Origin of the sequence: Saccharopolyspora dendranthemae, from assembly GCF_007829955.1 — a bacterium.
Classification (GTDB): Bacteria; Actinomycetota; Actinomycetes; order Mycobacteriales; family Pseudonocardiaceae; genus Saccharopolyspora; species Saccharopolyspora dendranthemae.
On record NZ_VIWX01000002.1, the window covers coordinates 344,902 to 402,058 of the forward strand.

At 70.7% G+C, this 57,157-nt stretch carries 48 protein-coding genes (2 of these 48 running past the window's edge); 30 read left to right on the forward strand and 18 right to left on the reverse strand.

Going from position 1 to position 57,157, the window contains the following annotated elements; genetic code table 11:
• The 3 genes in view from FHU35_RS10530 to FHU35_RS10540 are tightly spaced (at most 15 nt apart) and all read right to left on the reverse strand, a layout consistent with a single transcriptional unit that may run on beyond the window.
• Nucleotides 1-2,309: the 5' portion of a 2Fe-2S iron-sulfur cluster-binding protein gene (locus FHU35_RS10530; protein ID WP_145738321.1), read on the reverse strand. It extends 508 nt beyond the left edge of the window; the window shows 2,309 of its 2,817 coding nt (coding positions 1-2,309); its start codon is at nt 2,307-2,309; its stop codon lies beyond the left edge, outside the window.
• A complete protein-coding gene (locus tag FHU35_RS10535; RefSeq protein ID WP_145738322.1) occupies nt 2,306-2,569 on the reverse strand; it encodes a sarcosine oxidase subunit delta in 264 nt (87 codons plus the stop codon). Before FHU35_RS10535 ends, FHU35_RS10530 begins: the two co-directional genes overlap by 4 nt.
• 15 nt (nt 2,570-2,584) lie before the next feature.
• Complete coding sequence (locus FHU35_RS10540) at nt 2,585-3,814, reverse strand: sarcosine oxidase subunit beta family protein (RefSeq protein WP_145738323.1); 1,230 nt, start codon at nt 3,812-3,814, stop codon at nt 2,585-2,587.
• A gap of 394 nt (nt 3,815-4,208) precedes the next feature.
• Here FHU35_RS10540 and FHU35_RS10545 point away from each other — a divergent pair, with 394 nt between their 5' ends.
• The 4 genes from FHU35_RS10545 to FHU35_RS10560 are packed head-to-tail and all read left to right on the forward strand — an operon-like array spanning nt 4,209 to nt 10,118.
• Nucleotides 4,209-6,674, forward strand: a complete 2,466-nt coding sequence (locus FHU35_RS10545; protein WP_145738324.1) for a GcvT family protein — start codon at nt 4,209-4,211, stop codon at nt 6,672-6,674.
• Nucleotides 6,675-6,727: 53 nt separating this feature from the next.
• Nucleotides 6,728-8,083, forward strand: coding sequence for an L-serine ammonia-lyase (locus tag FHU35_RS10550; protein ID WP_145738325.1), 1,356 nt, complete (start codon nt 6,728-6,730; stop codon nt 8,081-8,083).
• A 10-nt stretch (nt 8,084-8,093) separates the two neighbouring features.
• Nucleotides 8,094-8,942, forward strand: a complete 849-nt coding sequence (purU, locus tag FHU35_RS10555) for a formyltetrahydrofolate deformylase (protein WP_145738326.1) — start codon at nt 8,094-8,096, stop codon at nt 8,940-8,942.
• Nucleotides 8,943-8,972: 30 nt separating this feature from the next.
• Nucleotides 8,973-10,118 (forward strand): aromatic ring-hydroxylating oxygenase subunit alpha, encoded by a 1,146-nt coding sequence (locus FHU35_RS10560; protein WP_145738327.1) that lies wholly within the window; start codon nt 8,973-8,975, stop codon nt 10,116-10,118.
• A 54-nt stretch (nt 10,119-10,172) separates the two neighbouring features.
• Here the strand turns inward: FHU35_RS10560 and FHU35_RS10565 are convergent, their stop codons facing one another.
• Nucleotides 10,173-11,555: an MFS transporter gene (locus FHU35_RS10565; RefSeq protein WP_425474123.1), complete on the reverse strand. Its 1,383-nt coding sequence runs from the start codon at nt 11,553-11,555 to the stop codon at nt 10,173-10,175.
• A gap of 376 nt (nt 11,556-11,931) precedes the next feature.
• On the opposite strand from FHU35_RS10565, the gene FHU35_RS10570 reads away from it, so the two are divergent.
• Both FHU35_RS10570 and FHU35_RS10575 read left to right on the forward strand, forming a co-directional pair.
• On the forward strand, nt 11,932-12,267 hold the full coding sequence (locus FHU35_RS10570; RefSeq protein ID WP_145738329.1) for a bifunctional 3-phenylpropionate/cinnamic acid dioxygenase ferredoxin subunit: 336 nt from the start codon (nt 11,932-11,934) through the stop codon (nt 12,265-12,267).
• Nucleotides 12,267-13,430, forward strand: coding sequence for an NAD(P)/FAD-dependent oxidoreductase (locus tag FHU35_RS10575; RefSeq protein WP_145738330.1), 1,164 nt, complete (start codon nt 12,267-12,269; stop codon nt 13,428-13,430). The genes FHU35_RS10570 and FHU35_RS10575 overlap by 1 nt, the downstream gene beginning before the upstream one ends.
• 52 nt (nt 13,431-13,482) lie before the next feature.
• On the opposite strand, the gene FHU35_RS10580 is transcribed toward FHU35_RS10575, so the two are convergent.
• Entirely contained in the window at nt 13,483-14,148 is a 666-nt protein-coding gene (locus FHU35_RS10580; RefSeq protein WP_425474124.1) for a GntR family transcriptional regulator, read from the reverse strand.
• Between the two features lie 153 nt (nt 14,149-14,301).
• Nucleotides 14,302-14,922 (reverse strand): TetR/AcrR family transcriptional regulator, encoded by a 621-nt coding sequence (locus tag FHU35_RS10585; protein WP_145738331.1) that lies wholly within the window; start codon nt 14,920-14,922, stop codon nt 14,302-14,304.
• Nucleotides 14,923-15,064: 142 nt separating this feature from the next.
• On the opposite strand from FHU35_RS10585, the gene FHU35_RS10590 reads away from it, so the two are divergent.
• On the forward strand, nt 15,065-16,267 hold the full coding sequence (locus FHU35_RS10590) for an NADH:flavin oxidoreductase (protein ID WP_145738332.1): 1,203 nt from the start codon (nt 15,065-15,067) through the stop codon (nt 16,265-16,267).
• A gap of 52 nt (nt 16,268-16,319) precedes the next feature.
• Here FHU35_RS10590 and FHU35_RS10595 read toward each other — a convergent pair whose 3' ends face one another.
• Nucleotides 16,320-17,120: a crotonase/enoyl-CoA hydratase family protein gene (locus FHU35_RS10595; protein WP_145738333.1), complete on the reverse strand. Its 801-nt coding sequence runs from the start codon at nt 17,118-17,120 to the stop codon at nt 16,320-16,322.
• Between the two features lie 80 nt (nt 17,121-17,200).
• A complete protein-coding gene (locus FHU35_RS10600; RefSeq protein ID WP_246110224.1) occupies nt 17,201-17,950 on the reverse strand; it encodes an IclR family transcriptional regulator in 750 nt (249 codons plus the stop codon).
• A 133-nt stretch (nt 17,951-18,083) separates the two neighbouring features.
• On the opposite strand from FHU35_RS10600, the gene FHU35_RS10605 reads away from it, so the two are divergent.
• Genes FHU35_RS10605 through FHU35_RS10615 form a run of 3 tightly spaced genes read left to right on the forward strand, consistent with a single transcriptional unit; the run spans nt 18,084 to nt 21,447 of the window.
• Nucleotides 18,084-19,202, forward strand: coding sequence for an acyl-CoA dehydrogenase family protein (locus FHU35_RS10605; RefSeq protein WP_222429339.1), 1,119 nt, complete (start codon nt 18,084-18,086; stop codon nt 19,200-19,202).
• Nucleotides 19,202-20,254 (forward strand): acyl-CoA dehydrogenase family protein, encoded by a 1,053-nt coding sequence (locus FHU35_RS10610; protein ID WP_145738334.1) that lies wholly within the window; start codon nt 19,202-19,204, stop codon nt 20,252-20,254. The genes FHU35_RS10605 and FHU35_RS10610 overlap by 1 nt, the downstream gene beginning before the upstream one ends.
• Nucleotides 20,251-21,447: a CaiB/BaiF CoA transferase family protein gene (locus FHU35_RS10615; protein WP_145738335.1), complete on the forward strand. Its 1,197-nt coding sequence runs from the start codon at nt 20,251-20,253 to the stop codon at nt 21,445-21,447. Before FHU35_RS10610 ends, FHU35_RS10615 begins: the two co-directional genes overlap by 4 nt.
• 9 nt (nt 21,448-21,456) lie before the next feature.
• Here FHU35_RS10615 and FHU35_RS10620 read toward each other — a convergent pair whose 3' ends face one another.
• Nucleotides 21,457-22,074, reverse strand: a complete 618-nt coding sequence (locus FHU35_RS10620) for a class I SAM-dependent methyltransferase (RefSeq protein ID WP_145738336.1) — start codon at nt 22,072-22,074, stop codon at nt 21,457-21,459.
• A gap of 228 nt (nt 22,075-22,302) precedes the next feature.
• Here FHU35_RS10620 and FHU35_RS10625 point away from each other — a divergent pair, with 228 nt between their 5' ends.
• Nucleotides 22,303-23,775 (forward strand): APC family permease, encoded by a 1,473-nt coding sequence (locus tag FHU35_RS10625; protein WP_145738337.1) that lies wholly within the window; start codon nt 22,303-22,305, stop codon nt 23,773-23,775.
• Here FHU35_RS10625 and FHU35_RS30160 read toward each other — a convergent pair.
• Nucleotides 23,772-24,137, reverse strand: a complete 366-nt coding sequence (locus FHU35_RS30160; protein WP_145738338.1) for a response regulator transcription factor — start codon at nt 24,135-24,137, stop codon at nt 23,772-23,774. The two genes, FHU35_RS10625 and FHU35_RS30160, sit on opposite strands and share 4 nt — an antisense overlap.
• Before the next feature lie 341 nt (nt 24,138-24,478).
• Here FHU35_RS30160 and gad point away from each other — a divergent pair, with 341 nt between their 5' ends.
• The gene (gene gad, locus FHU35_RS10635) at nt 24,479-25,684 is read left to right on the forward strand and encodes a glutamate decarboxylase (RefSeq protein ID WP_145738339.1); all 1,206 of its coding nucleotides are present in this window, start codon (nt 24,479-24,481) and stop codon (nt 25,682-25,684) included.
• A gap of 19 nt (nt 25,685-25,703) precedes the next feature.
• Nucleotides 25,704-26,636, forward strand: a complete 933-nt coding sequence (locus tag FHU35_RS10640; protein ID WP_145738340.1) for a nitrilase-related carbon-nitrogen hydrolase — start codon at nt 25,704-25,706, stop codon at nt 26,634-26,636.
• A 1-nt stretch (nt 26,637) separates the two neighbouring features.
• Here FHU35_RS10640 and FHU35_RS10645 read toward each other — a convergent pair whose 3' ends face one another.
• Nucleotides 26,638-27,408: a LamB/YcsF family protein gene (locus tag FHU35_RS10645; protein ID WP_145738341.1), complete on the reverse strand. Its 771-nt coding sequence runs from the start codon at nt 27,406-27,408 to the stop codon at nt 26,638-26,640.
• A gap of 178 nt (nt 27,409-27,586) precedes the next feature.
• Between FHU35_RS10645 and FHU35_RS10650 the strand changes: the two genes are divergently transcribed.
• From FHU35_RS10650 to FHU35_RS10665, 4 genes are read left to right on the forward strand one after another with little or no spacing between them, the layout of a single operon-like run.
• Nucleotides 27,587-28,480, forward strand: coding sequence for a 5-oxoprolinase subunit B family protein (locus tag FHU35_RS10650; protein ID WP_186459430.1), 894 nt, complete (start codon nt 27,587-27,589; stop codon nt 28,478-28,480).
• Complete coding sequence (locus tag FHU35_RS10655) at nt 28,477-29,457, forward strand: 5-oxoprolinase subunit C family protein (protein ID WP_145738343.1); 981 nt, start codon at nt 28,477-28,479, stop codon at nt 29,455-29,457. Before FHU35_RS10650 ends, FHU35_RS10655 begins: the two co-directional genes overlap by 4 nt.
• A gap of 21 nt (nt 29,458-29,478) precedes the next feature.
• A complete protein-coding gene (locus tag FHU35_RS10660) occupies nt 29,479-29,718 on the forward strand; it encodes an acetyl-CoA carboxylase (RefSeq protein WP_186459367.1) in 240 nt (79 codons plus the stop codon).
• Nucleotides 29,715-31,064, forward strand: a complete 1,350-nt coding sequence (locus FHU35_RS10665) for an acetyl-CoA carboxylase biotin carboxylase subunit (protein WP_145738344.1) — start codon at nt 29,715-29,717, stop codon at nt 31,062-31,064. Before FHU35_RS10660 ends, FHU35_RS10665 begins: the two co-directional genes overlap by 4 nt.
• A gap of 77 nt (nt 31,065-31,141) precedes the next feature.
• Here FHU35_RS10665 and FHU35_RS10670 read toward each other — a convergent pair whose 3' ends face one another.
• From FHU35_RS10670 to FHU35_RS10690, 5 genes are all read right to left on the reverse strand, one after another.
• Complete coding sequence (locus tag FHU35_RS10670; protein ID WP_145738345.1) at nt 31,142-31,786, reverse strand: alpha/beta fold hydrolase; 645 nt, start codon at nt 31,784-31,786, stop codon at nt 31,142-31,144.
• Between the two features lie 4 nt (nt 31,787-31,790).
• On the reverse strand, nt 31,791-32,111 hold the full coding sequence (locus tag FHU35_RS10675) for a biotin/lipoyl-containing protein (protein WP_145738346.1): 321 nt from the start codon (nt 32,109-32,111) through the stop codon (nt 31,791-31,793).
• Nucleotides 32,104-33,093 carry an alpha-ketoacid dehydrogenase subunit beta gene (locus FHU35_RS10680; protein ID WP_145738347.1) on the reverse strand — a complete coding sequence of 330 codons (990 nt, stop codon included), beginning with the start codon at nt 33,091-33,093 and terminating at the stop codon, nt 32,104-32,106. Before FHU35_RS10680 ends, FHU35_RS10675 begins: the two co-directional genes overlap by 8 nt.
• A complete protein-coding gene (locus FHU35_RS10685) occupies nt 33,086-34,057 on the reverse strand; it encodes a thiamine pyrophosphate-dependent dehydrogenase E1 component subunit alpha (RefSeq protein ID WP_246110225.1) in 972 nt (323 codons plus the stop codon). The genes FHU35_RS10680 and FHU35_RS10685 overlap by 8 nt, the downstream gene beginning before the upstream one ends.
• A gap of 177 nt (nt 34,058-34,234) precedes the next feature.
• Nucleotides 34,235-34,690 carry an Lrp/AsnC family transcriptional regulator gene (locus FHU35_RS10690; protein ID WP_145738348.1) on the reverse strand — a complete coding sequence of 152 codons (456 nt, stop codon included), beginning with the start codon at nt 34,688-34,690 and terminating at the stop codon, nt 34,235-34,237.
• Nucleotides 34,691-34,822: 132 nt separating this feature from the next.
• Between FHU35_RS10690 and pdhA the strand changes: the two genes are divergently transcribed.
• The 6 genes from pdhA (at nt 34,823) to FHU35_RS29220 (ending at nt 41,211) form a co-directional block, all read left to right on the forward strand.
• Entirely contained in the window at nt 34,823-35,911 is a 1,089-nt protein-coding gene (gene pdhA / locus FHU35_RS10695; RefSeq protein WP_145738349.1) for a pyruvate dehydrogenase (acetyl-transferring) E1 component subunit alpha, read from the forward strand.
• Complete coding sequence (locus FHU35_RS10700; protein WP_145738350.1) at nt 35,911-36,897, forward strand: alpha-ketoacid dehydrogenase subunit beta; 987 nt, start codon at nt 35,911-35,913, stop codon at nt 36,895-36,897. Before pdhA ends, FHU35_RS10700 begins: the two co-directional genes overlap by 1 nt.
• Nucleotides 36,894-38,132 carry a dihydrolipoamide acetyltransferase family protein gene (locus tag FHU35_RS10705; protein WP_145738351.1) on the forward strand — a complete coding sequence of 413 codons (1,239 nt, stop codon included), beginning with the start codon at nt 36,894-36,896 and terminating at the stop codon, nt 38,130-38,132. Before FHU35_RS10700 ends, FHU35_RS10705 begins: the two co-directional genes overlap by 4 nt.
• Nucleotides 38,133-38,191: 59 nt before the next feature.
• Nucleotides 38,192-39,712, forward strand: coding sequence for a PucR family transcriptional regulator (locus FHU35_RS10710; protein ID WP_145738352.1), 1,521 nt, complete (start codon nt 38,192-38,194; stop codon nt 39,710-39,712).
• 96 nt (nt 39,713-39,808) lie between these two features.
• Nucleotides 39,809-41,053 (forward strand): NAD(P)/FAD-dependent oxidoreductase, encoded by a 1,245-nt coding sequence (locus FHU35_RS10715; protein WP_145738353.1) that lies wholly within the window; start codon nt 39,809-39,811, stop codon nt 41,051-41,053.
• Nucleotides 41,050-41,211 (forward strand): hypothetical protein, encoded by a 162-nt coding sequence (locus tag FHU35_RS29220; RefSeq protein ID WP_186459368.1) that lies wholly within the window; start codon nt 41,050-41,052, stop codon nt 41,209-41,211. Before FHU35_RS10715 ends, FHU35_RS29220 begins: the two co-directional genes overlap by 4 nt.
• Before the next feature lie 256 nt (nt 41,212-41,467).
• Here the strand turns inward: FHU35_RS29220 and FHU35_RS10720 are convergent, their stop codons facing one another.
• Complete coding sequence (locus FHU35_RS10720; RefSeq protein ID WP_145738354.1) at nt 41,468-42,136, reverse strand: winged helix-turn-helix transcriptional regulator; 669 nt, start codon at nt 42,134-42,136, stop codon at nt 41,468-41,470.
• A 25-nt stretch (nt 42,137-42,161) separates the two neighbouring features.
• On the opposite strand from FHU35_RS10720, the gene FHU35_RS10725 reads away from it, so the two are divergent.
• The gene (locus FHU35_RS10725; RefSeq protein WP_222429340.1) at nt 42,162-42,608 is read left to right on the forward strand and encodes a DUF1761 domain-containing protein; all 447 of its coding nucleotides are present in this window, start codon (nt 42,162-42,164) and stop codon (nt 42,606-42,608) included.
• A gap of 183 nt (nt 42,609-42,791) precedes the next feature.
• Nucleotides 42,792-44,594, forward strand: a complete 1,803-nt coding sequence (locus FHU35_RS10730; protein WP_145738355.1) for a flavin-containing monooxygenase — start codon at nt 42,792-42,794, stop codon at nt 44,592-44,594.
• A gap of 55 nt (nt 44,595-44,649) precedes the next feature.
• Here FHU35_RS10730 and FHU35_RS10735 read toward each other — a convergent pair whose 3' ends face one another.
• Nucleotides 44,650-45,885 (reverse strand): lipase family protein, encoded by a 1,236-nt coding sequence (locus FHU35_RS10735; protein ID WP_145738356.1) that lies wholly within the window; start codon nt 45,883-45,885, stop codon nt 44,650-44,652.
• 229 nt (nt 45,886-46,114) lie between these two features.
• On the opposite strand from FHU35_RS10735, the gene FHU35_RS10740 reads away from it, so the two are divergent.
• From FHU35_RS10740 to FHU35_RS10760, 5 genes are all read left to right on the forward strand, one after another.
• Nucleotides 46,115-47,725 carry an alpha/beta fold hydrolase gene (locus FHU35_RS10740; RefSeq protein ID WP_145738357.1) on the forward strand — a complete coding sequence of 537 codons (1,611 nt, stop codon included), beginning with the start codon at nt 46,115-46,117 and terminating at the stop codon, nt 47,723-47,725.
• Nucleotides 47,722-48,696, forward strand: coding sequence for a R2-like ligand-binding oxidase (locus FHU35_RS10745; RefSeq protein WP_145738358.1), 975 nt, complete (start codon nt 47,722-47,724; stop codon nt 48,694-48,696). The genes FHU35_RS10740 and FHU35_RS10745 overlap by 4 nt, the downstream gene beginning before the upstream one ends.
• Nucleotides 48,697-48,698: 2 nt before the next feature.
• Nucleotides 48,699-50,156: an MFS transporter gene (locus FHU35_RS10750; protein ID WP_145739885.1), complete on the forward strand. Its 1,458-nt coding sequence runs from the start codon at nt 48,699-48,701 to the stop codon at nt 50,154-50,156.
• A gap of 111 nt (nt 50,157-50,267) precedes the next feature.
• Complete coding sequence (locus FHU35_RS10755) at nt 50,268-52,025, forward strand: fatty acyl-AMP ligase (RefSeq protein ID WP_145738359.1); 1,758 nt, start codon at nt 50,268-50,270, stop codon at nt 52,023-52,025.
• Nucleotides 52,025-57,157, forward strand: the 5' portion of a protein-coding gene (locus tag FHU35_RS10760; protein WP_145738360.1) for a type I polyketide synthase. Its footprint extends 1,443 nt past the window's final position; 5,133 of the gene's 6,576 nt are visible here — the first part of the coding sequence; its start codon is at nt 52,025-52,027; its stop codon lies beyond the right edge, outside the window. The genes FHU35_RS10755 and FHU35_RS10760 overlap by 1 nt, the downstream gene beginning before the upstream one ends.

Sequence of the window (57,157 nt, forward strand, 5' to 3'; positions counted from 1 at the left end):
TCCCAGACCTCGCGGCCGTACCAGCGGGGCACGTTGATCTCGAACGCCAGCTCACCCGAGAAGCTGATCCGGCACACCCTGGCCTGCCGGCCCGCCACGATCCCGTCGTGGAAGGCCATGAACGGGAACGACTCGGTGTCCAGCGCGATGCCGGAGCTCGCCCGCTCGAGCACCTCTCGCGAACGCGGACCGGCGAGCGCGATGGTGGCCCACTGCTCGGTCACCGAGGTCAGGTGCACGCGCAGGTGCGGCCACTCGGTCTGCAGCCAGTCCTCCAGCCATTCCAGCACTCCGGCGGCACCGCCGGAGGTGGTGGACAGCAGGTACTGGTTCTCGCCGGTGCGCATCACCGTGCCGTCGTCGAAGACCATGCCGTCGGCGGTGCACATCAGCCCGTACCGGATGCGGCCGACCTTGAGGGTGCTCATCTTGTTGGTGTAGACGAGGTCGAGGAACTCCGCGGAGTCCGGTCCCTGCACGTCGATCTTGCCGAGCGTCGAGACGTCCTGCATGCCGACTCCGGTGCGCACCGCCTCGCACTCGCGCAGCACCGCCGCGTGCATGTCCTCGCCGGGCTGCGGGTAGTACCAGGGCCGCTTCCACTGGCCGACGTCCTCGAACGGCGTACCCTGCTCGACGTGCCAGTCGTGCATCGCGGTGACCCGGATCGGGTCGTAGAGGTCGCCGCGATCCCGACCGGCCAGCGCGGCGAAGGCCACCGGCGTGTAGGGCGGGCGGAAGGTGGTGGCGCCGACCTCGGCGAGCTCGACGCCGAGCAGCCGGGCGATCACGCCCGAGGACAGGATCCCGGAGGTCTTGCCCTGATCGTGCGCGGTGCCGATGGTGGTGAACCGCTTGATGTGCTCCACGGAATCCATGCCGGCCCCGACGGCCTTGCGGACGTCGGCCACCGTCGAATCCCGCGCCAGGTCCACGAACTGCTCGTCCTCGCACGCGCCGGTCAGCAGCCACGTGGGCTCCGGCGCCAGGACCGGCGGTGCCGCTGCGGAGGGCACCTCGGCGAAGTCCGCGACGAACCCGGCGTCGCGCGCTGCGTCGCTGCCCGCCTCGGAACCGGTGCGCAGGCAGTCGACCGTCGCGAATACCCCTGCGGCGGAACCGATCGAACGCACGCCGTGCCCGCTGCGATCCGGGACGAACGCGCCGATCTCGGTCGAGTACCGCAGCGTTCCCCGCGACTGGCTGTGCAGGTGCACCGCCGGGTTCCAGCCACCCGAGACCAGCAGCAGGTCGCAGTCGAGCTCCGCGGTCGAGTCCTCGCCCCGCTGCTGCACCGTCGCACCGGTCACGCGATCGGTGCCGGACGTGCCGATCACCGCGCTGCCGCTGCGGATGGTGATGCCGCGCTCGACGCAGCGCGAGGCCCACACGGTGGAGACGACCGGCCGGACGTCGACGACGGCGGCGATCTCGACCCCGGCGTCGTGCAGATCGATCGCCGCGGCGTAGGCGCTGTCGTTGGTGGTGAGCACGACCGCGCGCTTGCCGGGCAGGACGCCGTAGCGGTGCAGGTAGGTGCGAGCGGAACCGGCGAGCATCGTGCCCGGCCGGTCGTTGCCGGGGAAGACCAGCGGGCGTTCGTGCGCACCGGTGGCCAGCACGACCTCGCGGGCACGGATGTGCCAGGTCCGCTGCCGCACGTAGGAGTCCTCGCCCTTGTGCTCGAGCGCGAGTAGGTAGTTGTGGTCGTAGTGGCCGAACACCGTGGTGCGCGGCAGCACGGTCACCTCGGGGGTGGCGGCGAGTTCGTCCACGACGCGCTGGATCCAGCTCGCGGCCGGTTTCCCGGCGAGCTCGTCGTCGTTGCCCAGCAGCTGGCCGCCGAACTCGGTCCCGGAATCGGCGATGATCACCCGCGCTCCGCTGCGCGCCGCGCTGAGCGCCGCGGCGAGGCCGGCCGGTCCGGCGCCGACCACGAGCACGTCGCAGTGCGCGTGCGTCGCGTCGTAGCGGGCCGGGTCCGGTTCGCTCGCCAGCCGACCTTGCCCTGGCAGGCCGCTGGCCACCAGACCGTCGCGCAGCTCGACCGTGGTCGCGGTGAGCATCGGCTCCGGGAACGGCTCGTCGATCTGCACCAGCGCGTTGGGTTCCTCGGCGCCCGCGGCCACGATTCCGCGCGGACGTCCGTGCTTGATGCTGGTGGTGACCTGGTGGACGCCGTTGGCCAGCAGCGCGGAGGCGAGCGTGTCGCCCTCGAAGCCCTCGTACTCCTGCCCGTCGAAGTGGAAGCGCAGTGCGCGGTCCCGGTCGATCCGGCCGCCTGCGGCGAGCCTGAACTCGTTGCTCACCTCGTCACCGCCCTGTCGTCGTGGAGGATCTCGTTGGTCCTGGTGTCGCGGGTGATGGTGAACCATCGTCGGCAGCCCGCCTGGTGGTTCCACCGCTCGGTGAACGCGCCACGGGGATTGGCGCGGTAGAAGAGGAATCGAGCCCAGTCCACATCGGACTCGGCGCTCGGCTCGGCGGGGTAGGCGACGTCCGCCTGTCCGCCGTAGTGGAACTCCGTCTCGTTGCGCGGCCCGCACCACGGGCAGGGGATCAACATCATGGGGGAGACCTCCTCTCAGTGCGCCACGCCGGCGGCGCCGTGCTCGTCGACCAGGGCGCCGGTGGTGAAGCGATCGAGGCTGAACGGTGCGTTGAGCGGATGCGGTTCGTCGTGGGCGATGGTGTGGGCGTAGCACCAGCCGACACCCGGAGTGGCCTTGAAACCGCCTGTGCCCCAACCGCAGTTGATGTACAGGCCCTCGAACGGGGTGAGCCCCATGATGGCCGAGGCGTCCGGGGTCACGTCCACCACGCCGGCCCAGGTGCGCAGCACGTGCGCGCGGGCGAACATCGGGAACAGCTCCACCGCCGCGGTCAGCTCGCGCTCGATGGTGTGGAACGACCCGCGCTGGCCGTAGGAGTTGTAGGCGTCGATGCCCGCGCCCAGGACGAGTTCTCCCTTGTGCGCCTGGCTGACGTAGACGTGCACCGCGTTGGACATGACCACCGTCGGGTGCACCGGCTCCAGCAGCTCGGAGACCAGCGCTTGCAACGGGTGGCTCTGGATCGGCAGCTGCAGCCCGAGCTCGTCGGCGAGCACCGAGGTGTGCCCGGCGGCGGCGAGCGCGACCTTGCCCGCGGCGATGTCACCGCGCGTGGTCTTCACCCCCACGACCCGGTCGCCGACCCGCTCGAAACCGGTGACCTGGCAGTTCTGCACGAGGTCCACGCCCATCCGGTCCAGCGCGCGGGCGAAGCCCCAGGCGACGTGGTCGTGCTTGGCGATGCCGGCCCGGGGCTGCCAGGTGGCGCCCATGACCGGGTAGCGCAGGTCCGGCGAGGTGTTGAGGATCGGGCAGATCTCCGCCACCTGCTGGGGATCGAGCCATTCGGCGTCGATGCCGTTGAGCCGGTTCGCCCCGACCCGGCGGACGCCGTCGCGGACTTCCTGCAGCGAGTGGGCGAGGTTGAGCACGCCGCGCTGCGAGAACAGCAGCGGGTAGTCGAGTTCGTCCTCCAGGCCCTCCCAGAGCCCCAGCGAGTGCTCGTAGAGGCCGGCGCTCTCGTCCCAGAGGTAGTTGGATCGGATGATCGTGGTGTTGCGGGCCATGTTCCCGCCTGCGAGCCAGCCGCTCTCGAGCACCGCCATGTTGGTGATGCCGTGGTTGACCGCGAGGTAGTACGCGGTGGCCAGGCCGTGACCGCCACCGCCCACGATCACCACGTCGTAGGACGGTTTCGGATCAGCGGCACCCCAGAGCCAGTCGGGGTGCTCCGGCAGGTCGGCGCCGGGAGTGCGCGGCATCTTCAGCCCTCCGTTCGATCTGCCGCAGAGCTGGTGCTCGACGGGGGAGACGCGCTGAAACGTAACTGACATATCAGTTGGACACCAAGGTAGGCAGCGCTTCTCGCGGGGTCAAGGGTGAGTCCGGAGAAGGCGTGAAGACGCTGGTGGCAGGCCGCGAGGGCGGCGCCGCTTCCGGCTTCGGGATGAATTTCCGAAGCACGTGTTGACCGCGAATCCGCGCCGACCTACCTTGATGTCCCATTGATATATCAGCCGTTCGGCAGGGATCGTTCAGCACCTCCGGGCAGCCGCACCGATCGGCTGCCGGGCCCTTCTCCCCGCAACGCTCATCCGCTTGCTCGCAGGCGGAGTCTCCCCAGCTCCACACCAGCCACCCCGTAAGGAGACCAGCATGAGCACGACTCCGCGCGTCGTCATCATCGGAGCCGGGATCGTCGGCGCGAACCTCGCCGACGAGCTCACCAGCCGAGGGTGGAACCAGGTCACCGTCGTCGACCAGGGGCCGCTCCCGCTCACCGGCGGATCGACCTCCCACGCTCCCGGGCTCGTGTACCAAACGGGCCCGTCCAAGACGATGACCGAGTTCGCCACCTACACGGTCGAGAAGCTGCGCGGCCTCGACGACGACGGCGACGGCTGCTTTAACCAGGTCGGCGGGCTCGAGATCGCCACGACCCCGGAAAGGCTCGCCGACCTGCACCGCAAGCAGGGCTGGGCGACGTCGTGGGGAGTCGCGGGCGAGGTCATCGGCCCGGAGGAGTGCGGGAAGCTGCACCCGCTGCTGGACGTCGAGAAGGTGCTCGGCGGGTTCCACACGCCCGCCGACGGCCTGGCCAAGGCCGCCCGCGCGGTCGTCGCGCTCGCCCGGCGCTCGGTGGCTCGGGGCGCGCGGTTCCGGGGCGCGGTGAAGGTCACCGGGATCAACCACAGCAACGGGCGCGTGACCGGGGTGGAGACCGACCACGGCGACATCCCCGCCGACATCGTGGTGTCCTGCGCCGGGTTCTGGGGCCAGGCCATCGGCGAGATGGTCGGCATGGCCGTGCCGCTGCTGCCCATGGCGCACCAGTACGTCACGACCGAGCCGCTGCCCGAACTCGCCGGGCGCAACGACGAGCGGACCGAGGCGAACCTGCCGATCCTGCGCCACCAGGACTGCGACCTGTACTACCGCGAGCACGTGGACCGGCTCGGCATCGGCACCTACGCGCACCGCCCGATCCCGGTGCGGCTGAGCGAACTCCCGCAGGACGAGGAGACCTCGGAGCGGGCCATGCCGTCGATGCTGCCGTTCACCGAGGAGGACTTCGCCCCGTCCTGGGAGCACAGCAAGCGGCTGCTGCCCGCGCTGCGGACCGCGACGGTCGGGGCCGGGTTCAACGGCGTCTTCTCCTTCACCCCCGACGGCGGTCCGCTGGTCGGGGAATCGCCTGACGTGGAGGGGTTCTGGATCGCCGAGGCCGTCTGGGTCACCCACTCGGCAGGCGTCGCGCGGTCGGTGGCGCAGCTGCTGGTCGACGGGCGCAGCGAGGTCGAGCTGCACGGCTGCGACGTGCACCGCTTCGACGAGCTCGAAACCGCGCCCGACTACGTCGAGGAGACCTCCACCCGCAACTTCGTGGAGGTCTACGACGTCAAACACCCGCTGCAGCCGCGCCTCTCGCCGCGCGAGCTGCGGGTGAGCCCCTTCCACGTGCGTCAGAAGGAGCTCGGCGCGGTGTTCCTGGAAGCGCACGGCTGGGAGCGCCCGCACTGGTTCGAGGCCAACGCGCCGCTGGTCAAGGACCTGCCGATGGAGTGGCAGCCGCCCGCGCGCGACGCCTGGTCGGGCATGCACCACAGCCCGATCGCCGCGGTGGAGGCGTGGAAGACCCGCACCGCCGTGGCTCTCTACGACATGACCTCGCTGAAGCGGCTGGAGGTCAGCGGTCCCGGCGCGCTGGCCTTCCTGGACCGGCTCACCACCAACAAGGTGGACAAGTCGGTGGGATCGGTGACCTACACGCTGATGCTCGACCGGGCCGGCGGGGTGCGCAGCGACCTCACCGTCGCGCGACTGGGCGAGCAGTTGTTCCAGGTGGGGGCCAACGGGAACCTCGACCACGAGTACCTGCGGCGCAACCTCCCCGCTGACGGCAGCGTCGCGCTGCGCGACATCACCGGCGGGACCTGCTGCATCGGAGCGTGGGGTCCGCTGGCGCGCGAGCTGGTGCAACCGCTGAGCCGGGACGACCTGTCGCACGAGGGGCTGAAGTTCTTCCGCTGCAAGAAGATCCGGATCAGCGGCATTCCGGTTACCGCGATGCGGGTGTCCTACGTGGGGGAGCTGGGCTGGGAGCTCTACACCAGCGCCGAGCACGGGCAGCGGTTGTGGGACGTGCTCTTCGAGGCCGGTCGCGATCTCGGGGTGGTGGCCGCAGGCCGCGCGGCGTTCAACAGCCTCCGGCTGGAGAAGGGCTACCGCGCCTGGGGGTCGGACATGACCACCGAGCACAACCCCCACGAGGCCGGTGTCGGGTTCGCCGTGCGGATGGGCAAGGGCGAGTTCGTCGGCCGAGACGCTCTCGCGCGGATCGAGCCCGACGCCGTCGAACGGCGTCTCACGTGCCTGATCGTCGATGACGGGCGCAGCGTCGTGCTGGGCTCCGAGCCGGTCTTCGTCGACGGCGAGGCCGCGGGCTACGTCACCTCGGCGGCCTTCGCACACACGCTGGGGACGCCGATCGCCTACGCCTGGCTCCCGGCCGCGGCCGAGATCGGGACCCGAGTCCAGATCCAGTACTTCGACCGCATGATCTCGGCGACGGTGGCGGCGGAGCCCCTGGTGGACCCCGAGATGCACCGCATCCGCCGTTGACCCCTTGCCGACTGCGTTCCGAGCTCCACCCACGACTCGATCGGGAGCAACCCATGAGCCTGTCCGTCTTCGACTTGTTCAAGGTCGGCATCGGACCGTCCAGCTCGCACACGGTCGGGCCGATGCGGGCGGCCTTCCTCTTCGTCGGCCACCTCCGGGAGTCCGGAGCGCTCCCGCGCGTCGCCCGCGTGCGCTGCGAGCTGTTCGGCTCGCTGGGAGCCACCGGGCGCGGGCACGGCAGCGTGAAGGCCGTGGTCCTCGGGTTGACCGGGGAACAACCGCACCTGGTCGATCCGGCGGCCGTCGAACCTCAGGTGCGTTCGGTGCGGACGGACCACCGGATCAGCCTCGGCGGCGAGCACAAGATCGACTTCGAGGTGGACGCCGACATCGTGCTGCACCGCCGCAAACGGCTCGAATTCCACAGCAACGGCATGGTCTTCGAAGCCTTCGACGACGACGGCGACCGGCTCGTGCGCCGCGAGTACTACTCGGTCGGCGGCGGTTTCGTCCTGGACGAGGACGAGGCGGGCCGCCCGGCGCTGGTGGAGGACGGCACCCGCGTCGCCTTCCCGTTCCGGACCGGTTCCGAACTCCTCGCCCACACCGCGGGCACCGGAACGCGCATCAGCGATGTGGTCTTGGCCAACGAGGCCGCGTGGCGTCCCGAAGCCGAGACCCGGGCGCAGCTGCTGCACATCTGGGAGGTGATGCGGGAGTGCGTCGACCGGGGATCGCGCACCGGCGGCGTGCTGCCCGGCGGGCTCCAGGTGCGCAGGCGCGCCCAGGACCTGCGGGCCAGCCTGGAACCCGGAGCCGACCCCATGGAGTGGGTGACGCTGCACGCGCTGGCCGTCAACGAGGAGAACGCGGCCGGCGGCCGTGTGGTGACCGCCCCGACCAACGGCGCCGCCGGCATCGTCCCGGCGGTGCTGCACCACGCCCACCGCGTCCTGCCGTCCTTCGACGACGACGCGGCCGTCCGCTTCCTGCTCACCGCGGGGGCGGTTGGCGTGCTGTTCAAGGAGAACGCCTCCATCTCCGGCGCCGAGGTCGGGTGCCAGGGAGAGGTGGGCTCGGCCTGCTCCATGGCCGCCGCCGGACTGGCCGAACTGCTGGGCGGCACTCCCGAGCAGGTGGAGAACGCGGCCGAGATCGGCATCGAGCACAACCTCGGCCTGACCTGCGACCCCATCGGGGGGCTGGTGCAGATCCCGTGCATCGAGCGCAACGCGATCGCCGCGATCAAGGCGATCACCGCTGCCCGGATGGCGCTGCGCGGCGACGGCGAGCACCACGTCTCGCTGGACAAGGCCATCAAGACGATGCGCGAGACCGGAGCGGACATGAAGGACAAGTACAAGGAGACCGCTCGTGGCGGCCTCGCGCTCAACATCGTGGAATGCTGAGGAGAATCCCGTGGCACCCTCCTTCACCCTCACCCTGAGCTGCCCGAACCGCAGCGGCATCGTCCAGGCAGTCAGCTCCTTCCTGTTCGAGCGAGGATGCGACATCGGCGAGTACCGGCAGTTCGACGACGCGGTGCGCGGTTGCCTGTTCCTGCGCGTGCGGGGGAGTGCGAGCACGGCCGTCGACCCGGAGGAACTGGCGCGCGACTTCGAGCCGGTGGCAACGGGTTTCGGCATGGACTTCGCCTTCCACCCGGAGCGCCGCGAGCGCGTCCTGGTGATGGTCTCGAAGCTCGGTCACTGCCTCAACGACCTGATCTACCGGTGGCGCGCGGGTGCGCTGGGTGCCGAGATCGTCGGCGTGGTGTCCAACCACGAGGACCTGCGCCCGATGGCCGACGCCGCCGGCCTCCCGTTCCACCACGTCCCGGTCACCGCCGAGACCAAACCCGAAGCCGAGGCGGAGCTGCTGCGGCTGGTCGACGACACCTCCGCGGACCTGGTCGTGCTCGCCCGCTACATGCAGGTGCTCTCCGACCAGACCTGCAAGGCGCTGCACGGCAAGGCGATCAACATCCACCACTCCTTCCTGCCCGGGTTCAAGGGCGCCAAGCCCTACCACCAGGCCTACGACCGGGGCGTGAAGCTCGTCGGCGCCACCGCCCACTACGTGACCCCGGACCTGGACGAGGGGCCGATCATCGAGCAGGAGGTCATCCGCATCGACCACACCCACGACCCGAAGGCCCTGCAGACCGTGGGACGTGACGCCGAAGCGCTCGCGCTGTCCCGCGCGGTCCGCTGGTGCTGCGAGCACCGCGTCCTGCTCAACGGCACCAGCACCGTCGTGTTCCCGTGAACTCCACTCCAGCGATGAGGAGCCTTGCCCATGACCACCGGTGAGCTGCACACCACCGAGGACGATTCCGCCCTGCCGGAGAGCCTGCGCGCGACGCTGCCGGGCCACTACTACACCGATCCCGGCATCTTCCGGGTGGAACAGGCGACGATCTTCGAGTCCAGCTGGTTCTGCGCCGTCCTCAGCGCGGACGTGGCGGAACCGGGCCGGTTCGAGACCGTCCAGATAGGACGCGAGAGCGTGCTGGTCACCCGCTCGCGCCGGGGCGAGGTGAAGGCCTACCTCAACGTGTGCCGGCATCGCGGCGCGCGGTTGTGCACCGAGGAGAAGGGTCAGGTGCGCCGCTCCTTCCAATGCCCCTACCACGCCTGGACCTACTCCTTCGACGGCGATCTGGTCGCGGCTCCGAACCTCAACACCATGGACGACGTGGACCGCACCGAGTACGGCCTGCACCGGGTGCACGTGCGCGAATGGCTCGGCTACGTCTGGCTGTGCCTGGCCGAGGAACCACCGTCGTTCGACGAGACCGTCATCGGAGACGTCACCGATCGGTTGGGCACACCGGACGCGATCGTGGGCTACCAGGTCGAGAACCTCAAGCTGGGCAGGCGGATCTCCTACGACGTCAAGGCGAACTGGAAGCAGATCGTCGAGAACTTCATGGAGTGCTACCACTGCGCCACGATTCACCCCGAGCTCACCGAGGTGCTGCCCGAATTCGCGGACGGCCTCGCCGCGCAGTACTTCGTGGGCCACGGAGCGGAATTCGGCGATGACGTCGAGGGCTTCACGGTCGACGGTTCGGCCGGACTGGCGAAACTGCCCGGCGTCCACGAGGAGCAGGACCGCCGCTACTACGCCATCACCGTGCGACCGCAGGTGTTCATCAACCTCGTGCCCGACCACGTGGTCTTCCACCGGATGTTCCCGCTGGCCCCGGACCGGACCCTGGTGCGCTGCGACTGGCTGTACCTGCCGGAGGTGGTCGACTCGGGCGCCGACATCGACCGCTCGGTGGAGCTCTTCCACAGGGTCAACCAGCAGGACTTCGAGGCATGCGAGCGCTGCCAGCTGGCGATGGACTCGCGCTCCTACGCCTCCGGTGGCGTGCTGGTCCCTAGCGAGCACCACATCGCCGAGTTCCACGACTGGGTGCGCGAGCGCACCGGCTGACGGCATCGCGGCAGCGGCCTCGCACCGAACCGGTGCGAGGCCGCTGCCACGCGCCTAGCGCGGAAGTTCCAGTGGGACGCCGTCTGCCGACAGCGGAGGCGGGGGCAGTTCGGCGCTCGAGGTCAGCGGCGCGGCTCCGTCCAGGGGCTTGCCCGCGTGCTCGCGCAGGAAGTGCGTGGCGACGATCCCGACGACGCCCGCGCCGACGAGGTAGTATCCCGGCCAGTCCAGGTCGCCGGTGGCGGTCACCGCCGCCTCGATGATCGTCGGCGCCGTGCCGGCGAACAACGACACCGACAGGTTGAAGATGACCGCGAGGCTCGAGTAGCGGATCATCGTGGGGAACAGGGCGGGCAGTGTCGACGGGGCGACCGCCGCGAAGCACAGCAGGCATCCTCCGATGAGCAGCAACCCGAGCACCTGACCGGGAATCCCGGTGCGCAGCAACCACACCGCGGGCAGCCCGAGCAGCACCAGGGCGACGCTGCCGGTCATCAGCACGGGCTTGCGCCCGATCCGGTCGCTGAGCCTGCCCACGCCGACCACGGCGCACAGCAGCACCACCATGACCGCGACCTGGGCTCCGGTGGCCACCGCGCCGCTGGCGCCACCCTCGCCGTAGCGGGGGAGCGTGCCGGTCAAGTAGGTCGGAACGTAGTTGGTGAGCACGTAGTTGGTCACGTTCCACGCCACGACGATTCCGGCGGCCACCAGCGCGGGAGTCCTGTAGTGGCGCCGCACGATCTGCAGGGCGCGTCGCGAGGTCATCGTGGCCAGCACCGGTGAGCGCTCCATGAGCTGCCGGAACGCCGGGGTGTCCTCCAGGCGCACGCGCAGGTAGAGGCCGACGATCCCCAGCGGCAGCGCGAGCAGGAACGGCACCCGCCACCCCCACGCGAGCAGGGCGTCTGGCGGAAGCAGGGCGATCACCGCACCGCAGGTGCCCGCGCCGAGGGCGTACCCGGTGAGCGTGCTGAACTCCAGCCAGCTGCCGAAGAAGCCGCGCCTGCGATCGGGGGCGTACTCGGCGATCAGGGTGAGCGCCCCGGTGTACTCGCCGCCCGCGGAGAACCCCTGCAGCATCCGCACGAGGAGCACCAGGACGGGTGCCAGCAGGCCTGCGGCACCTTGGCCGGGGAGAAGTCCGAGCAGCACCGTCGCGGCGGCCATCAGCAGCACGGTCGCCGAGAGGACCTTGGTGCGCCCGACGCGGTCGCCGAGGCGCCCGAAGACGAAACCGCCCAGCGGGCGCATCGCGAACGCCGCCGCGAAGGCCCCGAGCGTGCACACCGCGGTCCACGGGCCGAAGCCGGCGAAGAAGACCTGATCGAGCACTCCGGCGGCCAGGTAGGAGTAGATCCCGAAGTCGTACCACTCGGCGACGTTGCCCACCGAGGCTGCCGCGACCGCACGCCGGACCGTGCGTTCCTCTTGCACGACAGGCTGTCTCAAGCCTCGCCGAGTCCGTCGCGGACGGTCCGTCATGGGGCTCCCCCGGGTGCGGTGCAGCGGGCGGGGTGGCGTTCCTCCTGGTGGCGTCGCGGTTGTGACCACGCCCGAGTGCTGATATATCTGTTGCCGAGAAGGTATCCCGACGGCGTTCGCCGAAGCAAGACCTCAACCCCCTCATCCACCCGTTCACGGGGTCGCGCAGTGCCATGCCGCGGCCCCGCGGTGACGCGCGCCCGGGTGTCGGAGCAGCTGAAAAGCCGTTGCTCCGAACGGGATTTCCCCATTGACGAGGCGGTCGAGGACCCCCATCCTGTTGTTGCGCATAGCACGCGGTGTTCCGCTATAAGCAACAGGAGGCGCAATGATCTTGGTTGGTGAGCTGCTCGACCTGCCGCCGGGAGAGTCGGTCCGCGTGCACGGCGACGTGGCGATCGCGGTGTTCAACGTCGACGGCGAGCTCTACGCGATCGACGACACCTGCTCGCACCAGGACGCGTCGCTGTCCGACGGGTGGCTCGAGGGATGCGCGGTCGAATGCCCGCTGCACGCGGCATGTTTCGATCTCCGCACCGGCATTCCCAGCGGTCCTCCGGCGAAGCGGCCGGTCCGTACCCACGCCGTCACCGTCGAGGACGGGATGATCTACGTCCACGAGACGACGCGGGTCGGCAGTGCCGTCGCGGAGGAGGTCGGTTGATGCGGCACGTCACCGTCGTAGGAGCGTCGCTCGCCGGTCTCTCGGCGGCCCGCGCGCTGCGCGAGCAGGGGTTCGACGGCGAGATCGCCGTGGTCGGGGACGAGCAGCACCGCCCTTACGACCGGCCGCCGCTGTCGAAGGAATTCCTCGCCGGGACGGTGAGCGAGTCCGACATCGAGCTCACCGACTCCGATGATGACGCGCTCGACCTGGACTGGCGGCTCGGCCAGGTCGCGAGCGGGCTGGACGCCACCGGTCGCGCGGTCGTGCTCTCCGGCGGAACGCGCATCCGTACCGACGGCGTCGTGCTCGCCACGGGGGCGCGGGCCCGGAGCCTTCCGGGTGGTCCGCCCGCAGGCGTGCACACCCTGCGCACCCTCGACGACGCGCGCGCGTTGCGCGAGGAGCTGGTCGCAGGGGCGCGGTTGGTGATCGTCGGCGCGGGGTTCATCGGTGCCGAGGTCGCTTCAACAGCCGTGGGCCTGGGTTGCCAGGTGGACGTCGTGGACAACGCGCCGGTGCCGTTGCAGCGCGCGCTGGGTCCGGACATGGGCGAGGTGTGCGCCCGGCTGCACGTCCGCAACGGCGTCCGGGTGCACTCCCTCTCGGGCGTCGCCGAGCTGGTGGGGGAGTCGCGGGTGACCGGGGTCCGGCTCTCGGACGGGCGCGAATTGCCCGCGGACGTCGTCGTGGTCGGCATCGGTGCGCAGCCGAACACCGAGTGGCTGGCCGGCTCCGGGCTCGACGTCGGCGACGGGGTCAGCACCGATGCGCGGGGCCGGACGTGCGTGCCGGAGGTGGTGGCGGCGGGCGACTGCGCCCGCTCCTTCCGGAACTACACCGCGAGCCCGATGCGGCTGGAGCACTGGACCAACGCGCTGCAGCAGCCGGCCGGGGCCGTGGCGGCGCTGCTCGGGCGCGAGCACTCGGCCCCGGCGCACCACGCGGTGCCCTACTTCTGGTCCGACCAGTACGGGCACAAGATCCAGTTCGCCGGTCACCGCACCGATGACTGCACCGTCCAGATCGAGGAGGGTGACCCGGAGTCAGGCGATTTCCTCGCGCTGTACCTGGATCGGTCCCAGGAACCCGTCGGGGTGCTGGCGGTCGATCGGGCCAGGCCCTTCGGGCAGTGGCGCCGTAAGCTCGCGCAGCGCCTCTAGGCTCGTTCGGGCACGGACTCGCGTGAGGTCCTGCACCAGGAGGAGCGGCTGCTCACACCAGGGAGCGCATCGCCTTGTCGAAGTTGAGGACGTGCTCCCTGGCCAGCTGCTCGGCCTTGTCGGGTTGCTGGGTGCCGATGGCCCGCAGCAGCGCCGAGTGCTCCATGACGTGGCTGTCGAAGTCCTGCATCCGGTCCAGGAAGACGCAGAAGATCCGGGTCGCGAGGTTGTCGTAGCGGATCAGGGTGTCTTCGAGGTGCGGGTTGCCCGCCGCTTGGTAGATCGTGCGGTGCACGCGCAGGTCCCAGCGCATGATCTCGTCGCGGTCCAGGGCGCGGAAGTCGATGTCGTCGAGCTGCTCGACCAGCGCGTCGACCTCATCGAGGTCGGCCTCCGCGGCGACCTCGGCGGCGCGTCGCGCGGCCAGCGGTTCGAGGTGCACGCGCAGGTCGGAGATGTAGGCGAGGTCGGTGATGTCCACGGCCGTCGCGAACGTGCCCCGGCGCGGGTAGGACACGACCAGCCGGTCGATCTCCAGGCGCTTGAGGGCCTCGCGCACGGGGGTCCGGCCGATCTCCAACGAGCGCGCGAGCGCCGCGTCGTCGATGGCCGTCATCGGCGGGATGTCCAGCATGATCAGCCTGTCGCGGATGGCCAGGTACGCCTTCTCGGCCATGGACAGGGTGGCGTGGTGCTCCTCGCTCGCAGTGGTCATCATCGCCCCGACTTCATCAGAATCGCAGTTCTGAGCCATGTCTGGCCCGTCGAATTCTGGTACATCAGTAGTATAGCAGAATCGGTCATCGGCTCTTCGAAAGCTCGTGACGCATCCGGAGAAAGCATTTCGAATTGTGATTCGACGTGCTCGTCGTCACGATTCCGCGGTCTCCCGGTCGCTCCCGGTGGGCGAGAGGGACAGCCAGCCGAGCGCTTCGTCGGCGGCGTCCGCGGCGTGCTCGTGAGAGCCGGATTCGCTCCAGCCGACCAGCGCGGCGAAGGTGGCGGCCTGGTACCCGCTGGCCAGGGCCGTGGCCGCTGTCGGGCTGATGCCGGCGACGCGGCGTTCGAGGAAGCCGGCCAGTTCGGTGATCCACGGGCGGTACGCGGCCGGTGCGGTTCCGGAGATCTCGGGTTCGCTGCACACGACCCGGATCCAGTCGGGACCTGCGGGTGACATCGGATCGTCCGAAATGGACGCGACGATCGCGCGGCGCACCGCATCGGCCGCCGGGACGTCCGCGGGCATCTCGTCGAGAGCTCCGCGCAGGCGACGGGTCGCGGCGGGCACGCCGACCCACGCGATGTCGGACTTGCGCGCGAAGTGCCGCACGAGGGTGCGGACGCTGATGCCGGTGGCCTCGGCGATGTCCTTCCAGCCGACGGCGGCGTACCCGCGCTCGGCCCAGAGCCGGAACGTCGCGGTGGTGATGGCGGCGCGGTCGAGCACGGTCGGGCGACCGCGCTGCGGTGTGGTGGCGTCGCTGGTGCTCACCCGCCCGACCCTAGTCCACGCGTCCTCCGGTGCAGGTCAGCACCGTGACATCGGCCGGGACGATATTTTGGCGTGATGAGCCAAAAAGGTGGTACCGTCTGCGATCGCAACGCCGGACTTCCGACGACGTGAGGACGAAGCGATGCGCGAGAAGACCGTTGCGGACGTGCTCGCCCCAGCTGAGCTGGGGCCCGTGCGACTGCGCAACCGGGTGCTCAAGGCCGCCACCTACGAGAAGCGAGCGCGTCGCGGGCTGGTCACCGACGAGCTGATCGACTTCCACGTCCGGCACGCCGCGGGCGGCGTCGGGATGACCACCGTCGCCTACTGCGCCGTCTCGCCCGAGGGGCGCACCGACGGGCATCAGATCGTGTGGCGGGACGAGGCGGTCCCCGGTCTGCGGCGGCTGACCGAGGCCGTGCACGCCGAGGGCGCCGCGATCTCCGCGCAGGTCGGCCACGCCGGGCCGGTCGCCGACTCGACCAAGACCAAGCTGCCCGCGCTCGGGCCGAGCCCGTCGCTGAGCCTGCAGTCGCTGCGCCGGGTCAGGGCCGCGACGAGCGGCGACATCGACCGGGTGGTGCAGGCGCACGGCGACGCGGCGAAGATGGCCGTGGCGACCGGGTTCGACGCGGTGGAAGTCCACTTGGGACACAACTACCTGGCGAGCTCATTCCTGAGCCCGAAGCTGAACAAGCGCAAGGACTCCTACGGGGGGAGCCTCGCCAACCGCGCTCGGCTGGCGCTGCGGATCATGCGCGCGGTCCGCGACGCGGTGGGCGGGCGGATCGCGATCCTCGCCAAGCTCAACATGGACGACGGCGTGCCGGGCGGTTTCTGGCTCGACGAGGCCATCGAGGTCGCGCGCTGGTTGGAGGCCGACGGCACGGTCGACGCGGTGGAGATGACCGCGGGAAGCTCGTTGCTCAACCCCATGTACCTGTTCAAGGGCGATGCTCCGGTGCGCGAATTCGCCTCCGTCATGCGGGAACCCGTGCGCACCGGCGTGAAGCTGGTGGGCAGCAGGTTCCTCCGCGAGTACCCGTACCAGGACGGCTACCTGCTCGACGACGCGCGCCAGGTGCGGGCGGCGGTAGACCTGCCGATGGTGCTGCTCGGCGGCGTCACCAACCGGCAGGTCATGGACACCGCGATGCAGGAGGGCTTCCAGTTCGTCGCGATGGGCCGGGCCCTCCTGCGCGAACCCGACCTGATCAACCGCATCGCCGCCGACCCCGCCACCCGGTCGCTGTGCAACCACAACAACCGCTGCATGGTCACCATCTTCACCGGTAGCCGCTGCGTCCTGGTCCCCGAAACCCAACCCCCAACGGATTCCCGCTGAATTCCGATTCCGGTGCTCAGCGGAAAATCCGAATCGAGGGGTGGGAAGCGGATCAGCGGCCTTCGTAGTTCCCGGTTCGCTTGTCCAGCACCGCGTTCATCGCCTCCGCGTGGTCGGCGGTGTGGTGGGAGAGGGCCTGCATCGTTGCGGAGAGCTCCAGGACGTGGCGCAGGTCGTTCGTGCGCGACTCCTTCAGCAACCGCTTGGCCATCCGGGTGGCGTGCGGCGGGTTCTTGGCCACGCGGGACGCCATCGACCGCGCCTCGTCGAGCAGCTGATCGGGTTCGACGACGTGGGCGACCATGCCCCATTCCAAGGCCTTCGCGGCGTCCACTCGGTCGCCGGTGAGCGCCATCTCCGCCGCGCGCTGCGGTCCGACGGCTTGGGTGAGGAACCACGCGCCGCCGTCACCGGGGATGATGCCGAGCTGCACGAAGGATTCGGCGAACCAGGCGTTGCTGGAGGCCACCCGCAGGTCGCACATCATGGCCAGGTCGCAGCCGGCCCCGACCGCGGGGCCGTTGACCGCGGCGACGAACGGCACCTCGCACTCGGACAGGGCGAGCGGGATCCGCTGGATCCCGTCGCGGTAGCCGTTGCGCATCTCCCACGGGCTGCCGCTGAACATCCCGGCCTTCTCGCGCATGTCGTTGACGTTGCCGCCCGCTGAGAACGCCTTGCCCGCGCCGGTGAGCACCACGCATCGCACGTCGAGGTCCTGCTGCACGCGCCGCGCGTGCGTCTCGAACGCCTCGATCACGTCGGCACCGGAGATCGGGTTGCGCTGATCGGGAAGGTTGATCGTCCAGGTCTCGACGTGGTCGGAACGGTCGATCAACAGCACATCGGACATGAGCGGCGAACCTCCAAGCATCGCGGAACGACCACGAAGGTACCGAACGGACGCCGATCGCATAGGGCCGGTTCGGGCGCTCAGTCCCGGGCGTGCCAGCGGGTGGAGTGACGCTGGAGGGCCTCGACGATGGCGGTTTCGCGAGGCAGGAGCACGTCGCGAGGCCCGACGACGCTGACTGCGGCGACGACGCGGCCGCGTTCGCGCACCGGCACCGAGATGCCGTCGATCTCGGCGTCCTCGGCGGCGCCCGGCAGCAGTGCGACACCGGTGGCGCGGATCTCCTCCACGCGGTCGAGGAACTGCTGCGCGCGCTCGTCGTCCTCGGGGCCGAGGGTTTCCAGGTAGGCCCACAGATCGCGCTGCTCCCAGTCGGCCAGCAGCACCCAGCCGGTCGAGGTGCGGATCAGCGAGCGCCGGTGGAAGCGCTTGGCCAGGTACTCGGTTCGCGGATCCGTCGAGCAGTGGTCGATGTAGACCACCTCGGACCCGACCGCCACGCCGAGAACAGCTGTGGTGCTGTCGGTTTCGGCGTGCAAGGCGACGAGGTCGTCGTGCGCGATCCGGTTGACCGCGCCGCGCCCGGCGAGCAGGTTGAGGAAGTAGGGCGCGACGCCCAGCCGGTAGGTGCGGGTCCGCTCGTCGAGGTAGCCGGTGGCCACGAGACCGTTGACCAGCCCCTGAACCGAGGACACCGGGGCGTCGACCGCGCGTGCGATCTCCGTGAGCGACAGGCCGTCGGAGCGGGCCACGGCCTCCAGGACACCCGCGACGCGGTCGATCATCCGGTGCCGGGGCCGGACGTGGGTCGGCCGCTCGGACTCCTCCACCTCTCGTCCTCCCGTCCTGGCGGCCGTCGTTCGGCGCGTTGACCGCGGATGTGCCACCACCTACCGTGACCCTCAAGCCTAGCGGTTACGCATTTGCGTACAAACTGATCCGGCTCTCGTGCAGGAGAGGTCGATGCCGTCCCTGATGCCGCCGCCCGCCCGCGAAGACGACGAACTGACCGCCCTGCGACGAGAAGTGCGCGAATTCCTCGCCGAGCAGGCCCACGCGAGGGCCTTCGAACCCACCGTGGACAGCTGGTTGAGCGGGTGGGACCCGGCCTTCACCCGCTCGCTCGCCGAGCGCGGCTGGCTGGGCATGACCGTGCCGGTCGCCTACGGCGGGCACGGGCGGACGTTCCTGGAGCGCTTCGTGGTCACCGAGGAGCTGCTGGCCGCCGGCGCGCCGGTCGCCGCCCACTGGATCGCCGACCGCCAGGTCGCCCCGAACCTGCTGCGGTTCGGCAGCGAGCAGCTCAAGCGCGAGTACCTGCCGCGCATCGCCTCGGCGGAGGTCTTCTTCGGAATCGGGATGAGCGAACCGGATTCGGGCTCCGACCTGGCCAGCGTGCGCACCTCGGCCGAACGCGTCGACGGTGGCTGGCGGGTGCGCGGCACCAAGCTGTGGACCTCCGGAGCCCACGTCGCGGACGCGTTCATCGCGCTCGTGCGCACCTCCCCGCAGGACGGGGATCGTCACGGAGGCCTGAGCCAGCTGCTGGTGGAGCTGGACTCGCCGGGCGTCGAGATCCGCCCGGTGCTGTCCGCCAACGGAGCGCACCACTTCAACGAGGTGCACCTCGACGGGGTGCACGTGCCCGACGAGCACGTCGTCGGCGAGATCGGCGCGGGTTGGCACCAGGTCACCTCCGAGCTGGCGTTCGAGCGCTCGGGTCCGGAGCGGTTCCTGTCCACCTACCAGCTCGCGAAGTCCCTCGTCGGGAGCCTGGAGGCGGCCGAGGCCGGGCGGATCACCGGCAGGCTGGCCGGACTGCACCAGATGTCGCTGTCCATCGCCGCCGCGCTCCAGCGCGGGGAACGGGCCGACGTGCCCGCGGCGCTGGTGAAGGTGCTGGGCACGACCCTCGAAGGCGACATCGCCGACATCGCGGATCTCGAGGCACCGGCGGGCGCCACCGGAGACGTCGCCGCGCTCACCCGCCGAGCCGTGCAGCAGCGACCGGGATTCACGCTCCGCGGCGGGACGAACGAGATCCTGCGCGGCGTGATCGCGCGCGGATTGGGGATGCGCTGATGACCTCCGTCGACCACGAGCTCCGCGACGTGCTGCGCGGGCTCCTCGCAGGTGACCTCGACGACCGGCTCGACCAGGCGGCCGGGGGTGTGGGCTTCGACGCCGAGCTGTGGGGCCGGCTCGGCGAACTCGGCTTCACGGCGCTGACCACGCCCGAGGACCACTGCGGATCCGGTGCCGGATGGCGGGAAGCGTCGGTGCTGCTGAACGAGAGCGCCGCAGCCGCACGGCACCTCCCGTTCGCCGAGACCGACCTGCTCGCGCGGTGGCTGCTGCGCCGAGCCGGGCTCGGGCCCGGCGACGTGCCGGCTCCGCGCACCGTCGCGGTCGTGGGGGAGGGCGGTGTCGCGCGAGCCGTGCCCTGGCTCGGTCACGTCCCGGTGGTCGTCGTGTTCCGGAGGCGATCCGGGACGCTCGCGTTCGCCGAGGACGTCCGCGCGACCATCACGCCGGTCACCACGGGTTCCGGTCAGCCGCGCGCGGACCTCACCCTGACCGAAGAACCCACGGACGCAGTCGATCTCGACGAGTCGGTGCTCGATCAGCTGCTGCTGCGCGGTGCCCTGGCTCGTGCCGTCCAGATCGCCGGAGCGCTGGACCGGGCGGTGGAGCTGTGCGTCGAGCACGCCGGGGTGCGCACGCAGTTCGGACGCCCGATCGGGAAGTTCCAGGCCGTGCAGCACCTCGTCGCCGACGCCGCCGCCGAAGCCGCGCTGGCTCGCGCTGCCGTCGACGCGGCGGTCCTCGACGCCGCGGACGACGACTTCTCCGGTCCGGCGGCGGCCACCCAGGTCGCTGCCGCGCGTTCCTGCGCGGGCCACGCCACCTCGGTCGTCGTGCGCAACGCCCACCAGGTCCACGGCGCCATCGGCACCACGTTGGAGCACCCGCTGCAGCTGTTCACCCTCGCCGCGCTCGACTGGCGCGGCGAGTTCGGCACGACCCGCGACTGGGACCGCTTCCTGGGCGCGGCCGCGACCGGCTCCGGGCTGTGGGAGGTCGTGCTCGGCGAGTCTTCGCGGGTCCCGGCGCTCCCGGCGGTCCACCGATGAGCGGGGAGATCCTCGCCGGAGTGCGGGTCCTCGACCTCTCGACGATCTTCATGGGTCCGTACGCGTCGCAGCTGCTCGCCGAGTGGGGCGCCGACGTCATCAAGGTCGAGTCGCTGGTGGGTGACCAGGTGCGGGGCATCGGCGATGTCGCGGGCGCCGGAGTCGGTCCGATCTTCGTCAACGCCAACCGCGGCAAGCGCTCCCTCGCCGTAGACCTCAAGAGCGAACGCGCCCGCGAGGTCCTGCACGCGCTGGTGCGAGGAACGGACGTGCTGCTGCACAACATCCGCCCACCGGCGGCGGCGAGGCTCGGACTCACCTGGGACGAGCTCTCCGAGGTCAACCCGGCGCTGGTGCTGTGCGCCTTCCGCGGCTACGCGAAGGGCGGCCCGCACGCCGACCGCCCCGCCTACGACGACGTGATCCAAGCGGCCTCCGGCATCGCGAGCGCCCAGGCGGCAGCGGGTGGCGAGCCGGAGTACTGGCGCTCGGCCGCCTCCGACAAGGTGATGGGCCTCTACGGCGCGGCGGCCACGTGCGCGGCGCTGCGCGCCCGGGAGATCGACGGCGCCGGTCGTTCGGTGGAGATCCCGATGTTCGAGGGCATGGCGTCGTTCATGCTGCTCGACCGGCAGGGCGGCTGGCTCACCGACCCGCCGTCCGGGCCCAGCGGCTACCCGAGGACCGACTCGCCGCACCGGCGCCCGTACGCCACCCGGGACGGTCACCTCGCCGTCATGATGTACGCGGACAAGCACTGGACGGCGTTCTTCGAGATCATCGGCCGTCCGGAGCTCGCCGAGGACCCGCGCTTCCACGACATCCGCGCTCGCACCAGTCACATCGACGAGCTCTACGAGCTGCTGGCCCGGGAGATGGTCGCGCGCACCTCGGCCGAGTGGAGCGAGGCGCTCGAGCGGGCCGACATCCCGCACGGCCCCGTCAACGACGTCGAAAACCTCTTCGCGGACCCACACCTGGCGGCGACCGACTTCTTCCACACCGTGGACCAGCCCGGAGTGGGCCCGGTGCGCCTGGCCCGGCGGCCGATCGACTTCGGCACGCCGTCGCCCCCTCCGCGACCGGCCCCGCTGCTCGGCGAGCACTCGCGTGAGGTCCTCGCCGAAGCGGGCATCCCGGACGACGACGTCCAGCGGCTCATCGACGCCGGGGTGCTCACGACCCCGGACTGACCCGCGCGGTCACCGGTCGTCGGAGGCGTGGCTGAGCACGGCCACGAGGAAGGACGAGTCCTCCCTGCGCGGGCGCAGGTCCCACGTGCCCAGGACCAGGTCCTGGGCGAGTCCCGCCGCCGCGGCGTCGGCGAAGAACTCGTCCGGCTCGTAGCCGCGCCCGGTGCCGAACCCGACGGTCACCCGCCCGTGCGGGGCGAGGTGCTCGCGGAACCGCCGCAGCACGGCACCCCGCGTGCTGGGGGCCAGGAAGGTCATCACGTTCCCGGCGCACACGATCACGTCGAACGGCGTGCTGATCCCGTGGGCGGACAGGTCGAGCTCGGCGAGGTCCTCAACGATCCAGCGCGGCCCCGGGTGGTCCTCCTGCGCCGCCTCGATCAGCGCCGGGTCCACGTCGACCCCCACCACGTCGTGACCGGCGGCCGCGAGGGCCCCGGCGACCCGGCCGGGCCCGCACCCGGCGTCGAGCACGTGCGAACCCCGTTCGGCCATCGCGTCGATCAGGCGGGCTTCCCCTGCGAGATCGTCACCCGCTCGGGCCAGGCCGCGCATCCGATCGATGTACCAGGCGGAGTGCCCCGGGTCAGCCGCCACCTTCTGCATCCACACGCTCTGCTCGACCATGCCTCCATTGTGCGCGCCGCGGCGGCCCAGGCGGGTTCCGGTGGTGGTGCCGCTCCTCACGGGCCGCGCGAGCCGGTGCGGGCGGGAACCCGGGTGCCGCTCGCGTTCGGCGACCGGGTGACCACCTCCTTGCAGTCTTGTCAGGCGCGTGCGGGTGGTCGACTCTGTCGGGAAACGACGCCGCGCAGGCGTGCGACCGAACTTCGCGACCCGGGAGGAGCTGACGAGGTGACCGCGTCCGGCACCGACTCGACGCACGGCCTCGGCCGGGATCAGCTCGGCACCGCAGGGGTGACGTTCCTCGTGCTCGCGGCCGTCGCGCCGCTGACGGCGGCCGTCGTCGTGGCGAGCCTGGCCATCGGACTCGGCGCCGGCGGCGGCACGGTCGTGGCCTACATCGCGGTCGCGGTCGTCCTGCTGCTGTTCGCCGTCGGGTACGCCCAGATGTCGCGAGAGGTCGTCAGCGCGGGCGGTTTTTACGCGTTCGTGGTGCGAGGTCTGGGCAGGCCGACCGGTCTGATCGCCGGTTTCCTCGCCACCACGGGCTACAACGTGTTCGTGGCCGGTGCCATGGGGACGGCGGGTTTCTACGCGTCCTCGGTTCTCGCGCAGCTGACCGGAATTCACCTGCACTGGTACGCGTGCGCGCTGGTGATCATGGGTTCAGCATTCCTGCTTGCCAGATCCGGGATCAGCATCAGCGCGACCGCGCTGGGCATCGCGCTCGTCCTGGAAGTGCTCGTCCTGATCGCCTTCAGCGCGGCGGTGCTGGTGCGCACGGGGTTCAGCTTCGAGGCCTTCAGCCCGGCGGCGATCACCGGGGGAGCCCCGGCCATCGGTCTGCTGCTGGCGTCCACCGCCTTCCTGGGATTCGAGGCGACCTCGCTGTTCAGCGAGGAGGCCAAGCGGCCTTGGCGCACGGTTCCGCGCGCCACGTACCTCTCGATCGTGCTGATCGGGCTGATCCACGGCGTCACCGTGTGGGCGGTGGTCAGCGCCGTCGGGGTGGCCGACGCCCAGCGGGTCGCCGAGGCGCACCTGGCCGACGGCGACCTGCTGTTCGTGCTGATCGGCGAACACCTGGGCGGATTCCTGCTCGGCGTCGCGATGATCCTGCTCGTGGTGAGCTTGTTCGCCGCGCAGTTGGCCTTCCACAACGTCGCCGGTCGGTACCTCTTCGCTCTGGGGCGGGCGCGGGTCCTCCCGGTCGCGCTCGCGCGCACGCGCGAGAGCGGTGTTCCGCTGCGAGCCCTGTCGGTCAACGTCGCGTTCGCCGTCGTCGTGGCGGCACCGTTCGCCGTGCTGGATCTGGACGTGCTCACCACCCTGGTACCCGTCATGGTCGGTTTCGGGACGTTGTGCATCATCGTGCTGCAAGCGCTGGCGGCGCTGTCGATCGTGGTGCACTTCCGCAGGTCCGCCGACCCCCGGTGGTGGTCCACGCTGGTGGCGCCCGGACTCGGATTCCTCGGACTGACGGCGATATCCGCGATGGCAGTGGCGAACTTCGCCCTGCTGGCCGGATCCGACGCTCCCTACGTGACCGTTCTGCCGTGGCTGCTGCCGGTCGCTGTGATCGCCGGTCTCGCGCACGCGGCGCACCTCCGGGCCACGCGCCCGGAGGTGTACGCGAACCTGGATGCCGACCTGGAGCGGTTCGGCGGTACCAGGAATACGAGCGCCGCGGAACGGGGGTGCTAGTTCATGCGTCCCATCGCCTTCACTACCGCTGAAGTGCGGTCGCCCACACCGAGTTTCGTGAAGATGTTGCGCAGGTGGTTCTTCACCGTGCGTTCCGATATTCCCAGCGAGCGTCCGATCTGCCTGTTGGAGCAGCCGCGAGCCAGGTGCTCGAGAACCTCCTTCTCCCTCTTGGTCAACGGCGAAAGCACTTCGGTCAGCGTTTTTTCGGAGGACTCCGACGATTCGAGCATGTTGATCCTTAATGATGCGAGCTGACCGACCTGGTTCAGAACCTGACGCATCGCACGCGAGTGCTCGACGGCCTCGTGCAGCAACGCGCTGATCGCCCGGTCCAGAGCCCGGTCAGAGGAACGGGCCATGAAAGCCTCCACTCGGGCGGATCGTCCGGAACATCGGTGCGCCCGGACTTTCCTACTTTCCATTTCGCCACAGGATTACGCGCGAATTACGACCCTGTCGGCGAATCCCTCGTATGAGTGGAGAAATAGCCCGGCTGGACCAGTCCGAGCGGACCTGGAACTAGTGCGGACGATCTGGGGCGAATTGTTCATGGCGACTGGTTCCCGGCTGATCGTAGCGTTGCTCGTGTTTCGCACACCACCAGGAACAGGAGCTTTCGACGATGTCTGCTTTGCCGGAGGCGATCGAGGAATCATCGGGTTGCTCGACGCAACTTCGGGGCGGGATAACTCTTTTCGGGATGGACGCGGACGAGGCGCTCGCAACCGTGACGGAGCGGTTGAGCGGTGAAGGCCGGCCGGAGCGCAACCTCGCGACCTTCCTGACCACATCGATCGAACCGGAGGCCCACAGGCTCTACCGCACCTACCTGAACTACAACCTCGTCGACCGAGAGCAGTACCCGGCGATCGATGCGCTGCTTCGCGATTGCGTCGGCATCATCGGCACGTTGTGGCACGGCGATGACAGCCGGGTCGTGGGAAGTGCCACCACCGGTTCCAGCGAGGCGGCGATGCTCGCCGGTGCGTCCTTGCTGCGGAGCTGGCAGGAGCGCAGCGGAAGGGAGTGGACGCGGCCGAACCTGGTCATGGGGGCAGGTGCGCACGCCTGCTGGAAGAAGTTCTGCCGTCACTGGGGGGTGGAGGCGAGAGTCGCACCGGCGACCGGCGAAGGTCCGGCGCTCAACGGTCCCGCGGTCGAGCGCCTCTGCGACGAGCGGACCATCGGGGTCGTCGGGATCCTGGGGTCCACTCTGGACGGCAGGTACGAGCCGATCGCCGAGATCGCCGCAGAGCTCGACAGGCTCCAGGAGCAGCGCGGGATCGACGTCCCCCTCCACGTCGACGCCGCCTCGGGTGGGTTCATCGCGCCCTTCCTCGACTCCGAGATGCTCTGGGACTTCCGGATTCCGCGAGTGGTGTCGATCAACGCCTCCGGTCACAAGTCGGGCATGGTGCTGCCGGGCCTGGGCTGGTTGCTGTGGCGCGACCGGAGCAGGCGTCGTGCGGAGCTGGGGGTCAGCATCAACTACCTCGGTGGCGACGACGCGCACTACGAGCTGACCTTCTCCCGGTCGGCCGCCCCCGTGGTCCTCCAGTACTACAACTTCGTGCGCCTCGGGTTCGCCGGTTTCCGCAAGGTCCACGCCCGATGCCGGTCGCTGGCCCGGCTGCTGGCCACCCGGTTGCAGGCGACCGGACGTCTGCGGGTGCTCGGCGACGGCAGCGAGTTACCGGTGGTGGTGGTGACCGCTGAACCACCGGTCGACCTGCGGGAGCTGTCGAAGCGGTTGGCGGAGCTCGGCTGGGCGGTGCCGGTCTACACGCTCCCGCCGAAGCAGGAGGACGTGGAGGTGATGCGCATCGTCGTCCGGAACGACCTCACGTCCGACGACGTCGAGGACATCGCCTCCGCTGTTGAAGATTTCGTTTCCCACGCGAATTGATCGGAAAAGGAGAACACCCATGCGTCCCGTCCGAATCGTCAGCCGGTTGACCGACCGCGATCCCCCGCGGCCCGGAACCGGGATTCGCCTCGCGCTCTTCCAGGGCGAGAACCCCTTGGGATCACCCGAGGCGGTGGCGGAGAACCTGCTCCGGATGGAGGAGGTGCTCTCGCTCGCCGCCGGCTACGGCAGTCAGCTCTGCGCCTTCCCGGAGTGCTTCAACACCGGTTACGCGCTCGACCGGACGCTGTGCGAGCAGCTCGCCGAACCGAGTGACGGAACCACCGTCGAGACCGCGCGCAAGCTGTCCGCGCAGCACGAGATCGCGGTCGCCGTGCCCTACGTCGAAAGGGGTGCCAACGGTGCGCTGCACGACTCGGTGGCCCTGGTCGCGGACGGCGAGCTCGTGGCCAACTACCGCAAGACGCACCTCTACGGCGAGGCCGAACGGGTGAACTTCACCCCGGGCCACGACCTCCCGCCGGTCGTCCAGGTCAACGAGTTCCCGGTCGGGCTGCTCAACTGCTACGAGTGCGAGTTCCCGCCGCTGTACCAGAGCCTGGTGCGGCGAGGTGCTCGGCTGATCGTCGGTCCCACCGCCGCGGACCGTCATTTCACGCTCCAGAACGGGCATCCCACGCTGGTCGCCTACCCCGATGCGACCGAGCACATCATCCCGGCGATGGCCGCTGTGTGGCGGGTTTTCGTGGCCTACGCCAACCGTCGCGGCTGGGAGGTGTCCGACCGCGGTCAGTGGGAGTACCGGGGCAACTCGGGCATCTGGGCACCGGACGGCAGCGAGGTGATCAGCGCCGGCCCGGAGGAGCGCGCCGTGGACACGCTCCTGCTCGCCGACTGCATGCCGCAGGCGGTGCCGCCGTTCAGCCCGGAAGGTGATCACCTGAGCGACTCCCGGATGGCCGAATCCGAGAGGCTCCTCCCGGCGAGCTGAATCAGCTCCGGGAATCAGCCACCTCGGCCATCGGAGCCAGACGGACACCCGCGGAGGCGAACCGCTCGCGGATCGCCTCCGCGATGTCCACCGCGTTCGGCCGATCGCCGTGCAGGCAGATCGAATCGGCGTCGACCGGGATGGGCTTGCCCGTCACCGAGCGCACCTCGCCCCGCAGCACCGCTTCCGCTTGATCCGCGCAGGCCTTCGGGTCCTTCGGCAGCGGTTCGGGCTCGATGATGATGTGCCCGGAATCGTCGTAGTCGAGGTCCGCGAACGCCTCTCGCACGACGGGGAAACCGCGTTCGGCGAGCCGTTCCGACACCGGGCCCGCCAGCAGCACGACACGAACACCCGGCGCCGCCGTCGCGATGGCCTCCACGATGGCTTCGGCGACCGCCTCGTCCTTGATCGTCAGACCGTAGAACGCACCGTGCGGTTTGACGTGCACGACGCTCTCGCCGCAGCGCGCGGCGATCGCCTGCAACGCGCCGAACTGGTACAGGCAGATTCGCGCGGCGTCGTCCGGACTCAGCGTCATGGCACGCCTTCCGAAGCCCGCGAGGTCGGGAAAGCCGGGGTGTGCCCCGACCGCGGTCCCGCCATCGCGCGCCAGTTCGACGGAGCGGTTCATGGTCGCCGGATCGCCGGCGTGCCAGCCGCAGGCGATGTTCACGGATGTCACGAGCGGGATGAGGCGAGCGTCGTCGCCGAGCTTCCACCGCCCGAAGCTCTCCCCGGCATCGGCGTTGAGGTCCACGAGAGTGCGCAAGGGTTTACCTCCAGATCGGGCGCCCACCTTAGTTTCCGGTGATTGCGCACGCAGATCAATCAGCCTATCCTCTCACTCGAAGGTGGTCGATTGGTGACCGACGCGCTGCGTCGAGCCGTACCGCGGCGCATTCTCGACACGCACTCGTCGGGGGATGCGGAGGTGCGCCGTGACCGTGATGGAGGTTCAACTGCCACCGGCCCGGTACGAGTTCGGCGGAGATGAATTCATCTTCGTCGAAATCGACCGAGAGATGAGTCTTGAGGCCAATCTCAAGGCCATGGCCATCACCGGCGCGCTGCGCCGGGAGAACATCGACGGGGTCGTGGACATCTGCCCGTCGAACGCGTCGTACCTGGTACGGCTGGATCCGGATCGCTTGCACCCAGCCGACCTCGTGGAGGAGCTGCGCCGGCTGGAACGCACGGCCGGTGAGCTGCGCAGCGACGACGCCGTCAACACCCGGATCGTCGATGTTCCCGTGCTCTTCGACGACCCGTGGACGCGGGAGACCTTGATGAGGTTCCGCGACCGGCACCAGGACCCCGAGGTCACCGACCTCGAGTACGCCGCCCGGATCAACGGCTTCGGCAGCGTTGCGGCGCTGATCGATTCGATCACCGCGGCGCCGTTCCTGGTGACCATGCTGGGCTTCGTCCCAGGACTTCCGTTCTGCTACCAGATGGTGCCGCGCGACCGGCAGATCCAGGTTCCCAAGTACGTGCGTCCGCGTACCGACACCCCCGAGCGGGCTTTCGGCTACGGAGGCGCCTTCTCGGTGGTCTACCCGGTGCGCGGAGCCGGTGGGTACCAGCTGTTCGGGATCGCTCCGGCGCCGGTCTTCGACCTCGCCCAGCGGCTTCCGGACTTCGCCGACGACATCGCGTTCCCGCGGCCGAGCGACATCCTGCGCTACCGGTCGATCGATCGCGACGAGTACGACCGGACGCGCGCCGAGGTGGAGGCCGACAGCTTCCGCTACCGGATCCGCGAGGCGCAGCTGGTGCCCGCGGAGCTGCTCGCCGACGCGGACGCGGTCAACGGCCGGTTGTTGGAGGTGCTCTACAGATGAGTTCTCTGATCGTGTGCACGAGCGGCCTGTCCACGACCGTGCAGGACTCGGGCCGGGACGGCCAGTACGCCATCGGCATGCCGCCGTCGGGGGCGATGGACCAGTACTCCTACGCGGTGGCGAACATGCTGGTCGGCAACCCGGATGGCGCCGCGGTGCTGGAGGCCACCTACATCGGTCCCGAGCTGGAGTTCACCGACTCCCGCAGCGTCGCCGTGACCGGCGCCGACACCGTCGTGACGGTCAACGGCGAACCGGCCGCCCCCTGGCGAACGCTCCGGATGTCGTCCGGTGACGTGCTGGCGGTGAAGCAGTTGCGGGCGGGCGCCCGGCCCTACATCGCGATCAGCGGTGGCGTGAACGTGCCGCTCTACCTGGGGTCGCGGTCGACCTACATGCTCACCGGCATCGGTGGTTTCGAGGGGCGCGCGCTGGTCGACGGCGACCTGCTCCAGCTGGGCGAGGCCGGGCCCGCACCGGCTCCCGGAACCGAGATCCCCTCGGCACTCCTGCCCGAGTTCCCGGAGGCGACCGTGCTCCGGGTCGTGGTCGGGCTCTGCGCGTACCGGCTGACCGAACGCGGGCTCGAGTCCTTCCTGAACACGGAGTGGAAGGTGACCAAGGACGCCAACCGGGTGGGCTACCGGTTGCGCGGCGGATCGCTGGAGTTCGTGGAGCGGGAGCAGCCGTTCGGGGCAGGCAGCGACCAGGCCAACGTCGTCGACCTCGGTTACCCGATCGGGTCGATCCAGGTCCCGGGCGGCGACGAGCCGATCGTGCTGCTCAACGACGCGGTGACGGGTGGCGGGTACGCCACGATCGGGACGGTGATCTCGGTCGACCGGGATCGCATGGCACAGGCAAGGACCGGGAGCAAGGTGCAGTTCGAGCAGGTGGACATCGATGGAGCGGTGGCGGCTCGGACGGAAAGGCGTGCACGTCTGGAGAAGGCGCGAGCGGCGGTGACGAACGCCTAGAGGCGGCGGAGGGGGAGATCGATGTCCACAGTGGAAGCGCAGATGCCCGGGGTGTTCTACCGGCGCCCATCACCCGAAGCGGACCCGTACATCGAACCGGGGAGCGTGGTGCGACCCGGTCAGACCATCGGGCTCATCGAGGTGATGAAGACCTTCAACGAGATCAAGGCCGAGCGAGACTGCCGTGTCAGCAAGATCCTTCTCGACGACGGCGACGAGGTGGACATCGGCCAGACGATGTTCGAGGTCGATGACGTATGAGCGGCCTGCGGCGAGTCATGGTGGCCAACCGGGGTGAGATCGCGGTCCGGATCATCCGGGCGTGCCACGTGGCGGGTGTCGAAGCGGTGGCGGTGTACTCCGACGCCGACGAGCACTCGAAGTGGGTCCGGATGGCTGATGAGGCGGTGCACATCGGCCGCTCCGCAGCCCAGAAGTCGTACCTGGACCCGGACGCGCTGCTGAAGGCGGCGCGAGCCACCGAGGTGGACGCCGTGCACCCGGGCTACGGCTTCCTGGCCGAGAGCGGGGCGTTCGCCAAGGCGATCGAGGAGGCGGGTCTGGTGTTCATCGGCCCGCGCCCCTCGGTCCTGGAGCAGATGGGCGACAAGGCGGCCGCGCGCAGCGCCGCTGCCTCCGCCGGCGTGCCGGTGGTCCCCGGAACCGATCCGATCGCCGATCCCGAGGACGTGGGCAAGATGGCCGCGGAAATCGGATTCCCGTTGCTGCTCAAGGCGGCCGCGGGCGGCGGAGGCCGCGGGATCCGGCCGGTCCACGACCTCGACGAGCTGCTGGACGCGCTCCCCGCCGCGCAGGCGGAGGCGCGCTCGGCGTTCGGCGACCCGTCGATCTACCTGGAGCGGGCGGTCGCCCACGCCAGGCACGTGGAGGTGCAGGTCCTCGCCGACGACCACGGCAACGTGGTGCACCTCTTCGAGCGGGACTGCTCCGTGCAGCGGCGCAGGCAGAAGCTCATCGAGGAGGCGCCGGCACCGGACCTGCAGGACTCGACCAGGCAGGCCATCACGTCGGCGGCGGTGCGGCTGGCCGAGCACGTCGGCTACCGGGGTGCGGGCACGGTCGAATTCCTCGTCGACGGGGACGGCAACTTCTACTTCATCGAGATGAACGCCCGGGTTCAGGTCGAGCACCCGATCACCGAGGCGATCACCGGCGTCGACGTCGTCGCGGAGCAGCTGCGCATCGCCGGCGGCGCCGAGCTCTCGATGAGCCAGGACTCGATCGAGCTGAAGGGCGCGGCGGTCGAGCTGCGCATCAACGCGGAGGACCCGGAGCGCGGTTTCGCTCCGACTCCCGGCGAGATCACCGAGCTGCGCCTGCCCGGCGGACCGGGCATCCGCGTGGATACCGGGATCTCGCAGGGTGACCGGATCAGCCCCTTCTACGACTCGCTCATCGCGAAGCTCATCTGCTGGGGCGCGGATCGCGAGGAGGCGTACGCGAGGGCCCGCCAGGCACTCGCGGAGTTCCACGTCGAGGGCGTGTCCAGCACGGCAGGGCTGCACCGGGAGCTCACCAGCGCCGAGGACCTCATGGCGGGCCCGGTGCACACCATGTGGCTGGAGCAGCACCTCGGCGGGCGCTGAACCACTTCCGGCGAAGACCGCGGTTCTCGTGCGCAACGAGAGCCGCGGTCTTCGCGTTCCGCCGAGCCCGGTCCGGTCTAGCGGCCGAAGAACTCCAGTGCCGCGGTCTTGAAGGCGCGGCTGGAGACCGCGTTGAAGTGGTGGCGACGGCCCAGGGAGACGTGCGGAACGCCGAGGGAGCCAGCGAAAGCCGCTGCTTCCGAGGCGATCTCGTCGTAGTCGCCGGAGGCCAGCAGGACTGGCGCGGGCGGTTCACCGGAGAGCCGTTGGCCCGCCATGCCGGCGATGCACGGGGTGAGGTCCTCGCCGCCGAGGGATTCCTGGACGCGCAGCATGGACTCGCGCTCGACCGGGCCGCCGCCGATGCCGCCGAGAGCGAGCGCCCGGACCCGGTCGGGTGCCAACCGCGCCAGCGCCCAGCCGACGACACCGCCCATCGAGTAGGTCACGACGTCAACGGCGGGCACCTCCGCCTCGTCGAGGACGGCGAGGACGTCGTGCGCGAGGGCGTCGGGGGAGTAGCCGGTGGCCGCGCGTTCGCTGCGGCCGTGCCCTCGCAGGTCGGTGACCACGTGGCCGCGCTCGGCCACCGCGCGCAGCCAGCCCGTGCGCTCCCAGGTCTGCTCGGAGTCGGAGGCGAATCCGTGCAGGAACAGCACCGGCCGGGGGCCAGGGGAGTGGTCGTACCAGAGCTTCGCCCCGGCGTGCTCGATCGCAGGCATCTGCTCAGTCCTCAGGTGGGGTCAGCCGGACGCGGCGCTGCGGCGTGCGCTCCTCGGGAACGGTGCCGACGATGCCGGCGTGGTCCTCGACGGTGAACGTCACGAGCGGTGCGCCGACCGCGAGTTCCTCGGCCTCGCCGACGTGCAGGCGCGAGATCCGCCCGGTCTGCGGCGAGGGGATCTCCACCGCGGACTTGGTCGTCTCCAGCTCCACCAGCGGTGCGTTGCGCTCGACCCAGTCGCCCTCGGCGACGAGCCATTCCAGGATCGTGGCGCTGATCAAGCCCTCGCCGAGGTCCGGTAGCGGGAAGGTCACGTCAGCCACGGCGGTACTCCAAAGCGGTCTGCACTGCGGTCAGGATCCGGTCAGCGGTGGGGAGGTACTCGTCCTCCAGCGAACCGGACGGGTAGGGCACGTCGAAACCGGCGACCCGCTGCACCGGTGCGCGCAGGTCGCCGAAGCAGCCTTCGGTGATCAGCGCCGACACCTCGCCGCCCAGGCCCGCGCTCAGCGGGGCCTCGTGCACGACGACCGCGCGGCGGGTGCGCGAGACGGATTCGCGGAGGCCGTCGACGTCGATCGGCTTGAGCCACCGCAGGTCCAGCACCTCCAGCTCCACACCGTCCTCCGCCGCGAGTTCCGCGACCTGCTCGCACCGCGAGACCATGGCTCCCCAGGCGACCAGCGTGGCGTGGCGGCCCTGGCGGACGACTCGGCTGCGGCCGACCGGGAGCGGCTCGACCGGCTCGGCCGGGTCGAAGTCCTCCCGCTGCCAGTAGCGGGACTTCGGCTCCATGAAGATCACCGGGTCGGGGTCCGAAATCGCTTGGCGCAGCAGGTGATACCCCTCGGCCGGGCCTGAGGGCGAGACCACCTTGAGTCCGGGGACGTGCGCGAACAGCGATTCCAGGCTCTCGCCGTGGTGCTCCGGCGCCCGGATGCCGCCGAAGCTGGGCAGCCGCAACGTGATCGGCATTCCCAGCGCGCCCCGGCTGCGGTAGTGCATCCGGGCGACCTGGTTGACGATCTGGTCGATCGCCGGGTAGCTGAAGCCGTCGAACTGGATCTCCGGCACCGGGCGCCAGCCGGACATCGCCAGGCCCACGGACATGCCCATGATCGCGGATTCGGCCAGCGGGGTGTCGAAGACGCGGTGCTCGCCGAACTTGTCCTGCAACCCGTCGGTCACGCGGAACACGCCGCCGAGCTTGCCGACGTCCTCGCCGAAGATCAGCACCCGGTCGTCGTCCTCGCAGGCGTGGCGCAGCGCGGTGTTGAGCGCTTGTTGCAGTGACAGCTCAGGCATCCTGCGACTCCTTCCAGGCGCGGTGCTGGTCGAGCAGGGCTGCGGTCGGTTCCCGGTAGACGAAGCTGAACAGCTCGTCGGACGGCGGGCGCTGCATGGCCAGCAGGCCCTCGGTGGTCCTGCGCACGACCGCCGCCGCGTGCTCCTCGGCGTCGCTGATCTCCTGCGCGGACAGCGATGTCGCGGCCACGTCGATCGGATCGCGTTCGGCGCGAAGACTTTCCTCCTCGGGGCTGCGGTAGCGGCTCGGATCGTCCGATGTGGAGTGCGGGCCGAGCCGGTAGGTCATCGCTTCGATCACGGTGGGGCCGTCGCCCGCGCGGCCGCGTTCGAGCGCCGCGCGGGTCGCCTCGAACACCGCGGTGACGTCGTTGCCGTCGACCTGATGCCCCTCGATGCCGTACCCCGCGGCGCGGGCGGCCACCGACCCGCCCGCGACCTGGTCGGCGGTGGGCAGCGAGATCGCCCAGCCGTTGTTCTGGCAGAAGAACACGACCGGCAGGCGGTAGACGGCGGCGAAGTTCATGGCTTCGTGCACGTCGCCCTGCGAGCTGGCGCCGTCGCCGAAGTAGGTCAGCGCCGCGCCCCCGGTGCCGTCCAGCTTGGCGCCCATCGCCCAGCCCACGGCGTGCAGCACCGGCCCGCCGACGACGGCGTTCGGCGGGGCGAGGCGGGCGACGTTCGGGTCGTAGAGGCCGCCGTGCCAGATGTTGAGGTGCATGGCCATGTAGGCGACGGGATCGACCCCCAGGCCGATCGCGGCGCCCAGCTCGCGGTAGGTGGGGAAGGCGAAGTCGCGGGACTTCTCCAGCGCAGCCGCGCTGCCCACCTGCGCGGCTTCCTGGCCCCTGGCCGGGGCGTAGGCGGGCAGCACGCCCTGCCGCTGGAGCGCGATCGCCTCCTCGTCGAGGCGGCGCGTCACCAGCATCAGCCGGAAGAGCTCGCGGAGATCTGCGTCGTCCATGAACGAAAGGGTGCGCAGCGGGTGCCCGGCCGTGCAACAGTGCCCATTCGGACTGCTCAGGTTGTCCGCCCTGCCGGTGCCAGCCGGTGGTTAGCTGTACAACTTGTACACCGGCCCGGGGCGCGTACTCCGAACGTGAGTATCGCCGGGACGGCGCTCCGCGGGTGCTGAACGGGGTCACCGCGAGGCGGGGGTCTCCCGGTTGGCGCGGTCTTCGAAGATGAGCCAGGTGCGGGACGACAGGACGCCGGGGATCTCCTGCAGGCGTTCGAGGACGAGGGCGCGCAGCGCGTCGTTGTCGGCCGCGCGCACGAGCAGCAGGACGTCGAAGTCCGCCGCCACCAGTGCCATGTGCCAGACCTCGGGGATCCGGCGGAGGTGCGCGCGGATGTCGCGCCAGGTGTTCTGCCGGATCGACAGCGCCACGTAGGCCGACGTGCCCATCCCGATCCGCAGCGGGTCGACGGTGACGGTGAACCCGGTGATCGTCTCGGACTCGGTGAGCCGCTGCACCCGCTTGTAGGCGTTCGCCCGGGAGATGTTTACCTTCTCGGCCAGGGCGCGGACCGACAGCCGGCTGTCGTGCTCCAGGGCCGCCACGATGCGGCGGTCCACGTCGTCGAAGGTTGCCAAACGTCTCCTCCTCGCGCCGAGCCTCCGGATCCGGCGAGCCACCTGTCCGCCCGCAGGCGCGAGAACGGCCAGATGTCTTCGATCTCGGCCGAAAACTACCCGACCATTCGGTCGGTTGGAAGACTGCGTGCCATGTCGTCCATCGCTGATGCCGACCCGCGCGGTCCGCAGCACGACGTCCTCCGGATCCTCGACGAAGGCGGCCACCACGTCGGGTCGCACGTGATGCCGCCGGTCGGTGAACTCCTCGCCGGCTACCGCGCTCTGGTGCTGGCCCGGCGGCTCAACGAGCAGACCAGCGCTCTCGTCCGGCAGGGGCGGCTGGCGGTGTACCCGTCCTCGCGCGGGCAGGAAGCGGCGCAGGTCGCCTGCTCCTCGGTGCTCTCCGAGCGGGACTGGCTGTTCCCCACCTACCGCGACACCGCCGCCATCGCCGCGCGCGGGGTGGACCCCGTCGAGGTGCTGACGATGCTCCGCGGTGACTGGCACTGCGGCTACGACCCCGTCGCGCACCGGGTCGCTCCGCAGGCCACCCCGCTGGCGACCCAGCTGCTGCACGCGGTGGGGGTCGCGCACGCCGCGCGCCTCAAGGGCGAGGACGGCGTGGTGATGGCGCTCTGCGGCGACGGTGCGACCAGCGAGGGCGACTTCCACGAGGCGTGCAACTTCGCCGCCGTGTTCGGCGCCCCGGTCGTGTTCCTCGTGCAGAACAACAAGTACGCGATCTCGGTTCCGCTGGCCAAGCAGTCGGCGGCGCCGTCGTTGGCGGCCAAGGCCGTCGGGTACGGGATGCCGGGCGTGCTGGTCGACGGCAACGACTACGCCGCGCTCACCACGGTGCTCGGCGACGCGGTGAGCCGGGCGCGCGCCGGAGGAGGTCCGGTGCTGGTCGAGGCCGACACCTATCGGATGGACCCGCACACCAACGCCGACGACCCGACCCGCTACCGCAGCGAGGACGAGGTGGCGGAGTGGGAACGCCGCGATCCGCTGGTCCGGCTGCGCGCCCACCTGATCCGTGCCGGAGCGCTCGGCGAACAGCAGGAATCCGAGTTCGCCGCGGCGGCCGAGACGATGGCCGAGCACGTGCGAGATGGCGTCTCGCAGGAGTCCGAAGTGGACCCGGAGGAGCTCTTCGCCCACGTGTACGCGACGCCGACTCCGCAGCTGCGGGAGCAGCGCGCGTTGCTGCGCGCCGAGCTCGACGGACTGGAGGCGTGATGGCCGACAAGATCACGATGGCGGGCGCGATCAACACCGCGCTGCGCGACGCGATGACCGCCGACGAGTCGGTGGTGGTCTTCGGTGAGGACGTCGGCCCGCTCGGCGGGGTGTTCCGCGTGACCGATGGGCTCACCCGGGATTTCGGCGAGAACCGCTGCTTCGACACGCCGCTGGCCGAGTCCGGGATCGTCGGCATGGCGGTCGGGATGGCGATGAACGGGATGCGGCCGGTGGTGGAGATGCAGTTCGACGCCTTCGCCTACCCGGCTTTCGAGCAGATCACCAGCCACGTCGCCAAGCTCGGCAACCGGACCCGGGGACGGCTGCGACTCCCGATGGTCATCCGCGTGCCCTACGCCGGCGGTGTCGGCGGGGTCGAGCACCACTGCGACTCCTCGGAGGCCTACTACGCCCACACCGCAGGCCTGACCGTCCTCACCCCGGCGACCAACGCCGACGCCTACGGGCTGCTGCGCGCGGCCATCGCGAGTCCCGACCCGGTGGTGTTCCTGGAGCCCAAGAAGCACTACTTCAGCAAGGAGGAGGCGGATCTCGGCATCCCGGTCGAGCCGATCGGCCGCGCCGTCGTGCGCCGTGCCGGCAGGGACGCCACGTTGATCGCCTACGGCCCGTCGGTGCCGGTCGCGCTGGCCGCCGCGGAGCAGGCGACCGCGGACGGCTTCGACCTGGGAGTCGTGGATCTCCGGTCGATCGTGCCCTTCGACGACGAGACGGTGTGCGCGGAGGTGCGTCGCACCGGGCGCGCGGTGGTCATCGCCGAGGCCCCGGGTTTCGCCTCGGTCGCCTCGGAGATCGCCGCTCGCGTCGGTGAGCGCTGCTTCCACCACCTCCAGGCCCCGGTCCGGCGGGTGACCGGGTTCGACATCCCGTACCCGGCTCCCAAGCTGGAGCACCACCACCTGCCCGGAGTGGACCGGATCATCGACGCGGTCGAGGACCTGCAGTGGGAGGGGATCGCGTGAGCGAGAACGTCTTCACCCTGCCCGATCTCGGCGAGGGGCTGACCGAGGCCACGCTGCTGCGCTGGCTGGTGAAGGTCGGCGACGTGGTGTCGGTCGACGCACCGGTCGCCGAGGTCGAGACGGCCAAGGCGGCGGTGGAGGTTCCCTCACCGCACCCGGGTGTCGTCGCGCGGCTGCACGGCGAGGAGGGCGAGGTGCTCACCGTCGGCGCGCCGCTGATCACGGTCGAATCCGGTGGCGCCGGCGAGGTGCACGTCGAGGAGGAGCGTGCGGGTTCGGGCAACGTGCTCATCGGCTACGGCACCACCGGAGACCGGCCGGGCGGGCGGCGTCGCCGGCGGCGGCGCGCACCCGAGCCGGTCTCGCGACCGGGTGACAGCCCGGCGGTGCAGTCGCCGATCGTCCGGCAGCTGGCCCGCAAGCGAGGTCTCGACCTGCGCGAACTGGCCGGGACCGGTCCGAACGGGCTCATCACGCGCCAGGACGTCGAGTCGGCTCGGCACGCAGCGGAGGAACCTGCGGACACCGACCGGAGAACCGGACTGGGAATCGGCGAACGGGTGCCGCTGACGGGTCTGCGCAAGTCGGTCGCCGATGCGCTCACCCGCAGCCGCGCCGAGATCCCCGAAGCCACGACCTGGGTGGACGTCGATGCCACCGCACTGCTGGAGCTTCGCGCCTCGTTGGGCGAGAAGGGCAGCGCACCAGGGGTTCTCGCGATGGTCGCGCGCTACGTCGTGGCGGGGCTCGTGCGCTTCCCCGAGCTCAACTCGCGGGTGGACACCGAACGCGGCGAGATCGTGCACCTCGATGGCGTGAACCTCGGCATCGCGGCGCAGACCGAGCGGGGGCTGGTCGTGCCCGCCGTGCGCGGCGCTCACCGGCTCGGCATGCGCGGTCTCGACGCGGAGATCGGCAGGCTCACCGCCGCTGCCCGGGACGGTTCGGCCTCGCCCGCCGACCTCAGCTGCGGATCGTTCACCCTGAACAACTACGGGGTCCTCGGCGTGGACGGGAGCGCGGCGATCATCAACCACCCGGAGGTCGCGATCCTCGGGATGGGCCGCATCCTGCCGAGGCCGTGGGTGGTGGACGGCGAGCTCGTCGCCCGGCGCGTCGTGCAGCTGTCGCTGGCGTTCGACCACCGGGTCTGCGACGGCGGCACGGCGGGCGGGTTCCTGCGCTTCGTGGCCGACGCGATCGAGGACCCGACCTCGGCGATGACCGATCTCTGAGCGGGGCGAACCGCCCACCCCGGACGTGCGCTCGGGACGAGAAGCCCGATCATGGGTGCATGGTCAAGCTGGACCGACTGATCAACGTCCTCGGCGGGTACGGGGCGAGGCTCGTGTGCGCGCCGCGCAGCCGGGCGACCGAGCTGCGGGCGGTGGCGCTGCACGACCCGGCGGAGCAGGTGCCGGGCGGTGACGAAGTGCTGCTCGCGGTCGGGGTGGACGGTCCGCGTGCCGCCGAGGTGCTGGCGGAGACCAGCGCCGTGGTCGCGGTGTTCCGGCTCGACGAGATCGGTGAGGAAGCGCTCTCCGTGGCGCGGGAGCGGCAGGTCGCGGTGCTGCTGGTCGACCCCGCCGTGTCGTGGGGGCAGCTGGCGGGCGTGGTCTACGGCCTGGTGCTGGAGGGGCGCGAGACCGAGGCCGGACGCGGTCCGACGGACCTGTTCGCGCTGGCCGACGCCCTCGCGGAGTCCGTCGGCGGGCCGGTGACGATCGAGGATCACCGATCCGGGGTCCTCGCCTACTCGCAGCGCCAGGAGTCCGCCGATCAGGCGCGGCTCGAGACGATCCTGGGCAGGCGGGTGCCGGAGGAGGTCCGGCGCGAGCTCGGCGAGCGAGGCGTGTTCCGGCACCTGGCCGCCTCCGACGAGCCGCTGTTCGTCGAGCCCTCCGGCGCGCGGCGGGGACGCGCGGTGGTCGCCGTGCGCGCGGGCAAGGCGCTGCTCGGCTCGATCTGGGTGGGCACACCGTCCCCGCTGGACGGCGAGCGGCAGGCGGCCCTCGTGCAGGCGTCCCGGACCGCCGCGGCGCACCTGCTGCGCACGCGGGCGAGCGCGGACCTGGAGCGGCAGGTCGAGTCGGACCTGGTGATCGGCCTCGTGGAGGGGCAGTCCGACGTGGCCACGGTGCTGAGCCGGCTCGGCTTCCGCGGCGACACCTTCCGCGTGGTCGCCGTCCAAGCCCACAACCAGGGCGAGCACGACTCCGCGGCGCTGCTGGTCTTCGAACTGGCGACGGTCGGTTTCGGCTGGTCCCGTCCGGGGCGCAGCGCCCTGTTCGCCAACACGGTCTACACGGTCTTGCCGCACGAGGACGGGGAGTCCGCGCGCGAGTGGGTGCGGGCGCTGGAGCGGGAGATGCCCGAGGGGGTGCGGGTGTTCGCCGGGATCGGCGGCCCCGCCGGGCACGACGAGCTCGTCGACAGCAGGCGGGAGGCGGACGAGAGCCTGGCCGTCCACGGGGCGAAACCGGCGGGATCACCGGTCGTGGTCTACGACGACTCCTGGCACGAGATCCTGCTGCGCCGCTTGATCCACGTCGCCGCGGGCGGCCGGACGCCCGAGCGCGGTCCGGTGGCGGCGCTGCGGCGGTACGACCGGGAGCAGGGCACCAGGCTGATCGAGACGTTGCGGACCTGGTTGGAGGTGCAGGGCGATCTCGGTGCCGCGTCCGCCCGCCTGGAGATCCACCCGAACACCGTCCGCAACCGGATGCGCAAGGTGACCCAGGTGGCGTCGCTGGATCTGGAGGACCCGGACACGAGGCTCGCGCTGGTCATCGCCCTCGCCGCTCAGCAGCAGTAGGCCGTGCACAACCGGTGACCGGATGGTTGTGCGAAATCCACAACGCACTCCTGGTTCTCGTCGCGCATGCTCTTGGCGACGAGGAGGAGCGTGGTCATGGGTGCTGCAACGGGCGGCCGACCGGAATCGGTCGTCGTCGTGGGTGCCGGCGTGGTCGGTCTGTCGACCGCGTGGTTCTTGCAGGAGCACGGCGTCGAGGTGACGGTCGTGGACCGGCGAGGTGTCGCTGCGGGAGCGTCCTGGGGCAACGCGGGCTACGTCGCCCCGGCCTTCAGCGTGCCGCTCGCCGAGCCGGAGGTGCTGCGCTACGGCCTGCGCTCGCTCTTCGACCGGGACGCTCCGCTGTACGTGCCCCGGACCGTGGACCCCGGTCTGTGGGCCTTCCTCCTTCGCTTCGCAGGCAACTGCCGGCGCAGCACCTGGCAGAAGTCCATGCGCGCCCTGGTCGGGCTCAACGACGATTGCCTCGACGCCTTCGACGAGCTGGCCAAGGGCGGGGTGACCGCCCCGACCCCGACGGCACCGGTGGTCGCCGCGTTCGAGAAGCGCGAGCAGGCCGTGGAACTCCGGAACGAGTTCGAGCGGACCCGCCGCAGCGGCCAGGACACGGTGTTCACGGAAGCGGCCGGTCTCGACGTCCCGCAACTGTCCTCGCGGGTCGGCACGGTCCTGCAGATCGAGGGCCAGCGCCACGTCGACCCGGGCGAGTTCACCAGGTCCCTGGCGGAGGCCGTCGAGAGCCGAGGCGGCCGGATCCACTCCGGGTTCGACGTCCGCGGCGTGGTGCGCGACGGCCGCAGGCTGATCGTGAAGTCCGCGCAGCACGAGTACGTCCAGGCGGATTCGGTCGTGCTGGCCTCGGGCGCCTGGCTGCCGGAACTCGCGGCCGGTGCCGGGGTCAAGCGGTCCGTGCGGGCGGGGCGCGGGTACTCGTTCACCGTTCCCACCCAGCAGCCCGTTCCCTGCCCGATCTACCTGCCCGCGGTCCGGGTCGCCTGCACTCCCTACCAGGGGGCGCTGCGCGTGGCGGGCACGATGGAGTTCCGCGGACCTGACGCGGATCTCGACCGGCAGCGCATCGAGGCGATCGTGCAGTCCGCACGCCCGTTCCTGCGGGGCGTCGACTGGGACGCCCGGCACGACGAGTGGGTCGGCCCGAGGCCGGTCACCACCGACGGCCTCCCGCTGATCGGACCGACCAAGCTGCCCGGCGTCCACGTCGCAGGCGGGCACGGCATGTGGGGCCTGACGCTCGGGCCGATCACCGGGAGCCTGCTGGCCGAGCAGATCGTCACCGGCGAACGCCCCGCCGCCCTCCGCCCGTTCGACCCGCTGCGATGACGACGGGCGAACTCTCCACGACCGAACGCCGCGAGCTCGAGTGGCTGCGCACGGAGAACAAGCTCCTGCGCACGGAGAAGGAGATGCTGCTCCGGATCGCCACCGAGTACGCGCTGGAACACCGCACACCCGGTCTGCCGATCGATGCCGACGGCTGACCGGACATCCATGGAGGTCATGTTGCCGGAGTGGACCTACCTCGGCCTCGCCGTGCTCGCGTTCGTGCTTCTGGCGGTGAACCACTGGTTGACCCGACGCGCCCACGGTCTGCGCGAGCGCCGGCCCGAAGCTGATGCGGCGGCGCAGTGGAAAGGATCGCGAGTCGGATAACGACGACTGAGAAGCACTCCCCGGGAGTGCGTCTCGAGTTGCGCTGAAGCCCGGCTCCTCCGCCGTCGGATGGCCTGCGACTGCTCAGAACTGTTGCGGGCCGGACCGTGGTTGATGTTGTTCGAACGCGGTCCGGAGCACGTTCGAGTCGCCGCGGAACTCGCCCGCGGCGACGGCCTGCTCGATGCTGATCGCTCCAGCGGCCAGCGCGACGACCACATCGGGAGCGGCGGTGAACACCGAGGTGGGAACCTGTTCGGGCACGAATGCGCTCGGGCCGTCCTCGTCGACTCTCAGGGCCATGAGGAAGCCGTCCGTCTCGATGCCGAGTTCGACGGGAAGCGAGGCGCTCGCCCCTCGGAGCAGGGCAGGCAGTGCGAGGGTCAGCCAGCGCGGCTGGAACGCATCGTCGCCGCGCCCGGTCGCGAGCAGTGGCGCTCCCCAACGGCCTAGCGCTTCCATCGGCGCCCGCAGTTCTGCTCCCCGGCGCGTGAGGGCGTAGGCCACGCCGGAACCTTCCAGACGGCGCTCGACGATCCCGTTCGTCTCCATGGTCCGCAGCCGTTCGGCCAGGAGGTTCGTCGCGATGCCGTTGAGCGAGGTCTTCAGCTCGGTGTACCGCATCGGGCCGGGGAGGAGCTCTCGCACGATGAGGAGGGTCCAGCGCTCACCGACGACGTCCAACGAACGCGCTAGGGCGCAGAACTGCCCGTAGCTGCGGGACGCCTTCGATTGCTGGTTGACTTCGTCCATCATGGTTGATTTTATCAACTGGAGAGTGGGGCGTCGAGACTGGGGGACTTCCGTGGAGCTGAGCATCAGTTGGTCGGCCGTGGTGGTCGCGATCGTGGTCGGGATGGCGATCGCATGGGTCTGGTACAGCGATTGGGGTCTGGTCGGCGGCATCTGGCGGCAGCTGACCGGGGTGACCGAGGAAGATTCTGCGAGAGCGGGCAAGGTCCCGTTCGTAGTTCTGGTCGTGTCGATCGTCGTCACCGCGCTGGTTCTCGCAGTCGCCAGCTCCATCGCGTCCGGCTTCTTCGGCTCCGATTCCTCCTGGGTGGCCCTGGCGGTGGGGCTTTTCGCGTGGCTCGGCTTCTCGCTGTCGACCCTCGCGCAGCACAACGGCTTCGAGCAGAAGCCCGGCCGGCTCACTGTGATCAACGGCGTTTACCAGCTGGTGCTGTTCCTGGGCATGGCGGTGCCGATCGGGTTGCTGCAGTAGTGACGCGCGCAGAACGTGGGGGCATGGCGATGCTCCCTTGAGGCCCGAGTGCCATCAGCGTGGTGACCTCATGCGGCGTGTGTTCCTGCGCTGGGCGGCGTGCTAACTTGGAAATAAGTCACCTGATTTAAAACCAAGGCCGCCCGCTCCCGCGGAGGCAGGCGCGCAGCGAGAAAGGCCGCGATGTCGACGCATCCTCCCTCGATCCCCGAGTTCTCCGACACCGAGGTCGCGGCGCTGCGCGAGCGCTACAGCGCCGAGCGCGAGCGCCGGGTCCGGCCGGACGGCAGCGCGCAGTACCGGCGCGCGGAGGGAGAGTTCGGCTACTACGCCCAGGATCCGTACGCCGACGGGCTCACCAGGGAGCCGCTGCACGACCACGTCGACGCGATCGTGCTCGGCGGGGGTTTCGGCGGCCTGTGCGCCGGCGCGCGGCTGCGCCAAGCGGGTCTGGAGCGCATCCGGATCATCGAGAAGGGCGGCGACTTCGGCGGTACCTGGTACTGGAACCGCTACCCGGGCATCCACTGCGACATCGAGTCCTACGTCTACCTCCCGCTGCTGGAGGAGGTGGGGTACGTGCCGGAGTGGAAGTACTCGCCGGGCGAGGAGATCCGCCGGCACGCGATGGCGATCGGCCGCACCTTCGACCTCTACCGCGACGCCTGCTTCCAGACCGGGATCACCGAGCTGCGCTGGGACGACGGCGAGTGGATCGTGCTCACCGACCGCGGCGACGAGATGCGCGCCACCTACGTCGTGGTCTCCAACGGCACGCTCGACCACCCGAAGCTGCCGGGCATCCCGGGGATCGAGTCCTTCCGCGGCCACACCTTCCACACGAGCCGGTGGGACTACGACTACACCGGGGGAGGGCCGGACGGCGGGCTGACTGGTCTGGCCGGCAAGCGCGTCGCGATCATCGGGACCGGCGCGACGGCGATCCAGGTCGTTCCGCACGTCGCGCGCGACGCGGAGCACTTGCACGTCTTCCAGCGGACGCCGTCGTCGGTCGACGTGCGCGACAACCGCCCGACCGACCCGCGGTGGGCGGCCTCGCTGCAGCCCGGCTGGCACGCGGTGCGGCGGGAGAACTTCCAGGCCGTGGTGACCGGTCTGCAGGCGGACGAGGACCTGGTGGACGACGCCTGGACGGCCAGCGCGCACGTCCTCGGCAAGATCATCGCCACCGACGCCCGCGCGCACTGGGACCACGCGGAGTGGGAGCGGGCCGAGGAGCTGCTCGATTTCGAGAAGATGAACCAGCTGCGGGCGCGGGTCGCGGAGGTCGTCGAGGACCCGGCAACGGCCGAGCTGCTCAAGCCCTGGTACCGCTACGGCTGCAAGCGGCCCACCTTCAGCGATGAGTACCTGGGAGCGTTCAACCGGTCCAACGTGACGTTGGTCGACACCGCGGATCACGGTGGCGTGGAACGGTTCACGGAGAGCTCGGTGGTCGTCGGAGGCCGGGAGTACGAAGTGGACTGCGTGATCTTCGCGACCGGCTTCGAGGTCGGCAAGTCCGACGTCATGACCGGCAGGCTGCCGGTGCGCGGCAGGGAGGGAGTGCGGTTGTTCGACTCCTGGCGCGACACCGGTGTCCGGACGCTGCACGGCTTCTGCAGCAACGGCTTTCCGAACCTCTTCCACCTGGGGCCGTTGCAGAACGCCCCCTCGGTGAACTACGTGCACGTGCTCGACGAGCAGGCCGCCCACGTCGCAGCGGTCATCGCCGAGGCCCGCCGCCGAGGCACGAAGCGGGTCGAGCCCTCGGTGGAAGCCGAAACCGATTGGGTCGCCACGATCGAGGCCGGCTCGCCGGAGCGCGCGTGGTTCGACGCCGAGTGCACCCCGGGCTACTACAACAACGAGGGCTCGGCCCGCCCCCGCCGCACCTTCGGCCCGGGTCCCGCCGCCTTCCAGCGCCTGCTGCGCGAGTGGCGCACCGGCGACGGCATCGACGAAGCCCTGGGCGACGCGAGCTGATCCGCGAGCGGCCGCCACCCCGGAACGAGAACCGGGGTGGCGTCGCGACGAGGTGCTAGCAATTGGGCTCTGGCGGCTTGCCTTCGAACCGGTCGGCCAGGAACTGACCGGCGTCGGCGTTGCCCGCGAAGATCCCCGAGAGGTGGTCCGAGGCGTAGGTCTTCCACGTCACCGGTACCGCCAGCTCGCAGTACCGGCGGTGCAGCGCGTCGGCTTGCGGGGTGTTGACGATCTCGTCCGCGCTGGCGTGGTACTGGAAGACCGGAACCTGAATCGCGGTGGCTCCCAGCCGGTTCTCCTCGATGCGCGCCTGCCACTGCGGGGTGGGCAGCGGGTCGTGGGTGGTGTAGTCGCTGATCTTCTTGCCCGGGTACTTCGCGAGCAGCTCGACCACGCAGTCCTGCTGCTTGGCCTCGGTGATGGCCTTCTCGCCGGTCTCGTTGAGGTAGGAGTCCAGGTCCAGCTCCGGGTAGGCCGCGTCCAGCCCGACGGCGGCGAAGGCCAGGAAGCCGAATCCGACGTAGCCGTCGAGCCCCTCGGCGACCTCGTTGAGGTCGGCCGGAACACCGCCGCCCGCAACGCCGACCAGGTTGAGCTCGGGGGCGTAGGTCGGCTGCTGCTGGCCCGCCCACATCACCGCTCCGCCACCCTGGGAGTAGCCCTGGAAGGCGACCTTCGCGTCCGGTTCCAGGTCGGCCTGCGGGAAGCGTTGCGCCGCGCGGACCGCGTCGATGACGGCAGGTCCTTCGGACCGGCCGGTGATGTAGGTCGGCGTCGTCTCCGGGGAGTAGCCCTCGTAGTCGGTGACCGCGACCGCGTACCCGCGGCTGAGCAGGTCGTTGACGGCCGGCTGGTCGTAGAGCGTTCCGCGTTCGATGGCCTGGGACGCGGTGCACTTGAACGCCGGGCCCTGCGTGCCGGGGGCGTACCCGACGATGGGTGTCGTGGCGGGATCGGCGTTCTTCGGGACGAGGACCGTCGCGGTGACGGCATCGCGCTCGCCGAGCGCGTTGGTCGACAGGTACATGACCTGCCAGCCGTCGGCGTTGGCCGAGTTCAGCGCCGGTAACGCGGGACGCCAGCGGATCACGTCACCCGGTTGGCCCGCTGGCAGGGCTTTCGGTGGCACGTAGAAGGTGTCGTCGAACGGTCCTGGCTGCTGGGCGGCCTCGGCGACCTCGGCGGGGCGGTCGCCGCCGGCCGCGGGTGCGACCGCGGCGGTTCCGCACGCGACGCCCAGCGCGGTCACCACCAAGGCGACCGCTCGCGTGCGATGCGTGAATTCGGGCACTGCGAACCTCCGATTGTTCCGCTGGTTTCGACGGGCGGAGATTAGCGGAGCTGAACGCGTTGTCGAGAGCTTGACCGATTAGTTGTGCACCGCATGACAAAAACGCTTTCGGCGTTTGTCACGTGCGCGGAAATGGAAAATCCCGTCCTTGCTGGAAGTTGAATCCCGTGCTTATGGTTCCGCCCCGTCGCCGCGAGTCGCGAATGGCGAACAACGAAAGGCGGACGAAATGCACAGCCGCAGGACGTTTGTATCGGTCTCGGCGCTGGCCCTCCTCGGCGCCGCAGCCCCGGCGGCACGCGCGGACACCGGTTTCACCACGCGCTTCGTCGACATCATCGCCGCGGACGGCGTCGCGCTCAAGGCGATGGTGATGGAACCCCGCACGCCGCAACCACATCCGGCCGTCGTACTGATCAGCGCGTGGGGAGGCGGATCCACCCAGAACGTCATGCCCGCGCGGACCCTGGCCTCCCACGGCTACGTCGTGGTGGCCTACGGGGCGCGGGGATTCGGCGAATCGGCGGGCGAGGTCGACACGGCCGGCCCCGAGGACGTCGGCGACGTCACCACCGTGCTCGACTGGGCCTGCGCGAACACCAACACCGACCCGGCCCGCATCGGGCTCGCCGGGGTGTCCTACGGAGCCGGAATCGGTCTCATCGCCGCGGCTTTCGACCAGCGGATCCGCTCGGTCGTCTCGCTCAGCGGGTGGTACGACCTGGTGCACTCGCTGTACGGCAACGAGACCCGGCGCGGGCTCGTCGCGCTGATCCTCTACACCTCCGGCTGGGCGCACGGCAGGCTCAGCCCCGAGACCGACTGGATGCTGCGCACCTTCTTCGACCCGACCCCGGACCCCGTCGACCGGGAGGTGATCAACGAGTGGGCCCGGATCCGCTCGCCCAGCCGGTATCTCGACCGGCTCAACGAGAACCGGCCGGCGCTGCTGATCGGGCACACGTGGAGCGAGACGGTGTTCCCGCCGGACCAGATGGTCGAGCTGTTCAACGACTACGCCGGGGTCAAGCGCCTTGACCTGATCCCCGGTGAGCACGCCTCGGCCGAATCCGGCGGTCTGCTGGGTCTTCCCAGCGAGACCTGGGACACCGTCCACCGGTGGTTCGACGCCACCGTCGCCGGGACCGACACCTCCATCCTGCGGGAGCAGCCGGTGGTGCTGCGGGCCAGGCCCGGTACCCACGAGCCCGAGTTCCACGCCGATTGGCGGTCCGCGGAAGGTGAGCCCAGGCGCTTGTACCTCGGTCCTGGGCAGGACGAGGGCGAAGGCGTGATCGGCGATGCGCCGCGCCCGGGGTGGCAGGTCGAGATCGACACCGATCGAGACACCGCGGCCTACGGCGGGGTCCCGCTGGCGAGCTACAGCTTCGAGGCGCTCTCCGGTGAACCGCCGCGGACGTGGCTTCCGGCCGTTGACCGCGAACGAGGTGCGGTGTGGGTCAGTCCGGAACTGCCGCAACCGATTCCGGTGCGCGGATCCGTGGCGGTGCACCTGACGGTCATCCCGCCGGGCCCTACCGGCACGATCGTCGCCTACCTCTACGACGTGGATCCCACCGACGGCGGGCGGCTGATCAACTACCTGCCGATGAGCTGGACCGACGCCGCACCGGGCGAGCTCAGGACGGTCGACCTGCGGTTCTCGCCGACGGCGTACGACATCCCGGCCGACCATCGGCTGGGCCTGGTGATCGACACCAAGGATCCGCTGTTCATCGACTGGAACTCCGGCGGCGGGCGGTTGGCGCTCACCTCACCGGACGCGGATCCGTCCCATGTGGACATTCCCGTAGGACGTGGAGAGGGGACACGACGGTGACCGGAAACGTGATCGAAGCCCGCCCGCGAGAGGGCTTCCACTCGCTGCAGGAAGGCGGCCTGAACTGGGACTCGCTCCCGCTCCGCCTGTTCGACAAGGGAAACGCGAAGTTCTGGAACCCCGCCGAGCTCGACTTCAGCCAGGATTCCGAGGACTGGGCAGGACTCGACGAGCAGCAGCGCTTCGCCGGAACCATGCTGTGCGCCCAGTTCCTCGGCGGCGAGGAAGCCGTCGCCGAGGAGATCCAGCCGTTCCTGGCCGCGATGCGGGCCGAGGGGCGCATCGCCGACGAGATGTACCTGACGCAGTTCTGCTTCGAGGAGGCCAAGCACGCGCAGGTCTTCCGGCTGTGGCTGGACGCGGTCGGGCTCACCGACGACCTGCACCACCACGTGTCCGACAACCCCGGCTACCGGGCGATCTTCTTCGACGCGCTGCCCGAGGCGCTGAACCGATTGCACGCGGATCCGAGCCCGGAGAACCAGATCCGCGCTTCGGTGACCTACAACCACATCGTCGAAGGCGTGCTGGCGCTGACCGGCTACTTCGTGTGGAACAAGGCGTGCAAGCACGCCGGGATCCTGCCCGGGATGCAGCAGCTCATCCGCCGGATCGGCGACGACGAGCGCAGGCACATGGCCTGGGGCACCTTCACCTGCCGGCGGCTCGTCGCCGCCGACGACGCGAACTGGGCGATCGTGCAGGACCAGATGGAGGTGCTCCTGCCGCACGTCATGACCCAGATCCAGCACTCGCTCGACCAGCTCGACGACGACCCCTTCGGCTTCGACCTGGGCGACGTGTTCGGCTACGCCACCGACCGGGCCGCCCGCAGGCTCAGCTCCATCGAGGCCGCGCGCGGTGCGGAGGTGGCCGCGATCGACGTCGACTACAGCCCGGAACGCCTGGAGGACCAGTTCGGCGCCGAGGACGACGCCGCGCTCGCCGAGAACCAGAACGTGGAGAGGTGACCATGGTGTCCGGCCGGCTCACGGGTCCGATCGGCATCGCGCAGCCGCGCGGCGCCGCCCTGCCGACACTCCTGATCATCGCCCTGGTCGCCTTCGTCACCACGCTGGACAACAACATCGTGGCCGCCGCGGTGCCCTCCATCGGAAGGGAACTGGGGCTGGGGCTGACCGAGCTGCAGTGGATCAGCCTCGGCTACATCCTGCCCTTCGCGGGTCTGCTGCTGGTCGCGGGCAACCTCGTCGACCGGTGGGGTCAGCGCCGCGCGCTGCTGCTCGGACTCCTGGTGTTCGGAACGGCGGCGCTGGCCGGTGGTGTCGCCCGCGACGCCGTCACGCTCATCGCCGCCCGCGCCGTGCAGGGCGCCGCCGCCGCGGTCCTCGTACCGGCGACCCTGAGCCTGCTGCGCACCAACCTCGACGTCCGGGGACGGACGATCGGTGCCGGCATCTGGACGGCGGCGCTGGCGGTGGCGATCGCGATCGGACCGGCTGCGGGCGGCATGCTCAGCGAACACCTGCACTGGAGCTGGATCTTCTTCAGCAACGTGCCCTTCGCGGTCGCAGCCGCCGCCCTGGCTCCCGCCGCGGCCGCGACCACCCGGCGAACCACCCCCGGCGGAGCCGACGTGCGGGGCATGCTGCTGGTGACCGCGGCGATGCTCCTGTTCCTGATGGCGCTGGTGGGCACGGGCGAGCAGACCCCGAATCCGCTCGGCCGCGCCGTTCCCGCCGGGCTGGGCGTGCTGGCGCTGGTGGCGTTCGTGGTGGTGGAGCGCCGCAGCGCGCACCCGATGCTGCCGCGGTCGCTGGTCGCCGAGCGGGCGTTCCTCGGTGGGGTGTCGGTGCAGCTGCTCTGGGGACTGGGGGTCAGCGGCGTCTTCTTCTTCACGCCGCTGCTGCACCAGGAGTCGCTGGGACTGACCCCCACCGGGGCCGGGTTGCCGCTGGTGCTGGTGGCGGTCGCGATCGTCGCCGCGACACCGCTGGTGGCACCGGCCGTCGACCGCTGGGGTCCCCGGTACACCGTGATGGTCGGCCTGGTCCTGGTCAGCGCGGGGCTGGTGGCGATCGCGGTCGTCAACCACGTCCCGTCGGTGCCGCCGCGGATCCCGGGGCTGCTGCTCATCGGCGCCGGCTCGGCGTTCACCACGCCGCTGACGTCGTTCTCGCTGGAAGTGGTCGCCACCCGGGACGCGGGCATCGCCTCAGGTGCGCTCACCGCCTCCCGCGAGCTGTCCAGCGCGCTCGGCGTCGCGCTGATCGGGCTCGTGCTCACCGTCCGGCAGAGCGCCGAGCTGGCCGCCGGTGCGCCCGAACCGGACGCGCTGGCCTCCGGGTTCACCGCGGGTCTGATCACCGCGGCGGTCGTCGAGCTGCTGGCGGCCGCGGTGACCTTCGCCTGCTTCCGGTCACGCCCATTCGACGAACACCGGGACACCGCCGATTCCGGCGGAGAGTGACCGCTTCGAAAATTCGTCCAACGGGAATTGTTGTTCTTCTTATTTCCGTCGAATGCGATCCGGGTCCATTCCGGTCCGGATCCGCAATTCCGCAAAACCGCTGGGAGAATCATGCGAACGACTGCTGAGGTCATTTCCGACGCGCCCGCTTCGTGGCTCCGAGACGTCGAAGGGGCGTCGCTGTCCGCGTTGCTGGCGCGGTGCGGGCAGGAGATGAGCGACCGCCTGGCGGTCACGCACCTCGACTACGGCGAGAGCCCGGACGGCTTGGCCGTGTCCCTGACGTGGGCCGAGCTCGACCGCCGGGCGAGCGCCGTGGCAGGTGCGCTGCAACGACTCGCGTCCGGGGGAGACCGGGTGGCGGTGCTGGTGCCGCAGCGGGTCGACTACCTCGTGGCCTTCCTCGGTGCCTGCCGGGCCGGGCTGGTCGCGGTGCCGTTGTTCGCACCGGACCTGCCGGGGCACGCCGAGCGGCTGGCCGGGGTCCTCGCCGACTGCGAGCCGAGCGTGGTGCTCACCGTCGCAGACAAGCTCGACCCGGTGCGGGAGTTCCTGCGCGCACGCGAACTCGGCGGTCCCGAGGTGGTCGCGGTCGACGAGGTGCCCGATGCCGCCGCCGACGACTGGGACCCCGTCGAGCAGCGCCCGGACGAGCTGGCCTACCTGCAGTACACCTCGGGTTCCACCAAGGCCCCGACCGGTGTGATGATCACGCACGGCAACGTGGTGGCCAACGCGGCGCAGGCGATGTCGGCCTACGAGGCGGTCGCCGGGCGCACTCCCACGGTGAGCTGGCTGCCTCTGTTCCACGACATGGGCTTGATGCTGGCGCTCGCCGCCCCGCTGGTCGCCGGAACCCGTTCGGTGCTCATCGACCCCGTGGCGTTCATCGAGCGGCCCGTCCGGTGGTTGCACGCCCTCTCGGCGAACCCGGGAGCGATCAGCGCGGCGCCCAACTTCGCCTACGCCTACTGCGCGGCACGGGTCGAGGACACCGACAAGGTGCGGTTGCGCCTGGAGCACGTGCGCGCGCTGATCGACGGCAGCGAACCCGTGCAGGCGGGCGCGATCGACCGCTTCCACGGGGCTTTCGCCGAGTGCGGGCTCCAAGCCCGGGTGCACCGCAGCTCCTACGGTCTCGCCGAAGCCACCGTGCTGGTCACGGCGAGCCCGGCCGGGGCCGCTCCGCGGCGCGTGCACCTCGACCGCGAGCAGCTGGCGGCGGGTCGAGCGGTGCCGGCGACGGGTGAGGACGTCAGCACGCTGGTCTCGTGCGGGCATCCGGTGGATCAGCTGGTGCGCATCGTCGACCAGCACACCGAGCAGGACCTCCCGCAGGACCAGGTGGGCGAGATCTGGGTCTCCGGCGCCAACGTGGGACGCGGTTACTGGCGCAGGCAACAGGAATCGGCCTGCACGTTCGTCCCCGCGACGGAGGGCGCCGGGCACTGGCTGCGCACCGGGGACCTCGGTGTGATCCACCAGGACGAGCTGTACGTGACCGGGCGGATCAAGGACCTGATCATCGTCGACGGGCGCAACCACTACCCGCAGGACGTGGAGGAGACCGTCGAGCAGGCGCACCCGGCCGTCCGCAGGCACTCGGTGGCGGCGTTCGCGGTGCCCACCGACGACGGGGAGTCGGCCGTGGTGGCCGTGGAACGCGCCAGCCGGCTCGCCGAGCACGAGGTGGACCTCGACGATTTGCGCCACGCCGTGCGCAGCGCGGTCACCGGCAGGCACGGGCTCAACGTGCGCGAGCTCGTCGTCCTCGCTCCCGGTGAGGTGCCGCGCACCTCCAGCGGCAAGATCTCGCGCTCGGCGGCGCGCCAGCACTACCTCACCGGAACTCTGCGAGGGAGCTCGTGATGAACGCCCGAAACACGATGAGCGAAGCCGAGATCCGGGGATGGCTGGTCGAGCGGATCGCGCACGCGAGCGGCCTGCCCGCCGACCGGGTCGACGCGGACCGGCCGTTGCACGAGTTCGGCTTGTCCTCCCGGGACGCGGTCGAGCTCGCAGCGGAGCTGGGGCAGCGGCTCGGCAGGCGGCTGTCGCCCACGCTGGTGTGGCAGAACCCGACGATCGCGGCCCTGGCGGTGCGGCTGTCCGGCGACGGGGACGACGACGAGGAGATCGAGATCCCGCGGCCGCGGACCCGTCGCGACGAGCCGATCGCGATCGTCGGGCTCGGCTGCCGGTTGCCCGGGGGAGTGAACTCACCGCAGGACTTCTGGCGGCTCCTCGACGGCGGGCGGGAGGCGATCCGGGACCTGCCCGAGGGGCGCTGGGCCGACTTCGCGCCGGCCGAGGACTGGCACGACCTCCCCCGGCGCGGCGGATTCATGGACGACGTCGCCGGTTTCGACGCCGGCTTCTTCGGCATCACCCCGGTCGAGGCCGCGGCGATGGACCCGCAGCAGCGCGTCCTGCTGGAGGTGACCTGGCAGGCGCTGGAGCACGCGGGGATTCCGCCGAAGTCGTTGCGCGGCAGCCGGACTGGCGTGTTCGTCGGGCTGTCCTCCAGCGAGTACGGATCGTTGACCATGGGTGAGCTCGACGCGGTCGACGCCTGGACGGGCACCGGAGCCGCCGCGGCGATCACCGCGAACCGCCTGTCCTACCTGCTGGACCTGCGCGGCCCGAGTCTCACCACCGATTCGGCGTGCTCGTCGTCGCTGGTCGCCGTGCACCAGGCGGCGGCGAGCCTGCGCGCCGGGGAGACCGACCTGGCGCTCGTCGGTGGGGTGAACCTGATGCTGTCACCCGGGATCACCGCGAACTTCCACCGCGCGGGCGTGCTCTCCCCGGACGGGCGCTGCAAGCCCTTCGCCGCCTCCGCCGACGGCATCGTGCGGGGGGAGGGGTGCGGTGTCGTGCTCGTCAAGCGCCTCACCGACGCCCGCCGGGACGGCGACCGGGTGCTCGCGCTCGTGCGCGGCACTGCGACCAACTCCGACGGCCGTTCCAACGGGATCGTCGCCCCGAACCCCGACGCGCAGCGGGCGCTGCTGCGCGATGCGTACGACGACGCCGACCTCGATCCGTCCGCAGTGGACTACGTGGAGGCGCACGGGACGGGAACGCCCCTGGGCGATCCGATCGAGGCGGAAGCGCTCGGTGCGGTGCTCGGTGGTGCGCGCTCCGCCGGCCGGCCGCTGCTGCTCGGCTCGGTCAAGAGCAACCTCGGGCACCTGGAGGGCGCCGCCGGGCTCATCGGGCTGATCAAGGTGGTGCTGGCGATGGTCCACAGGCGGATCCCGCCGAGCCTGCACCTCGACGAACCCAGCCCGCACATCGACTTCGACGCCGAGGCCTTGCGCGTGGCAGGCACCGGTGCGCGATGGCCGCGCTACTCCGGGATCGCCAGAGCGGGCGTGTCGGCGTTCGGCTTCGGCGGCACGAACGCCCACGTCGTGCTGGAGGAGTGGCCGGACGCCGAACCCGATCCGGACCCTGGCGGCGTCCCGCACGTGTTCGCCCTCTCCGCGCGCACCCCGTCGGCGCTGCGCCGTCGTGCCGCCGACCTCGCCGACTGGATCGACGACGACACCCGGCTCGGCGATGTGGCCGCGGCGCTGGCCACCCGGCGGGACCACCTCGCACATCGCGCCGCCGTGGTCGCCGGCGACCACGAGGGACTGGCCGGGCGGCTGCGGGAGGTCGCCCAGGCGCGCCCGGACGAGGGGTCCTTCGTCGGTGAAACCGGTGATCCTGGCGTCGTGTTCGTGTTCTCCGGGTACGGCTCTCAGTGGCCGGGGATGGGGCGACGACTGCTGGAGACCGAACCCGCGTTCAGCTCCGCGGTGGACGAGCTGGACCCGATCTTCGCCGCGCAGTGCGAGTTCTCGCTCCGCGCCGTGCTCCGGGGAGAGGTCCCGGCGCCGGATCTGGCTGCGCGGCAGCAGGTCCTGTTCGGGATGCAGGTGGCGTTGGGGGAGACCTGGCGAGCGCACGGGGTCGAGCCCGCTGCGATCGTCGGTCACTCGATGGGCGAGGTCGCCGCGGCCGTGGTCGCCGGTGCGCTGCCGGTCGCCGACGGCCTGCGGGTGATGACCCTCCGCTCCCGGCTGCTGGGCGACATCGACTCCAGCGGCGCGGGCAGGATGGCGGCCGTCGAGCTCTCCACCGCTGAGTTCGGAGAACTCGAACAGGACTACCCCGACGTGTCCATCGCGGTGCACGCCTCGCCGACCCAGTGCACCGTCACCGGCGACGCGAGGCAGGTCGACGACCTGGTCGAGCGGGTGGAAGGGATGGGCCGGATGGCCCGCACGCTCGACGTCCGGGGAGCCGGGCACTCACCGGCCGTGGATCCGGTCCTGGACGAGTTCGTCGTCGGCCTCGGCGACCTCGACCCCGCGAAACCCGAGATCACCTGCTACAGCACCGTTCTCGACGACGTCACCGCGGTTCCCGAGTTCGACGAGCACTACTGGGCGCGCAACCTGCGGCGTCCGGTGCGCTTCACCCAGGCCCTGGCCGCGGCGATGGCCGACGGTCACCGCAGCTTCCTGGAGATCTCCCCGCACCCCCTCGCGCGGTTCGCCGTGGAAGGCACCGCCCGAGCGGCTGGGATCGACCACGTCTCGGCGATCCCGACGCTGATCCGCGACGCCGACGACCAGATCAGCCTGCTGCAGGGGCTGGCCGCGCTGCACGTGGCCGGGCACCCGACCGCGCTGGCGCGCCGGTATCCGCAGGCCCCGGTGGTCGATCTCCCGGGACCGGTCTGGGAGCACCAGGCGCACTGGGTCCGGCGCGCACGCCGCGCGGTGCCCGGCGAGCACCCGCTGCTGGGAACGCACATCGAGATCCCGGACAGCGACCACCACGTGTGGCGAGCCGAGGTCGGCACCGACGTGCAGCCGTGGCTGGCCGACCACGTGGTCCACGACGTCCCGGTGCTGCCCGCGACGGCGTACCTGGAGGCGGCGCTGTCCGCCGCGCGCGTGGCGTTCGGAACCGAGCGGCCGCTGCGGGTCCGGGATCTGGAGCTGCGCGAGCCGCTGCCGCTGACCAGCGGCACCACCGTGCACACCTCGCTGCGCAAGACCGGCCCCGACTCCGCTCAGGTGGGCGTGCACGCCAAGTCCGCCGCAGGTCGCTGGAACCGTCACGCGGTGGCGACGGTGCGGGCCGAGTCCCCCGGCCGGCCCGACCCGGTGCCCCTCGACGAGGTCACCGACGAGACCGCCGGGGCGCGCCCGCTCGACGTCTACCGCGAGCTCGCCGCGATCGGCCAGCGCTACGGCCCTGCGTTCCGGGGCCTGCGCACCGTGCGGGCGGCACCGGGCCGGGCCTCGGCGAGCATCGCGTTGCCCTCCGCGGCACCGCCGAGCAGGCGCTGCTTCCTGCACCCCGCCTTGGCGGACGCCTGCCTGCACACCCTGGCGGCGGCAGCGGCGGACCGGGTCGCCGAGCAGCAGGCGCTCTACCTGCCGATGTCGATCGGTTCGGTGCGGGTGTTCGGCGACCCGTCCGACGGGGTGCGCTGCGATGCGGTGCTCGACCCCGCCGACGAGCAGGGGGACGGGCTCGTCGGCACCGTGCAGCTCGTGGATCCCGGCGGGCGGGTGGTCGTCGAGATCGCCGAGGTCTACCTGCGCCGGTTGCGGACGCCGATCCCGGTTCCTCTGGAGGACAAGAGCTTCGAGCTCCGCTGGCAGACCACGGACCCACCGGAGCTACGGCGGGACCGGCCCTGCCGGAGCTGGTTGCTGCTCGCCGACGGCACGGCAGGACCGGAGGTCTCCAGGCTGGCGGCTGAGATCGCCGCGTGCGGTGACCATCCGCTGATACTGTCCACATCGGACATCGAGAGCCTGGGTGAGGCGAAGGCCAACGCGGTTCCCGACGCGCCCCTGGCGGGCGTGCTGCTGGTGGCGGGATCCTCCGAGCATTACGAGTCCTCGGAGCACTCCCGGCGGCTGCTGTTCAACGCCGTTACGGCGGCGAACGAGCTGACCGCCGCCGAGGGCAGGTTGTGGCTGGTCACCCAGGACGCGATCGCGGTGCGCGACGGCGAGCCCGGAGCCCCCGGTGCGGCGTTCCTGCGGGGCCTCGTTCGGGTGCTGGCCTTCGAGCACCCGGAGCTGCACGTCACGCACCTCGACCTGGACCAGGCCGGCTCCGCCTCGCTGATGTCCGAGCTCGACGCCGGTTCGCCGGACGACGAGATCGCCTGGCGGGAGGGAATCCGCTACGCCGCTCGCCTCGTGCGGGCCGAAATCCCCGAAGCCGCAGCGGTTCCGGCGGTGCGCGACGGCGCCTACGCGATCACCGGAGGGCTCGGCGGACTGGGCCTGCTCGTCGCGCGCTGGTTGTCCGAGGGAGGCGCGAGCCGAGTCGTGCTCTGCGGGCGGAGCGCCCCGTCGGCGGAGGCCGAGGGCGTGTTCGCGGAGATGCGCGGCAGGGGGACCGAGGTGCGGGTCGTCCTCGGCGACATCGCCGAGGACGGCGTGGCCGAGCAGCTCGTCGGCGAGGCCGGAGCCGACGGCGTGCCGGTGCGGGGTGTGCTGCACGCGGCGGGAGTGCTGGCCGACGCCACGGTCAGCACCCTGACCGAGTCCGACCTCGCCCGCGTGTGGCGGCCGAAGGTCGTCGGGGCGAACAGGCTCCACGAGGCCACAGCCGGTCTGGAGCTGGACTGGTGGCTGGTGTTCTCCTCCGCGGCCGCGTTGTTCGGCTCGCCCGGCCAGACCGCGTATGCCACGGCCAACGCCTGGCTGGACGCCTTCGTCCAGTGGCGCCGCAACCGGGGACTGCCCGCGGCGACCATCAACTGGGGACCGTGGGACGAGCTCGGTGGTGCGGTCGGCCGCGACTCGGCCGTGCTGCGGCCGCTCACCCCGGCCGAGGGCGTGGAGGCGCTGGAAGCGGTGCTGACCAGCGGTCGGTCCGCGACGGGGATCACGCGCCTGGACATCGCGGGCACGCTGGCGCTGTTCCCGGAACTGGCGCGGCGGCCGATGTTCGGCGAACTCGCCGCGGAGGTCGTG

Coding starts and splice junctions, on each gene's coding strand:
- FHU35_RS10535 (WP_145738322.1), bottom strand. CDS start 2,569: ATGATGTTGATCCCCTGCCCGTGGTGCGGGCCGCGCAACGAGACGGAG.
- FHU35_RS10540 (WP_145738323.1), bottom strand. CDS start 3,814: ATGCCGCGCACTCCCGGCGCCGACCTGCCGGAGCACCCCGACTGGCTC.
- FHU35_RS10545 (WP_145738324.1), top strand. CDS start 4,209: ATGAGCACGACTCCGCGCGTCGTCATCATCGGAGCCGGGATCGTCGGC.
- FHU35_RS10550 (WP_145738325.1), top strand. CDS start 6,728: ATGAGCCTGTCCGTCTTCGACTTGTTCAAGGTCGGCATCGGACCGTCC.
- FHU35_RS10560 (WP_145738327.1), top strand. CDS start 8,973: ATGACCACCGGTGAGCTGCACACCACCGAGGACGATTCCGCCCTGCCG.
- FHU35_RS10570 (WP_145738329.1), top strand. CDS start 11,932: ATGATCTTGGTTGGTGAGCTGCTCGACCTGCCGCCGGGAGAGTCGGTC.
- FHU35_RS10575 (WP_145738330.1), top strand. CDS start 12,267: ATGCGGCACGTCACCGTCGTAGGAGCGTCGCTCGCCGGTCTCTCGGCG.
- FHU35_RS10580 (WP_425474124.1), bottom strand. CDS start 14,148: ATGATGACCACTGCGAGCGAGGAGCACCACGCCACCCTGTCCATGGCC.
- FHU35_RS10590 (WP_145738332.1), top strand. CDS start 15,065: ATGCGCGAGAAGACCGTTGCGGACGTGCTCGCCCCAGCTGAGCTGGGG.
- FHU35_RS10595 (WP_145738333.1), bottom strand. CDS start 17,120: ATGTCCGATGTGCTGTTGATCGACCGTTCCGACCACGTCGAGACCTGG.
- FHU35_RS10605 (WP_222429339.1), top strand. CDS start 18,084: ATGCCGTCCCTGATGCCGCCGCCCGCCCGCGAAGACGACGAACTGACC.
- FHU35_RS10610 (WP_145738334.1), top strand. CDS start 19,202: ATGACCTCCGTCGACCACGAGCTCCGCGACGTGCTGCGCGGGCTCCTC.
- FHU35_RS10615 (WP_145738335.1), top strand. CDS start 20,251: ATGAGCGGGGAGATCCTCGCCGGAGTGCGGGTCCTCGACCTCTCGACG.
- FHU35_RS10620 (WP_145738336.1), bottom strand. CDS start 22,074: ATGGTCGAGCAGAGCGTGTGGATGCAGAAGGTGGCGGCTGACCCGGGG.
- FHU35_RS30160 (WP_145738338.1), bottom strand. CDS start 24,137: ATGGCCCGTTCCTCTGACCGGGCTCTGGACCGGGCGATCAGCGCGTTG.
- gad (WP_145738339.1), top strand. CDS start 24,479: ATGGACGCGGACGAGGCGCTCGCAACCGTGACGGAGCGGTTGAGCGGT.
- FHU35_RS10640 (WP_145738340.1), top strand. CDS start 25,704: ATGCGTCCCGTCCGAATCGTCAGCCGGTTGACCGACCGCGATCCCCCG.
- FHU35_RS10650 (WP_186459430.1), top strand. CDS start 27,587: ATGGAGGTTCAACTGCCACCGGCCCGGTACGAGTTCGGCGGAGATGAA.
- FHU35_RS10655 (WP_145738343.1), top strand. CDS start 28,477: ATGAGTTCTCTGATCGTGTGCACGAGCGGCCTGTCCACGACCGTGCAG.
- FHU35_RS10660 (WP_186459367.1), top strand. CDS start 29,479: ATGTCCACAGTGGAAGCGCAGATGCCCGGGGTGTTCTACCGGCGCCCA.
- FHU35_RS10665 (WP_145738344.1), top strand. CDS start 29,715: ATGAGCGGCCTGCGGCGAGTCATGGTGGCCAACCGGGGTGAGATCGCG.
- FHU35_RS10670 (WP_145738345.1), bottom strand. CDS start 31,786: ATGCCTGCGATCGAGCACGCCGGGGCGAAGCTCTGGTACGACCACTCC.
- FHU35_RS10680 (WP_145738347.1), bottom strand. CDS start 33,093: ATGCCTGAGCTGTCACTGCAACAAGCGCTCAACACCGCGCTGCGCCAC.
- FHU35_RS10685 (WP_246110225.1), bottom strand. CDS start 34,057: ATGGACGACGCAGATCTCCGCGAGCTCTTCCGGCTGATGCTGGTGACG.
- pdhA (WP_145738349.1), top strand. CDS start 34,823: ATGTCGTCCATCGCTGATGCCGACCCGCGCGGTCCGCAGCACGACGTC.
- FHU35_RS10700 (WP_145738350.1), top strand. CDS start 35,911: ATGGCCGACAAGATCACGATGGCGGGCGCGATCAACACCGCGCTGCGC.
- FHU35_RS10710 (WP_145738352.1), top strand. CDS start 38,192: ATGGTCAAGCTGGACCGACTGATCAACGTCCTCGGCGGGTACGGGGCG.
- FHU35_RS10715 (WP_145738353.1), top strand. CDS start 39,809: ATGGGTGCTGCAACGGGCGGCCGACCGGAATCGGTCGTCGTCGTGGGT.
- FHU35_RS29220 (WP_186459368.1), top strand. CDS start 41,050: ATGACGACGGGCGAACTCTCCACGACCGAACGCCGCGAGCTCGAGTGG.
- FHU35_RS10720 (WP_145738354.1), bottom strand. CDS start 42,136: ATGGACGAAGTCAACCAGCAATCGAAGGCGTCCCGCAGCTACGGGCAG.
- FHU35_RS10730 (WP_145738355.1), top strand. CDS start 42,792: ATGTCGACGCATCCTCCCTCGATCCCCGAGTTCTCCGACACCGAGGTC.
- FHU35_RS10740 (WP_145738357.1), top strand. CDS start 46,115: ATGCACAGCCGCAGGACGTTTGTATCGGTCTCGGCGCTGGCCCTCCTC.
- FHU35_RS10750 (WP_145739885.1), top strand. CDS start 48,699: ATGGTGTCCGGCCGGCTCACGGGTCCGATCGGCATCGCGCAGCCGCGC.
- FHU35_RS10755 (WP_145738359.1), top strand. CDS start 50,268: ATGCGAACGACTGCTGAGGTCATTTCCGACGCGCCCGCTTCGTGGCTC.